This window comes from Nocardia halotolerans, from assembly GCF_042650145.1.
GTDB classification, from domain to species: Bacteria; Actinomycetota; Actinomycetes; order Mycobacteriales; family Mycobacteriaceae; genus Nocardia; species Nocardia halotolerans.
Genome location: NZ_JBHSDL010000028.1, coordinates 1 through 56,746 on the forward strand (window position 1 = coordinate 1; position 56,746 = coordinate 56,746).

53 protein-coding genes and 1 rRNA gene (1 of these 54 cut by a window edge) are annotated in these 56,746 nt (G+C 69.1%); 25 read left to right on the forward strand and 29 right to left on the reverse strand.

All coding sequences use genetic code 11. The annotated features are described in order from the left end of the window. The first annotated feature begins 147 nt into the window (after positions 1–147). From rrf to ACFO5K_RS22170, 4 genes are all read left to right on the forward strand, one after another. Positions 148–264: ribosomal RNA gene (rrf, locus tag ACFO5K_RS22155) — 5S ribosomal RNA — on the forward strand. Between the two features lie 111 nt (positions 265–375). Then, positions 376–1,080 (forward strand): YdcF family protein, encoded by a 705-nt coding sequence (locus ACFO5K_RS22160; protein WP_378566300.1) that lies wholly within the window; start codon positions 376–378, stop codon positions 1,078–1,080. Between the two features lie 93 nt (positions 1,081–1,173). After that, entirely contained in the window at positions 1,174–1,983 is an 810-nt protein-coding gene (locus ACFO5K_RS22165; RefSeq protein WP_378566304.1) for an SAM-dependent methyltransferase, read from the forward strand. 46 nt (positions 1,984–2,029) lie between these two features. Continuing rightward, positions 2,030–3,352, forward strand: a complete 1,323-nt coding sequence (locus ACFO5K_RS22170) for a diguanylate cyclase domain-containing protein (protein ID WP_378566307.1) — start codon at positions 2,030–2,032, stop codon at positions 3,350–3,352. Here ACFO5K_RS22170 and ACFO5K_RS22175 read toward each other — a convergent pair. After that, the gene (locus tag ACFO5K_RS22175; RefSeq protein WP_378566310.1) at positions 3,340–4,332 is read right to left on the reverse strand and encodes an acyl-ACP desaturase; all 993 of its coding nucleotides are present in this window, start codon (positions 4,330–4,332) and stop codon (positions 3,340–3,342) included. The genes ACFO5K_RS22170 and ACFO5K_RS22175 overlap by 13 nt on opposite strands. A gap of 203 nt (positions 4,333–4,535) precedes the next feature. On the opposite strand from ACFO5K_RS22175, the gene ACFO5K_RS22180 reads away from it, so the two are divergent. Both ACFO5K_RS22180 and fadD32 read left to right on the forward strand, forming a co-directional pair. Beyond that, on the forward strand, positions 4,536–5,783 hold the full coding sequence (locus ACFO5K_RS22180; RefSeq protein ID WP_378566921.1) for a KasA/KasB family beta-ketoacyl-ACP synthase: 1,248 nt from the start codon (positions 4,536–4,538) through the stop codon (positions 5,781–5,783). A gap of 79 nt (positions 5,784–5,862) precedes the next feature. Continuing rightward, positions 5,863–7,743, forward strand: a complete 1,881-nt coding sequence (gene fadD32, locus ACFO5K_RS22185; RefSeq protein WP_378566924.1) for a long-chain-fatty-acid--AMP ligase FadD32 — start codon at positions 5,863–5,865, stop codon at positions 7,741–7,743. Positions 7,744–7,892: 149 nt separating this feature from the next. On the opposite strand, the gene ACFO5K_RS22190 is transcribed toward fadD32, so the two are convergent. From ACFO5K_RS22190 to ACFO5K_RS22200, 3 genes are all read right to left on the reverse strand, one after another. Then, positions 7,893–8,438 carry a YceI family protein gene (locus ACFO5K_RS22190; protein ID WP_378566312.1) on the reverse strand — a complete coding sequence of 182 codons (546 nt, stop codon included), beginning with the start codon at positions 8,436–8,438 and terminating at the stop codon, positions 7,893–7,895. Positions 8,439–8,526: 88 nt separating this feature from the next. After that, entirely contained in the window at positions 8,527–8,721 is a 195-nt protein-coding gene (locus ACFO5K_RS22195; RefSeq protein ID WP_378566315.1) for a hypothetical protein, read from the reverse strand. Beyond that, on the reverse strand, positions 8,718–9,944 hold the full coding sequence (locus tag ACFO5K_RS22200; RefSeq protein WP_378566318.1) for an MFS transporter: 1,227 nt from the start codon (positions 9,942–9,944) through the stop codon (positions 8,718–8,720). The genes ACFO5K_RS22195 and ACFO5K_RS22200 overlap by 4 nt, the downstream gene beginning before the upstream one ends. A 105-nt stretch (positions 9,945–10,049) precedes the next feature. On the opposite strand from ACFO5K_RS22200, the gene ACFO5K_RS22205 reads away from it, so the two are divergent. Together ACFO5K_RS22205 and ACFO5K_RS22210 are read left to right on the forward strand one after the other, a co-directional pair. Further along, positions 10,050–10,892, forward strand: a complete 843-nt coding sequence (locus ACFO5K_RS22205; protein WP_378566321.1) for a DUF72 domain-containing protein — start codon at positions 10,050–10,052, stop codon at positions 10,890–10,892. A 108-nt stretch (positions 10,893–11,000) separates the two neighbouring features. Beyond that, entirely contained in the window at positions 11,001–11,534 is a 534-nt protein-coding gene (locus ACFO5K_RS22210; RefSeq protein WP_378566324.1) for an Rv3235 family protein, read from the forward strand. Between the two features lie 139 nt (positions 11,535–11,673). Here the strand turns inward: ACFO5K_RS22210 and ACFO5K_RS22215 are convergent, their stop codons facing one another. Continuing rightward, positions 11,674–12,180, reverse strand: coding sequence for a DUF4254 domain-containing protein (locus ACFO5K_RS22215; protein WP_378566327.1), 507 nt, complete (start codon positions 12,178–12,180; stop codon positions 11,674–11,676). Positions 12,181–12,393: 213 nt separating this feature from the next. Between ACFO5K_RS22215 and ACFO5K_RS22220 the strand changes: the two genes are divergently transcribed. Next, the gene (locus ACFO5K_RS22220; protein WP_378566330.1) at positions 12,394–12,789 is read left to right on the forward strand and encodes a hypothetical protein; all 396 of its coding nucleotides are present in this window, start codon (positions 12,394–12,396) and stop codon (positions 12,787–12,789) included. Positions 12,790–12,929: 140 nt separating this feature from the next. On the opposite strand, the gene ACFO5K_RS22225 is transcribed toward ACFO5K_RS22220, so the two are convergent. After that, on the reverse strand, positions 12,930–14,075 hold the full coding sequence (locus tag ACFO5K_RS22225; protein WP_378566333.1) for an acyl-CoA dehydrogenase family protein: 1,146 nt from the start codon (positions 14,073–14,075) through the stop codon (positions 12,930–12,932). 422 nt (positions 14,076–14,497) lie between these two features. Here ACFO5K_RS22225 and ACFO5K_RS22230 point away from each other — a divergent pair, with 422 nt between their 5' ends. Beyond that, complete coding sequence (locus ACFO5K_RS22230; RefSeq protein WP_378566336.1) at positions 14,498–15,817, forward strand: hypothetical protein; 1,320 nt, start codon at positions 14,498–14,500, stop codon at positions 15,815–15,817. Positions 15,818–15,869: 52 nt separating this feature from the next. Continuing rightward, positions 15,870–17,150, forward strand: coding sequence for a hypothetical protein (locus ACFO5K_RS22235; RefSeq protein WP_378566339.1), 1,281 nt, complete (start codon positions 15,870–15,872; stop codon positions 17,148–17,150). Positions 17,151–17,410: 260 nt separating this feature from the next. On the opposite strand, the gene ACFO5K_RS22240 is transcribed toward ACFO5K_RS22235, so the two are convergent. The 10 genes from ACFO5K_RS22240 to ACFO5K_RS22285 form a co-directional block, all read right to left on the reverse strand. Then, positions 17,411–19,183: an AIM24 family protein gene (locus ACFO5K_RS22240; RefSeq protein WP_378566342.1), complete on the reverse strand. Its 1,773-nt coding sequence runs from the start codon at positions 19,181–19,183 to the stop codon at positions 17,411–17,413. A gap of 87 nt (positions 19,184–19,270) precedes the next feature. Continuing rightward, positions 19,271–19,828, reverse strand: coding sequence for a GNAT family N-acetyltransferase (locus ACFO5K_RS22245; RefSeq protein ID WP_378566345.1), 558 nt, complete (start codon positions 19,826–19,828; stop codon positions 19,271–19,273). Beyond that, positions 19,825–20,802 carry an ABC transporter substrate-binding protein gene (locus tag ACFO5K_RS22250; RefSeq protein ID WP_378566348.1) on the reverse strand — a complete coding sequence of 326 codons (978 nt, stop codon included), beginning with the start codon at positions 20,800–20,802 and terminating at the stop codon, positions 19,825–19,827. Before ACFO5K_RS22250 ends, ACFO5K_RS22245 begins: the two co-directional genes overlap by 4 nt. Before the next feature lie 41 nt (positions 20,803–20,843). Continuing rightward, positions 20,844–21,932 carry a FecCD family ABC transporter permease gene (locus ACFO5K_RS22255; RefSeq protein ID WP_378566351.1) on the reverse strand — a complete coding sequence of 363 codons (1,089 nt, stop codon included), beginning with the start codon at positions 21,930–21,932 and terminating at the stop codon, positions 20,844–20,846. Next, positions 21,929–22,876 (reverse strand): ABC transporter ATP-binding protein, encoded by a 948-nt coding sequence (locus tag ACFO5K_RS22260; RefSeq protein WP_378566354.1) that lies wholly within the window; start codon positions 22,874–22,876, stop codon positions 21,929–21,931. The genes ACFO5K_RS22255 and ACFO5K_RS22260 overlap by 4 nt, the downstream gene beginning before the upstream one ends. Beyond that, complete coding sequence (locus ACFO5K_RS22265; protein WP_378566357.1) at positions 22,873–23,829, reverse strand: GHMP family kinase ATP-binding protein; 957 nt, start codon at positions 23,827–23,829, stop codon at positions 22,873–22,875. Before ACFO5K_RS22265 ends, ACFO5K_RS22260 begins: the two co-directional genes overlap by 4 nt. Then, entirely contained in the window at positions 23,819–25,135 is a 1,317-nt protein-coding gene (locus ACFO5K_RS22270; protein WP_378566360.1) for an MFS transporter, read from the reverse strand. The genes ACFO5K_RS22265 and ACFO5K_RS22270 overlap by 11 nt, the downstream gene beginning before the upstream one ends. Before the next feature lie 52 nt (positions 25,136–25,187). Then, entirely contained in the window at positions 25,188–26,228 is a 1,041-nt protein-coding gene (locus ACFO5K_RS22275; protein WP_378566363.1) for a pyridoxal-phosphate dependent enzyme, read from the reverse strand. After that, positions 26,225–27,052 (reverse strand): hypothetical protein, encoded by an 828-nt coding sequence (locus ACFO5K_RS22280; protein WP_378566366.1) that lies wholly within the window; start codon positions 27,050–27,052, stop codon positions 26,225–26,227. The genes ACFO5K_RS22275 and ACFO5K_RS22280 overlap by 4 nt, the downstream gene beginning before the upstream one ends. Beyond that, positions 27,049–28,314 carry an ATP-grasp domain-containing protein gene (locus ACFO5K_RS22285; protein WP_378566369.1) on the reverse strand — a complete coding sequence of 422 codons (1,266 nt, stop codon included), beginning with the start codon at positions 28,312–28,314 and terminating at the stop codon, positions 27,049–27,051. The genes ACFO5K_RS22280 and ACFO5K_RS22285 overlap by 4 nt, the downstream gene beginning before the upstream one ends. Before the next feature lie 102 nt (positions 28,315–28,416). Between ACFO5K_RS22285 and ACFO5K_RS22290 the strand changes: the two genes are divergently transcribed. Together ACFO5K_RS22290 and ACFO5K_RS22295 are read left to right on the forward strand one after the other, a co-directional pair. After that, positions 28,417–29,124: a hypothetical protein gene (locus ACFO5K_RS22290; RefSeq protein WP_378566372.1), complete on the forward strand. Its 708-nt coding sequence runs from the start codon at positions 28,417–28,419 to the stop codon at positions 29,122–29,124. 75 nt (positions 29,125–29,199) lie between these two features. Then, positions 29,200–30,624 (forward strand): amidase, encoded by a 1,425-nt coding sequence (locus ACFO5K_RS22295; RefSeq protein ID WP_378566375.1) that lies wholly within the window; start codon positions 29,200–29,202, stop codon positions 30,622–30,624. Positions 30,625–30,645: 21 nt separating this feature from the next. Here the strand turns inward: ACFO5K_RS22295 and ACFO5K_RS22300 are convergent, their stop codons facing one another. Continuing rightward, on the reverse strand, positions 30,646–30,879 hold the full coding sequence (locus ACFO5K_RS22300; protein ID WP_378566378.1) for a hypothetical protein: 234 nt from the start codon (positions 30,877–30,879) through the stop codon (positions 30,646–30,648). A gap of 367 nt (positions 30,880–31,246) precedes the next feature. Between ACFO5K_RS22300 and ACFO5K_RS22305 the strand changes: the two genes are divergently transcribed. From ACFO5K_RS22305 to ACFO5K_RS22335, 7 genes are all read left to right on the forward strand, one after another. Then, complete coding sequence (locus ACFO5K_RS22305; RefSeq protein WP_378566381.1) at positions 31,247–31,501, forward strand: cupin domain-containing protein; 255 nt, start codon at positions 31,247–31,249, stop codon at positions 31,499–31,501. Between the two features lie 127 nt (positions 31,502–31,628). After that, a complete protein-coding gene (locus tag ACFO5K_RS22310) occupies positions 31,629–32,501 on the forward strand; it encodes a metal ABC transporter substrate-binding protein (protein WP_378566384.1) in 873 nt (290 codons plus the stop codon). Continuing rightward, positions 32,498–33,268 carry a metal ABC transporter ATP-binding protein gene (locus ACFO5K_RS22315; protein ID WP_378566387.1) on the forward strand — a complete coding sequence of 257 codons (771 nt, stop codon included), beginning with the start codon at positions 32,498–32,500 and terminating at the stop codon, positions 33,266–33,268. The genes ACFO5K_RS22310 and ACFO5K_RS22315 overlap by 4 nt, the downstream gene beginning before the upstream one ends. Continuing rightward, positions 33,265–34,146 (forward strand): metal ABC transporter permease, encoded by an 882-nt coding sequence (locus ACFO5K_RS22320; RefSeq protein ID WP_378566389.1) that lies wholly within the window; start codon positions 33,265–33,267, stop codon positions 34,144–34,146. Before ACFO5K_RS22315 ends, ACFO5K_RS22320 begins: the two co-directional genes overlap by 4 nt. Before the next feature lie 35 nt (positions 34,147–34,181). Beyond that, positions 34,182–34,517 carry an MmcQ/YjbR family DNA-binding protein gene (locus ACFO5K_RS22325; protein ID WP_378566392.1) on the forward strand — a complete coding sequence of 112 codons (336 nt, stop codon included), beginning with the start codon at positions 34,182–34,184 and terminating at the stop codon, positions 34,515–34,517. A gap of 48 nt (positions 34,518–34,565) precedes the next feature. Further along, on the forward strand, positions 34,566–35,108 hold the full coding sequence (locus ACFO5K_RS22330) for a YaeQ family protein (protein ID WP_378566395.1): 543 nt from the start codon (positions 34,566–34,568) through the stop codon (positions 35,106–35,108). Positions 35,109–35,177: 69 nt separating this feature from the next. Beyond that, positions 35,178–36,095 (forward strand): alpha/beta hydrolase fold domain-containing protein, encoded by a 918-nt coding sequence (locus ACFO5K_RS22335; RefSeq protein WP_378566398.1) that lies wholly within the window; start codon positions 35,178–35,180, stop codon positions 36,093–36,095. Between the two features lie 6 nt (positions 36,096–36,101). Here ACFO5K_RS22335 and ACFO5K_RS22340 read toward each other — a convergent pair whose 3' ends face one another. Beyond that, positions 36,102–36,683 (reverse strand): TetR/AcrR family transcriptional regulator, encoded by a 582-nt coding sequence (locus ACFO5K_RS22340; protein WP_378566401.1) that lies wholly within the window; start codon positions 36,681–36,683, stop codon positions 36,102–36,104. Positions 36,684–36,772: 89 nt separating this feature from the next. Here ACFO5K_RS22340 and ACFO5K_RS22345 point away from each other — a divergent pair, with 89 nt between their 5' ends. Continuing rightward, positions 36,773–37,810 (forward strand): beta-ketoacyl-ACP synthase III, encoded by a 1,038-nt coding sequence (locus ACFO5K_RS22345; protein ID WP_378566404.1) that lies wholly within the window; start codon positions 36,773–36,775, stop codon positions 37,808–37,810. Positions 37,811–37,835: 25 nt separating this feature from the next. On the opposite strand, the gene ACFO5K_RS22350 is transcribed toward ACFO5K_RS22345, so the two are convergent. Both ACFO5K_RS22350 and ACFO5K_RS22355 read right to left on the reverse strand, forming a co-directional pair. After that, positions 37,836–38,378 (reverse strand): CinA family protein, encoded by a 543-nt coding sequence (locus ACFO5K_RS22350; protein WP_378566927.1) that lies wholly within the window; start codon positions 38,376–38,378, stop codon positions 37,836–37,838. Next, complete coding sequence (locus ACFO5K_RS22355; RefSeq protein WP_378566407.1) at positions 38,314–38,661, reverse strand: hypothetical protein; 348 nt, start codon at positions 38,659–38,661, stop codon at positions 38,314–38,316. The genes ACFO5K_RS22350 and ACFO5K_RS22355 overlap by 65 nt, the downstream gene beginning before the upstream one ends. Before the next feature lie 282 nt (positions 38,662–38,943). Between ACFO5K_RS22355 and ACFO5K_RS22360 the strand changes: the two genes are divergently transcribed. Together ACFO5K_RS22360 and ACFO5K_RS22365 are read left to right on the forward strand one after the other, a co-directional pair. After that, positions 38,944–39,606, forward strand: a complete 663-nt coding sequence (locus ACFO5K_RS22360; protein WP_378566410.1) for an MspA family porin — start codon at positions 38,944–38,946, stop codon at positions 39,604–39,606. A 37-nt stretch (positions 39,607–39,643) separates the two neighbouring features. Next, on the forward strand, positions 39,644–40,309 hold the full coding sequence (locus tag ACFO5K_RS22365; protein ID WP_378566413.1) for an MspA family porin: 666 nt from the start codon (positions 39,644–39,646) through the stop codon (positions 40,307–40,309). 55 nt (positions 40,310–40,364) lie between these two features. Here the strand turns inward: ACFO5K_RS22365 and ACFO5K_RS22370 are convergent, their stop codons facing one another. The 9 genes from ACFO5K_RS22370 to ACFO5K_RS22410 form a co-directional block, all read right to left on the reverse strand. Next, positions 40,365–41,762 carry a sensor histidine kinase gene (locus ACFO5K_RS22370; protein ID WP_378566416.1) on the reverse strand — a complete coding sequence of 466 codons (1,398 nt, stop codon included), beginning with the start codon at positions 41,760–41,762 and terminating at the stop codon, positions 40,365–40,367. Then, positions 41,749–42,456, reverse strand: coding sequence for a response regulator transcription factor (locus tag ACFO5K_RS22375; protein WP_378566419.1), 708 nt, complete (start codon positions 42,454–42,456; stop codon positions 41,749–41,751). The genes ACFO5K_RS22370 and ACFO5K_RS22375 overlap by 14 nt, the downstream gene beginning before the upstream one ends. A gap of 41 nt (positions 42,457–42,497) precedes the next feature. Beyond that, positions 42,498–43,043 carry a TerD family protein gene (locus tag ACFO5K_RS22380; protein ID WP_378566422.1) on the reverse strand — a complete coding sequence of 182 codons (546 nt, stop codon included), beginning with the start codon at positions 43,041–43,043 and terminating at the stop codon, positions 42,498–42,500. A 32-nt stretch (positions 43,044–43,075) separates the two neighbouring features. Further along, a complete protein-coding gene (locus ACFO5K_RS22385) occupies positions 43,076–43,657 on the reverse strand; it encodes a TerD family protein (RefSeq protein WP_378566425.1) in 582 nt (193 codons plus the stop codon). A 47-nt stretch (positions 43,658–43,704) separates the two neighbouring features. Further along, a complete protein-coding gene (locus tag ACFO5K_RS22390) occupies positions 43,705–44,379 on the reverse strand; it encodes a potassium channel family protein (protein WP_378566428.1) in 675 nt (224 codons plus the stop codon). After that, positions 44,369–45,745, reverse strand: a complete 1,377-nt coding sequence (locus ACFO5K_RS22395; protein WP_378566431.1) for a TrkH family potassium uptake protein — start codon at positions 45,743–45,745, stop codon at positions 44,369–44,371. Before ACFO5K_RS22395 ends, ACFO5K_RS22390 begins: the two co-directional genes overlap by 11 nt. 56 nt (positions 45,746–45,801) lie before the next feature. Then, on the reverse strand, positions 45,802–47,880 hold the full coding sequence (locus tag ACFO5K_RS22400; protein WP_378566435.1) for an acyltransferase family protein: 2,079 nt from the start codon (positions 47,878–47,880) through the stop codon (positions 45,802–45,804). Positions 47,881–47,912: 32 nt separating this feature from the next. Beyond that, positions 47,913–49,160, reverse strand: coding sequence for a fatty acid desaturase family protein (locus ACFO5K_RS22405; protein ID WP_378566438.1), 1,248 nt, complete (start codon positions 49,158–49,160; stop codon positions 47,913–47,915). 73 nt (positions 49,161–49,233) lie between these two features. Beyond that, on the reverse strand, positions 49,234–49,938 hold the full coding sequence (locus ACFO5K_RS22410) for a TetR/AcrR family transcriptional regulator C-terminal domain-containing protein (protein ID WP_378566441.1): 705 nt from the start codon (positions 49,936–49,938) through the stop codon (positions 49,234–49,236). 361 nt (positions 49,939–50,299) lie between these two features. On the opposite strand from ACFO5K_RS22410, the gene ACFO5K_RS22415 reads away from it, so the two are divergent. Both ACFO5K_RS22415 and ACFO5K_RS22420 read left to right on the forward strand, forming a co-directional pair. Further along, positions 50,300–51,436: an Acg family FMN-binding oxidoreductase gene (locus ACFO5K_RS22415; RefSeq protein ID WP_378566444.1), complete on the forward strand. Its 1,137-nt coding sequence runs from the start codon at positions 50,300–50,302 to the stop codon at positions 51,434–51,436. A 263-nt stretch (positions 51,437–51,699) separates the two neighbouring features. Next, a protein-coding gene (locus tag ACFO5K_RS22420; RefSeq protein WP_378566447.1) for an ATP-binding protein crosses the window boundary here: on the forward strand, positions 51,700–56,746 show its 5' portion. It continues 413 nt past the right edge of the window; the window shows 5,047 of its 5,460 coding nt (coding positions 1–5,047); its start codon is at positions 51,700–51,702; the stop codon falls past the right edge of the window.

The following is a 56,746-nucleotide window of genomic DNA, read 5'->3' on the forward strand; positions in this document are numbered from 1 at the left end:
GTACTAATAGGCCGAGGGCTTACTATCGAAGGTGTTACGCGTCCACTGTGCGGTATCTGAAACAACAGACACTGCAGCAAACCTGATTGATCGGGTCCCCGTTTTGGGGGTTTGGTTGGTGGGGAGCGCTGTCTGGTTTCGTAGTGTTACGGCGGTTATAGCGGTGGGGAAACGCCCGGTCCCATTCCGAACCCGGAAGCTAAGGCCACCTGCGCCGATGGTACTGCACTCGACAGGGTGTGGGAGAGTAGGTCACCGCCGGACAATTATTGTGAAGAGGCCCTCCAGCTGATGCTGGAGGGCCTTTTTGCGTCGATTGTCCCATCTTCGCACCGTGCCAAGATGAGAATGGCCAATATTTCAGAAGTACTCCCGATGGCTTCTCGCGTCCGCCACGATTATGTGACGTCGTTTCTGGAGGTCACCATGGATTGGCTGTTCACCCACAAGACCCTGCGTCGCGGCGCTGTCGCACTCGTGCTGCCCGCCGCCCTCGTCGGCGCGCTCGTCACCGCGGCTCCCGCGTTGGCAGGGCCGCCCGCTCCTGATCCACTGGCCGGCGTCGGCGACGGCGTCACCCACGGCGTCCTCGGCACCGTGCGCTCGGTGGCCGATGTGGCGGGCTTTCAACTGCCCGACACCTACGGACCCGAGACGGCCATCGTGGTTCTCGGCTACGGGCTGCAACCCGATGGCACCATGCGCGCCGAACTGAGCAACCGGCTGCACGCCGCGCTGGTGCAAGCCTTCATGTCGCCCGCTTCACCGGTGATCGTGACCGGCGGCAACCCGCGCAACGGGCGGACCGAAGCACAGGTGATGGCGGACTGGTTGCACGTGCGTGGAGTGGCCAGGCACCGGCTGCACACCGAGTCCGAAGCCGGTTCCACCGTGCAGAACGCGAAGTTCTCGGCTGCGCTGATGGCAGCCCTGGGTGTGCACAAGGCCGTGCTGATCACCTCCGCCGACCATATGCGCCGGGCGCTGGAGAACTTCCTGGACGCGGGTGTGCCGGTGATCGCCACCATGACCCCGGATACCGCGCCGCTGTGGGCGCAGCCCTATGGTGCGGGCAGCTAGCTCATAGCCGCACCGAAGTCGGTGCCGAGGTCTACGATTCGTCTGGCGCCGCCGCGGGGTGTGGCGGCGCGCGGAAAGACAGGGGTTTTTGTGATGGACAGGCCGGCGTGGGCACCAGAGGGCGTCGATATGCAGCAACCGAGCCCGGCTCGGATGTATGACGCCCTGCTGGGCGGCTCGCACAATTTCGCGGTGGACCGGATGGCCGCCGAGATGGGGGTGCAGTTGGTCCCCGATCTGCCCCGGCTGGCGCTGAGCAACCGCGCTTTCCTGCGGCGGGCGGTGCGGTTCATGCTCGACGCAGGTATCCGACAGTTCCTCGACATCGGCTCCGGCATCCCCACCGCTGGCAATGTGCACGAGATCGTGCACGAACTCGACCCGCAGGCCCGGGTGCTCTACGTCGACATCGACCCGGTCGCCGTGGTGCATTCGCGAACCATCCTGGCCGGCAGTGAGCGGGCGGGTGCGATCGAAGCCGACCTGCGCAAGTCCGATGATCTGCTCGCGGCGGTGCGCGCGACCGGACTCATCGATTTCGACGAGCCGGTCGGTCTGCTGCTGATCGCGGTACTGCACCTGGTGGCCGACGAGGACGATCCGGCGGGCAAGGTGGCCGCGCTGCGGGATGCGGTGGTGCCTGGCAGTTTCATAGCCATTTCACACCTGACCTCCGAGCTTCGTCCCGAAGACGCCGGTAAGCTGGGTGAGCACTCGGCGAACGAAACCAAGATCGGAATCCAGTTCCGGACCAAGGACGCGATCGCCGCGATGTTCGAGGGATGGGACATGGTCGACCCCGGGGTGGTGGAACTGCCTTCGTGGCGGCCGGAGTCCGAACGGGATCAGCACGAGCAGCCTGGCCGGTCATTGGGCCTGGGTGGAGTCGCGCGCAAAGCATGAGCCGCCGGCACGGCGGTGCGATGAACGATGACAGGGCGGATGAGCAGTGGGGTCGTGGGAGCTGGCGCAGCGGTGGGCAGATGCCCTCGACGGTGTCGTTGCCCCCACCCTGAATCGCTCTCAGATCGAGGAGATGCTCGCCGCCCTGTGCACCGGCCTGATCGACGCCGCTCGCGGCGGCGAGGACCCCGACATCGCCCGGCGGGCGGCGCGGATGCTGGTCGCCGCGAACTACCGTGACCCGGCCGCGGTGAGTCGTACGGTCCGGGTGATCTGCTCGGATCTGGTCGAGGTGGCCGCCGACGGATCCGACGACCCGGCCTGGCCCGATATCAGCGACCGCGCGATCGTCTTGGCCGGTGACTTCGCGGCGGGTTTCACCGCGGCGCTGCGCGGGGCCGCGCTGGCCGAACAGGAGGCGACCCTGGCGGCCGTGCTGGCCGCCGCGGAGGAAGCCGAGAACCGCCGGGCGCTGTCGGAAGCGCGGTTCGAGGCGGTGTTCGACGGGGCGCTGGTGGGCATCGGGACTGTCGATATGACCGGTCAGGTGGTGAATTGCAATGCCACTCTGGCCCACATGCTGGGGCAGACTCCGGAAACCATGCCCGGGCGCACCGTGGCCGACATCCTGGGGCCGCAGAATCTCAATGCCGCGTTCATCGAACTGCAGCGCATGGTCGCCGGTGAATCCGAGAGTTTCCGCACCGAAACCGAGCACCTGCACACCGACGGCCGCGTCACCGCGATCGACCTGTCGATGTCGGCTGTGCGCGATGCCGAGGGCGCGATCCAGTTCCTGATCGGTGTGGCGGTCGACGTCACCGAACGCAAGCAACTCGCCGACCAGCTGTGGCACGACGCGAACCACGACGCGCTCACCGGTCTGCCGAACCGTCCGCACCTGTTCAGCCGACTCGCTGAGGCCGCGTCGCCGATCGGGGTGTGTTACCTGGATCTCGACGGGTTCAAGGAGATCAACGACCTGTGGGGGCACACGATCGGGGACCGGGTGCTGCGGGTGGTCAGCGCCCGGCTGCGCGACACAGTGGGTCCGCTCGGCGCGCTGCCCGCCCGCATCGGTGGCGACGAGTTTCTCGTGCTCGTCGAAAGGTGTGCCGGCGAAGGGCAATTGAACGATCTGGCCGACGAGTTGATGACCGCTCTTGCGGCGCCACTGGAAGTGAACGGTCATATGCTCGCGGTCGGGGTGAGTATCGGCGTCGCCTATTTCGACGAACCACCCGCGGCCGCAGACGAATTGATGCATGCCGCCGATGCGGCGATGTACCGCAACAAACACGACGCGCGGGCCGCGATCCGGCCACGCGGTGCGCACCGCACCGGGCCCGCGCTGGGTCAGACCAGCTGACCGTCGCGGCGTGCGGCGCGTGCCAGTGACCGATCGCGCTGTTCCTCGAAGCGCACCACGTCGGTGCGCAACCGGTCGAGGAAGGCGGCGAGTTCCTCGCGTGCCTGTTCGCCGCGCGCGCTGAAGTCGTTGCGCTCGAAGATGTTCCATTTGCGCAGCACCGGCAGCAGGACCTCCTCGAGATGCTGGCGCAGGTCGTAGATGCCGTGCTTGGCCATCAGTACACCGTTGCGCCGCCAGCCCGGCATGCCCGCACCGGGCATCTGGAAACCCTGCACGATCGTGGCGATGGCCTCCATGGTCTGGTCGGGCGCCAGGTCGAGCGCGGCGGCGCACAGGTTGCGGTAGAAGATCATGTGCAGGTTCTCGTCGGCGGCGATGCGGGCCAGCATGCGATCGGCGATCGGGTCGTCGCAGACGCGGCCGGTGTTGCGGTGGCTGACCCGGGTGGCCAGTTCCTGGAAGGTCACGTAGGCCACGGAGAAGAGGAATCCCGCGCCGGAGGCCACCTTGATGTCGAAGCCGGCCGCCTTCTGATCGACCACCGACATCGCCGAATACCCGTTGGTCATATGGACCATTCGCGCCTGCTCGAGCGCCACCGGGTCGACGCCGCGGGTGACGACGAGGTAGTCGCGCATCGCGATGCCGTGCCGGTTCTCCTCGGCGGTCCAGCGACCGACCCAGGTGCCCCACGCCCCGTCCTTGGAGAAGTTCTCGGCGATCTCACGGTGGTAGGAGGGCAGATTGTCCTCGGTGAGCAGGTTGGTGATCATCGCCGCCTTGGCGAGCTCGCTCAGTGCGGATTGTTCAGGCGCCCAATCGATCCCGCCCATCGCCGCGAAGTTGCGGCCGCGGTCCCACGGCACGTAGTCGTGTGGATGCCAGTCCTTGGCCATCGCCGAATGGCGGTTCACATTCGCGGCGGCGACGTCTTCCAGTTCGATCAGCAGTTCCAGTTGGGTGAGGTTCCTGGCCACGCTCGTTCCCTTTCCATGCGGTGAAAAGTTAGAGTTGCGCTGGTCCGGTAGTGTTGCCCGTCGTCGCCGAGAATAGACCCGGCGCAACGTCCCTCCGAACGACACGGTGCGGAGGGCACTGTTTCTGAATTTGGGCGCGTCGCGCCGAGTACCTATACGCTCCACCAGTTCAGCTCCATCAGCGGTTCCCGATCAGTCGTGGCATAGCTAGAGAGAGTGAGCGAAAAATTATGACGGACATCGTGGTCACGAGCCTGGCGGCGACCACGTCGATCGCGGGCGACGTCGACTCGACCTGGAAGGGTCTGCTCAACGGCGAGAGCGGGATCGACGTCCTGGAGGACTCCTTCATCGACGACTTCGAGTTGCCGGTCCGCATCGGCGGTCATCTGAAAGTGTCGCCGGCGACCTGCCTCACCCGTGAGGAGGCGCGCAAACTGTCCTATGTCGAGCAGATGGCGGTGGCCCTCGGCCGCGAGGTGTGGCGCAACGCGGGCAGTCCCGAGGTCGATCGCGACCGGCTCGGCGTCTCGGTGGGCACCGGTCTCGGTGGCGCCGAATCGTTGATCTACGCCCGCGACCGGCTGCGCAACGGCGGCTACCGCAAGGTTTCGCCGCTGACCGTGCAGGCCATCATGCCCAACGGTCCGGCCGCCTGCGTGGGGATCGAATTGGGCGCGCGCGCCGGTGTTTCCACGCCCGTCTCGGCCTGTTCGTCGGGTTCGGAAGCGATCGCCAACGCGTGGCGGATGATCATGATGGGCGACGCCGACGTGGTGGTGACCGGCGGGGTGGAAGGCTCCATCCAGGCGGTGCCGATCGCGGCATTCACCCAGATGCGGGCCATGAGCACCCGCAATCACGACCCCAAGGCCGCCTCCCGGCCCTTCGACGCCGACCGTGACGGGTTCGTCTTCGGTGAGGCGGGCGCGATGATGGTGATCGAGACCGAAGAACACGCCAAGGCGCGTGGGGCGACCATCCACGCGCGGCTGCTCGGCGCCGGGATCACCTCCGACGGATTCCACCTCGTCGCACCGGATCCCGAGGGCACCGGCGCGGCCAGGGCGATGGCGCGGGCGATGCAGACCGGTGGGATCAGCCGCACCGATGTCACCCACATCAACGCCCATGCCACCGCCACGCCCATCGGCGACACCGCCGAAGCCAATGCGATCGGCAAAGCGATCGGTTCGCACGCCTCGGTGTACGCGCCGAAATCAGCGCTCGGGCATTCGATCGGCGCGGTCGGCGCGCTGGAATCGGTGCTGACGGTGCTCAGCGTGCGCGACAGCATCGTGCCGCCCACGCTGAATCTGGACAACCAGGACCCCGAGATCGATCTCGACGTGGTGTCCGGGCAGGCCAGGCGTGGCCGGATCGACTACGCGGTGAACAACTCGTTCGGCTTCGGCGGGCACAACGTGGCGATCGCCTTCGGGCGCTATTGACGCCTGCCCCGCGGCCACTACTCATTGCACGAGTTCGGCCTCTCGGTGAGGCATTGTGCGTTGAAAAGGACAGGGAATGATCGGCGATACTTTCGACGACTATGTGGACGAACAGGGCGCTATCCGGATTCCCGGCGACCAGACCTTGATCGACTTCGTCGACAAACACAGCGAGGCCAACGGGGATGAACTGGCCTATCGCTTCATCGACTATTCGCGCGAACGTGAGGGGGAATATCAGGAACTGACCTGGCGCGAATTCGGCGTCCGGCTGCGCGCGGTGGCGGCCCGGCTGCAACAGGTGACCCGGCCCGGTGACCGGGTGGCGGTGCTGGCGCCGCAGGGCCTGGACTATGTGGTGGCGCTGTTCGCCGCGGTGTACGCGGGCAATGTGGCCGTGCCGCTGTTCGATCCGGAGGAACAGGGGCACAGTGACCGGTTGCACGCGGTGCTCGGTGACTGCGAACCGGCCGCGGTGCTCACCGTCGGCACCGCGGCGGCGGGAGTACGCAAGTTCTTCCGGGAACAACCGGCCGCGCAACGGCCGCGGATCATCGCGGTCGAGGCGATCCCCGACACTGTCGGCGCCACCTGGCACCGGCCCGATATCGGCATCGACAGCGTGGCCTACCTGCAATACACCTCCGGCTCCACCAGGGTGCCCGCCGGTGTGGAGATCACCCATCGTTCGGTGGGTACCAACCTGCTGCAGATGATCGATGCCATCGGCATCACCGAAAACGCGCGCGGGGTCACCTGGCTGCCACTGTTCCACGACATGGGGCTGCTCACGGTGATCCTGCCGACCATCGGCGGCAAGTTCATCACCATCATGTCGCCGAGTGCGTTCGTGCGCAGGCCCGCCCGCTGGATCAAGGAACTCGCCGCTCAGCCCGACGGTGCCGAGATCTATTCGGCCGCACCGAACTTCGCGTTCGAACACGCGGCGACGCGGGGCTTGCCGAAGGGTGACGAGTCGCTGGATCTGTCCAACGTGATCGGCCTGATCAACGGTAGCGAACCGGTGTCGGTGTCCTCGATGCGCAAGTTCAACGAGGCGTTCGCGCCGTTCGGCTTGTCCAAGACCGCGATCAAACCCTGCTACGGGATGGCCGAGGCGACCCTGTTCGTGTCGGCGACCAAGCGTGAGGACGAGGCCAGGGTCGTCTACGTCGACCGGGGGCAGCTCAACGCGGGCCGGATGGTGCCCGTCGACGAGCACTCACCCCAGGCGGTCGCGCAGGTGTCGTGCGGTTATGTGGCGCGCTCGCAGTGGGCGGCGATCGTGGATCCCGAGACCGGGGCCGAGCGACGCGACGGCGAGGTCGGCGAGATCTGGTTGCACGGCGACAACATGGGCGTCGGGTACTGGGGGCGGCCGGGGGAGACCGCGGCGACCTTCCACAACCGGATCCTCGCCCGCAATCCGGCGGGCAGCCGGGCCGAAGGCGCACCCGATGACGCGAAGTGGATGCGCACCGGTGATTTCGGCGCCTACCACGACGGTGAACTCTTCATCACCGGCCGGGTGAAGGATCTGGTCATCGTCGACGGCCGCAACCACTATCCGCAGGACCTCGAGTACTCGGCGCAGGAGGCGAGCAGCGCGTTGCGGCCGGGCTTCATCGCGGCGTTCTCGGTGACGGCGGGAGAGCTGCCCGCGCCGGTACGGGCGGCGGGTGCCGCCGCCGACGATGCGGCCGAGCAGCTGGTGATCGTGGCCGAACGGGGGACGGGCGCGGCGAAACTCGATCCCGAGCCGATCGTGGACACCGTGCGGGCGGCCATCGCGAGCAGGCACGGAGTGACCGTGCGGGATCTGCTGCTGGTGCCCGCGGGTTCGATTCCGCGCACCTCCAGCGGCAAGATCGCGCGGCGGGCGTGTAAGGCCGCGTATCTGGACGGCACGCTGCGTGGTGGGCACCGTCAGCAGGCCTACCCGGACGCGCCGCAGGACTGAATCCGTCGGCGGATGTTCGGCCACCGGGAAACCCGGTGGCCGAACCAGTCCGGATCACGGCAACGCGCCGGCCACGGCTCGCCCCCGTCGCCGTTCCGCCGCACCACCTTTGCGACCCCGCGCGGGGTCACCCCTGTGCCCGCTGCCGGTCAGCTCTGCAGGTTGACCTCGACATCGAGCGAAAGATTGATCTTGTCGCCGATCACGGCGCCGCCGTCGGCCATCGGCATGTCGGTGGTGATGCCGAAATCACGCCGGTTGATGGTGGCGGTGGCGGTGAAACCGGCGACGGGCGCGTCGGCCATGCCGGGACCGGTGCCGAGGAACTCGACGTCGAGGGTCACCGGGTGGGTGGTGCCGGCGATGGTGAAGTCGCCGGTGAGGCTGAATTCGTTGCTCAGCGCCTTGAAGCCGGTGGCTTTGAAGGTGGCCTTCGGGTACTCGGCGACGTCGAAGAAGTCGGCGGTGGCCAGGTGGGCGTCGCGCTGCGGGTTGTCGGTGGTCACCGACTCGACGTTGATCTCGGCGTCGGCGTCGGCGCTGCCGTCGGGGTGCACGACGAGGGTGCCGGAGAAATCGGTGAACCGGCCGCGCACCTTGCTGACCATCAGGTGACGGACGGCGAACTGCAAACTGGAATGGGCCGGATCGATGACCCAGGTTCCCGCGGACAAACCTTTGCTGGGTGCCGACATGTTCTCTCCTCACTGGACGATCCGGCCGCGAACGGCCGACGGGTGTGCAGCGATAACGGACCCAGCCTAGCCGCGCGTGCAGGTCCGGTCAGTCCTCGCTGCTCGCCCGATCACCCAGGAAACGCAGCAGGGCGGGCTCGGTGGAAGTGAACCGGTCCACTTCCTGGCCACCGGTGCATTCGAACAGTCCGACGGTGACGCTGTCACCGCGGCGCGACAGCACCCGCCAGATGGCGCCGGAGTCCTGCCAGCGGCGCAGGGCGGCGATGTGGTCGGTACTCACAGTCGTTCACGGTAGTTCGCGGCGACCAGCGCGAGACAGCCCGCGGCGATCAGCGCGGTCACCAGATACATGGCGGGGTAGCCGAAGCCGAAGCCGCCGTGCAGGGCCGACAGCACCGCGGGCACGCCGAAACCGAGGTAGCTCACCGAATAGAACACCGCGGTGAGCCCGGCGAGGTCGCCGGGGCCGGCGATCCGTTCGATCTGCTGCAGGCCCGCGACCAGGCCGATGCCGTAGCCGCTGCCGAGCACGACGGCGGTGAGCAGGGTGAGCCCGATGGTCAGGCTCGACGCGGTCCACGCGGCCAGCAGCATTCCGGCGGTGAGCAGCACCAATGCCACCACCGCGGCGCGTGCGGTGCCGGGCCGGTCGATGCGCCGCGCCACCGACTGGATGGTGAAACCGCAGCCGAGGGTCACCATGGTGACGAGGGCGGAGAACGCGATCGGGGCCTGCTGCACGTGCGGCAGCATGAGCGTGGGCAGCACCGCGTAGGCGGTCGCGTTGGCGGTGAACAGCCACAGCGCGATCGGCACCGCCACCCGCAGGAAACGGCGATGCCCGGCGGCGGGAATCTTCAGGTCCTCGCGCAGCCGGGCCGGGTGCACCGGCCGCGTGACGGTTTCGGGTGCGGTGCTCAGCCAGACGGTGGCCATTACGCACAGCGCCACGTTGACCAGGTACGCGGCGGAATCGGGCAGCGGACCCCATTGCGCCAGGACCCCGGCCACTCCCGCGCCGAGGGCGAACCCGGCGGTCAGGCTCATCGCCGATCGTCGCGCACCCACGCCGGCGGCGGCCGCGGCGAACGGTGGCTGGGACAGCTCTTTGAGCCAGCTGCCACCGACTGCCATCGCCAGCCCCAGCGCGACACCGGACAGCATCCGCCCGGCGGCCAGCATCGGCACCGAGTCCGCGCCCGCGGCGAGCAGCAGCGAACCGGCCGCGGCGACGAGCGGGGCGGGCAGCATCAGCCGTCGGCGACCGAGCCGGTCCGAGAGCGGGCCGCCGATGAGCAGCGAGGGCACGATGCCGAGCACGTAGTAGAACAGCAGCAGGTCGACCGCCGTGGCGGCCAGACCATGACTCTTGTACATCACCAGCAGCGGGGTGAACTCGTTGCCGCCCCATGCAATCGCGACGATCGCGGCCGCCACCGCACGCCAGGCGCGGGCCCGGGTATCGCGAACAGCACCGGGCCGCTCGCTGGTGAGAATCGCCATCACAGGCCCTTTCCGTCGTGCGCGCACCGGGGAACGCGCACGGGGCGAAATGGTGGCAACCGGTCTCATTTTAGGCGCGGGCGGTGGCTGTATTACCGTCGGGTAGTGCGTGAACTGCGGATGGGTTGTGCGATGTGGACCCACCCGCGGTGGCAGCAACGGCTGCCCGCGCCGGGTGTGCGGTTGCGTGCCTACGCCGGGCACTGCGGCGCGGTGGAGGGCAACACCACCTTCTACGCCACGCCGTCGGCGTCGACCGTCGAGTCGTGGGCGGCCCAGACCGAGCCCGACTTCCGGTTCGTGCTCAAACCGCCCAGGGCTGTGACCCACGAGCGCAGGTTGGTCGACGCGCACGCCGAACTCGCGGCCTTTCTCGATGTGATGGCCCCGCTCGGCCCACGGGTGCACGCGTTGTGGTTGCAGCTGCCCGCGTCCTTCGGGCCGACCGAACTGGGCGCGCTGGCCCGGTTCCAGCGCCACCTGCCCGCGGGTTTGCGATGCGCGGTGGAGGTGCGGCATCCGGCGTTCTTCACCGATGAGCGGGCCGCGGTGCAGCTGGAACGGGTGCTGGGGCGGATCGGCGCCGAATGGGTGCCCTTCGACACGACCGTACTGTTCGACGGTCCGGCCGCTGACCCCTCCGAGTTCGAGGCGCGGGCGAAGAAACCCCGGGTGCCGCGTCGGCTGCGCGCGCTGACCGAGTACCCGATCGTGCGCTACCACGGCCGCGCCGACGCGGACCGCACCGTGGCGGGGTGGGCACCGTGGATCGATACGGTCGCCGAGTGGCTGCGTGAGGGCCGCTCGCCGACGGTGTTCGTGCACACCCCCGACAACGCCGCCGCGCGGGGCCTGGCGCGCCGATTCCACGACGAGGTGCGCGCAGTATTGCCCGGCCTGCCGCCACAGCCCATCCCCGAACCGGACGAGCCGATGACGCTGTTCTGATCGCTACCGCCCTGACCTGCACCGGTTTTCGGGACGTCTGTCGGACCCCCGTGGCATGCTGTGCGCGACCGCTGGGGAGTGGGTGGGCAGACTCGGAGGGGACGAGCTATGTCTACGGATCGAACGTCGTTGTCGCCTGCGCCGCACTGCGAGCCGCAGCTGGAGAACCGGGTCACCGGACACCGGTATTCCGCGGAACCTCTTGCACCGCATCGGATCACCTCGCCCGCTCGGCGGCGCACCACACACGGCACCCCCGCGGGCATTCGCCGGGCGGTACGTTCGGCGTGCGTGCGCGGCGCGCCGCCGGCCGCCGAGCCGGAAACGGACGCGATGCGATTCGCCGAGCAGGTGCTACGGCTGGTGCTCGAGGTGATCGACCGCCGACGGCAGGTCGGGCAGTTGCGGGCTCTCATCGATCCGCTGGTCGGATCGGTGCTCGTGACGATGCTCGCGCGCAATCTGGCGCCGGGCCGGTCGCTGGGCACCGCGAGCCTGACCCGGGTGCGCCAGACCGCGTCGCAGCCGGGTGCGGCGGAAATCTTCGCCTCGTATCAGCGGGGGGACCGCACCTTCGCGATCGCCGGGCGCATCGAATCGGTGAAAGGGACGTGGCGGCTGGTCGCGCTACGGCTGTACTGAGGCCGGAGACGGTCCCCGCCGCCCGAGAGCGGGGACCGGATGCCGCGCCGGACCTGGGGGAGGATGGGGGAGTTACCCCAGCGCGGCGGTGGTGTGTGGCGCGCCCTACCGTTGACGGTCTCGGACAGCGCACCAGCTGCTATTCGGTGCGTGGGTCGTCCCGGCTCGGTTGTGCCCCATCGCTTTCGGATGATCCGTCCGGTAGCCGCCGGGCGCCGTTTGCCACCTCGACGATGAGATCGGCGTAGCCGCAGGCCAATTCGTGCAGACGCGACTGAGCGGTGCGCAGTTCGCTGTCCGCGTCGCAGGACAGTGCCCGATAGGCGAGGGCGGCGAAATGGGCCATGCGATCGACCACGGCGCCGATGCTCTCGGTGTGCAACGGCGCCGTAGTGGCGGCCGCCGGGGCGCGCAGCAGCACCCACCGGTCGATCTCGCAGACCAGCCGGGCCCGCTCCCAGTCGATCGCGCCGGTATCACCGGGCACCAGTTGTTCGCGGCGTTCGTGCAGCACGGCCAGATCGTGTGCCGCCCGCAGCAGCGGGTCGCTGTCACCGGCGACCCCGCACACCGCCTGCATCATCGCGGCACGGGAGGGCAGTGCCGGTCGCGCGTGCGCTGCGGAACTGTCGCCGTCCGTGTCCACTGTCGCCGCACCGTCCTCGTCCCGTTCCCGCCGCTTCCCCAGAGACATTCGGCTCGGCGGCGAGCCCGGATCGGTACGCGCTGAATCACCACCCGTGGGCGAGGTGTCCCGCCCAGGGGCGACCCACAGCGGCTCCGCAGCCGATGAGCACCTCGATCGCGCGAGATACCCTGCTACACAGCTCGACCGCGGGGAACGACGAAGTGGACAGGCATGGACTGCGATATCAAGACCGCCATCGAATCGCTGCACGATGACCTGGCCACCTGGCTGGGCTCGCAAGCTTGCGATGCGGTGTTCGAACGCTTCGCCGCCGCGCAGCACCGGTCTTTTTCGATGGTGACCACGGCAGGTGAAACCCTGCGGCGCGACGAATTGCTGACCGGCCTTCGCGCTGCGCGAAACGCCCGCCCCGGCCTGCGGATCGACATCAGCGAGCTCGAAGAGCTGGTCGCCGAGCCCGGCGCGGTGGTTGTTCGGTTCCTGGAATCACATCACCACGCGGGCGAGGTGACGCGCCGGCGGGTGAGCGCGGTACTGATCCCGACGCCGGACGAATCCGGATTTCACTGGCTCGTGGTCCACGAAACCGAGGTCGCACCGGACTGAGCGCCGGACCGCTGTCCGAGGTCGCGGCGAGCAGCCCGATTCGGTCGCTGAGCAGCCGTCACATGATGGGGCCGGTCCGGCACGTTACAGCGGGGCTCGGGGGCCGTTCCGGAACCCCTGAGCCCCGCTGGGCAACCTGGTTACAGGCTGCGGGCGATGATTTCCTTCATGATCTCGTTGGTGCCCGCGTAGATCAGCTGCACGCGGTTGTCGACCCACATGCGCGCGATCGGGTACTCGTTCATGTAGCCGTAGCCACCGAAGAGCTGCAGGCAGGTGTCGGCGATCTGCATCGCCTTGTCGGTGGTCCACCACTTGGCCATGGCGACGGTGGGGATGTCGAGTTCGCCGCGGATGTGCTTCTCGACGCAGTCGTCGATGAACACGCGCGCGATGCGGGCCTCGGTGGCGACCTCGGCCAGCTTGAACTTGGTGTTCTGGAAACCGAACACCGGGCGGCCGAAGGCCTCGCGCTCCTTGGTGTAGCGCAGGGTGTGATCGAGGGCCACCTCCATGCCCGCGACCGCGCCCATCGACACGATCAGGCGCTCCTGGGGCAGCTGCTGCATCAGCTGGACGAAGCCCTGGCCCTCCTGGCTGCCGAGCAGGTTGCTCACCGGGACGCGCACGTCCTCGAAGAACAGTTCGGAGGTGTCCTGGCCCTTCTGGCCGATCTTGTCGAGCACGCGACCGCGCCGGAAGCCCGCGCGGTCGGCCTCGACCAGCACCAGCGACACACCGGAGGCGCCCTGGGTGGGGTCGGTCTTGGCGACCACGATGATCAGGTCGGCCTGGGCGCCGTTGGTGATGAAGGTCTTGGAGCCGTTCACCACGTACTCGTCGCCGTCGCGGACGGCCTTGGCCTTGACGGCCTGCAGGTCCGAGCCGGTGCCGGGCTCGGTCATCGCGATCGCGCCGACGACCTCACCGCTGGCCATCTTCGGCAGCCACTGCTGCTTCTGCTCCTCGGTGCCGTAGGCGAGGATGTAGTGGGCCACGATGCCGTTGTGCAGGCTGATACCCCAGGAGGTGTCGACCGCGCGGGCCTGCTCCTCCATGAGCACCGCCTCGTGCGCGAAGGTGCCGCCACCGCCGCCGTACTCCTCCGGGATGGAGATGCACAGCAGGCCCACTTCGCCCGCCTTGTTCCACAGGTCGCGATCGACATGGTGCTGTTCGCGGTATTTGTCGATGTTGGGGACCAATTCCTTGGCCATGAACGCACGGGTCATGTCGCGCAGGGCGTCCAGGTCCTCGTTCATCCAGCTGGACCGATTGGCGGCCATGAGTCTCCTTATACGGCTCGGCACAGCACCGGTCCAGGCGTGACCGGTGGTTACGGATACAGTGTGTACCAATATTGGCGAAGTGACAATAGTGTTGGTGAAATAGGCTTTCACCAGGAGATCCGCAACGCGAAGGCGATGGGTGGCCGGTGCCGCGGAAGCGGGCGAACCGTGCGGGCGTTCGGCAACAGTTGGGAACCGATGGTGCGAAAACCGCCGCCTCGGCACGGGTGGGCGCTTATCTTTCGTGATCGGTCTGGTGACGGCCGCCGGATGCGCGTGTCGCTCGCGGCGCGCCGCGTTTGGCGAGCGGTGTGCGAGCATCGGTTTCGCGCCGGAGGGTGGATGGACTAAGAATGGCGTGTGCCGTTCACACGTGTGCTCACCTGTCTGCCTTCGCGATTCCGGGGCGGTGGTCTGGCATGACCATCGAATCGCCCCTCGAGGACGACGTCAGCCAGCTCGCTCAGCGCGTCGAACGGGCGCGCGGGCGCCTCGCCTACCAATTCGATCCGGCCCTCACCGACGCACTGTCGGAAGACGAACTGCGCGCCGAACGCGAACTCGCCGAACGCATTCGTGAGCAGGATCGGGAACAGCGCTGGAAGCACACCCAGGCGATGGCGTCGGCATCGGACCGGGCCAGGCAGACCACCGAAGCTATCGAGAAGGCCGACATGCGAGATCTGCTGCTCGCCAGGAAGGCGATGGCCGCCCAACGGCGCGAATCGAGCCCGCACGCGAAGCTGGCCTCGCTGTACCGGCACCGGTCGTGGTCGTTGAAGGCACTCGCGGGTGTCGTCGGCGCAGGCATGCTGTGGTCGGCGGTGAACGTGCAGCAGAACATCGCGCCCGGCGGGCCGAGCGATCCGCTGTTCTGGTTCAGCTACCTGCTCGAAGCCATGATCAGCGTGTGTCTGATCATCATCATGGTCGGCACCAACAAGGTCGCCGAGTGGGGTGTGATCGACAATCGGCGCCAGGTCGCGCTCGCCGAACTCGCGCTGCTCGGCCTCACCGTCACCCTCAACACCTATCCGTATCTGCGTGACAGCCACTGGTACGACGCCGCGGTGCACGCCGTCGCGCCGGTGATGATCGGTGTGGCGCTGCTCATCCACGATGCGGTCAGCGCCCGCTACGGGCTGGCCATCACGCGCGCCACCAGCCAGGTCAGGGATCTGCCCGACCCGGCCGAGAACATTCTCAACCGCCAGTCCGCCGACGGTGGCATCCGGCTCACCTACCAGCCGCCGATGTCGGGTGCCACGCGCATCGACGCCGCACCCGCACCCGCACCGGCGATCGAGGCCGCGGCCACCACGCCGATCACCCGCGAACCCGCGTGGACACCCACCGAGCCGATCAGCAACGGCAACGGCAAGCCCACCGAGAAGCGCAAGCGCTTCGGCATCGGCAAGCCCTCCTCGGGCGACAAGGCAGCGTCGAAGAAGGCCGCCGCACCGGTGGCCGCTGCACCCGAGCCCGCCAAGGAACCGGTCAAGCCCGCCGAACAGGCGAAGACCACCGATTCGGTCCCGGCTGCGCGCAAGAGCGCCATCTCCGACATCGAGGCCCGCGTCGAAAAGGCTTTCGCCGAAGCCAATTTCGGCTACGAGGCGATCGAGCCGACCAGCATCTACGACACCGGCCAGTTCCGGATCGCGGAGAGCCTGGAGCAGGAACTCAACGAAATGCGTGAGGCCCGCCGGCAGGCGCGCAAGGAGCGCGCCGGGTCGTAGAGCGGTGTGACGCGCGCACCGCGGGCTATCGTGCTTCCCGGAAGGGGTGCCGATGATGAACGTGCGTGTGCTCACAGCCGTGGCGATCGGGTTGCTCGGCGGGTACGTCAGTGGTTACGCGGTCAGCCGCTCGCGGGGTGAGTTCGCGGCCGTTGTCGGTGTCAGCTGGGGTGGTTGGTTTCCGGCGGAACCGGTGCTCACCGCGGCCGGGGCCGCGGTCATCGCCGTGTTCGTGGTCGGTCTGCTCGGCCGGTTGCGGGCGCGATACGCCGTTGCGGCCGGGATCGGGCTGGTCGGGGTCGCGCTGCTGACCGCGGTGGCGGGACTGACGGCGGCCGGGACGTCGTCGGAGCAACAGGTGCTGGTCGGCGTCGGGGTGGGACTGGTCGCCGTGGCGGCCGTGATCCGACCGGCCGGCCAGGTGTGGTTCATCGTCGCGATGATGATCGCGATGCTCTACGGTGCGCGCATCAACGACAGCGTCGCCATGCCGAAACGGTACGCGGAGTACCTGACCACGCGCACGATCCCCGACCTGTCGGACAGTTGGCCACTGCTCGCCGGCCTCGCGGTCGCACTGGTCGTCGGCGGAATCACCGGGACGAAGGAACGGGTGGACCCGGACGTGACGGGCCGGGCGCTCGCGTTCGGCATCGGTGCGCCGCTCGGCTTCGCGGCGCTGGTTTTGTGGGCAGAGCAAGCGTCGGGGAATCCGGCCGTCTTCGTCGCGGTGCTCGCGGTGCTCGGGTTGGTGGCAGTGAGTTTCTGGTTGCCACGTCCGGAGGCGGTCGCGGTACTCACGGTGCTCGCGGTCGCGGCGATGCTGGCCGTTGATCCCTCGCTCAGCTTCGGGCCCGATCGGGTGGGGGTGGCGATACAGGTGGGACTGATGGTGGCGGCAGCCTTGGCAGGCACGGTGTGGCGGTATCCGGTGCTGGGCATCGGGCTGTGCGCGGGTGTTGTGCTGTGCGGGCTGCTGCCCGTCGTGCTCGACAGCACCACCGGCACCGAACTCGCCTTCCGGTTCCTGCTACCCATAGCGGCCGGATTCGGGGTCGGAACGTGTCTACCGGTGGCGCCTGCGACGGTGCTCGCGCTGTCGGTGGTGCCGGTGCTCGCGTCGTTGTTCGACAGTCTCCGGTCGTCGTTGTCATCGGGAACCGGAACCAGCTTTGGTTGGACGGCCTATGTCCCGGATACGTATTCCCCCACGCTGGACCGCAAGACCCCGACCCTGATCGCCGCTGCGGTGATCCTCGGGTGCGCGGCGTTGGTATTTCGGCACCAGCGATCGGCCCGGCAGCAGGACCCACCGCCGGATGCGGCTGTATAGGCAGCCGTAGCGCGTGGACGCCGGGTCGTCGACCGGTTCGGCCGGTGGTGGCGGCGGGGTCGGGCGAATCGCCGAACCTGGCTGCTGCGCGATCACGGCGGAGGGTGGCCACTCGCACACTGCGACAGGTCGCCCGACGTTGGCGTGTCATGCGTGCCGACGCCGGCTTTCAAGACGGTGGCCGTTGGGCACACCCGGCCTCGTGCGGCGTCGGCCCGGGTCGCGTGCGTTCGATCCGGGCCGCGCGGGCAGGCGGGTGCTCAGCCGAAGATACCGCCGCCGGTGCCTGCTTGCTGGCCGCCGCCGGTGCCGCCGATGAGGCCGCCCGGCGGGAGCTCGGAGGGCTGGACGATGACGAAGCCGCGGCCGGTGAACGACAGGGTGCTGGCTTCGCCCGTACTGCGGCCGATCAGGCGGCCCAGGCCGAAGGAGTCGTTGCGTTTGATGCCGGTCTGCAGGCTCGACGACCACGCCACGGCGGCGTTCGGGTCGGCGTAGGTGGCCTGGTCGACGGTGAGCACCACGGGGGCGCCGTCGGTGGTGATGGCGATGCGACCGCGGCCGGTGAACACACAGTTGAACAGGCCCGCGTTGGAGGCGTACCCGGCGGCGCCCTGCACGCGGCCCACGTCGTAGCTCAGGCTGGAGTCGAAGGCGAGGACGTTGGCGCCGTTGATGGTGAGGCCGTCGGAGCCGTCGAGGTCGATGATGTGCACGTCGGCGGCACTGTTGGCGAGGAACAGATCGCCGCGCCCGCTCACCTTCATCAGCGGCACGCTCTCACCGGTGAGGTGCTGACGGATGGCGCGCCCGATGCCGCCGGAACCGAGCGCCTCGAACTTCAGCTCACCCTGGTAGGCCACCATCGAACCGGACCTGGCCATCACCTCACCGTTGAGGCCGACCCGGACCATCTTGCTGCCCTGCTTCTGGATCCCGAGGCCGTTGACCTCGGCGTGCGTGGGGTCGAACAGGTCACTGTGCACGGGCGGTGCTCCTTGCTGTGATGCGTACGAAGAGGGGGCATGCGGTGCACCCGGATGCGCGTGGCCGGTCGGCTGAGCCGGGGCGCCGACGTGCGGCGGGAACGGAGGGGCGGGCTGACCCTGTGGTGGGAACTGACCGGGTTGACCTGGGGGCGGTGCGAACTGGCCCGGATGGCCCGGTTGCGGAATCGGCTGGCCGGGATGTGGCGGCTGCCCCGGATGTGGCGGCTGAGCGGAATGCGGTGACTGGCCCGGGTGTGACGGCTGGTCGGGGTGTGACGGCTGGTCGGGGTGCGACGGCTGGCCGGGATGTGGCGGCTGAGCGGAATGCGATGGCTGGCCCGGGTGTGGTGGTTGGCCGGGGTGCGATGGCTGGCCGGGGTGTGGCGGCTGAGCGGAATGCGGTGGTTGGCCCGGGTGTCGTGGCTGGCCGGGGTGCGGGGGCCGGCCGGGATCGTTCGCGAAGCCTGGTGCGCCCGCACCGGGTGGCGGTGCTTGTCCGGGGCCGGCCGATGTGGATACCGGGTCTTGCTGGGCGGGAGTGGGTTCGGGATCGTCGAGGTTCACGCCGAACGCGGCGGCGATGCCGGCGAGACCGTCGTCGTAACCCTGGCCGATCGCGCGGACCTTCCAGGTGTCGTTGCGGCGGTAGATCTCCACGCACACCACACCGGATTCGGTGGTGAGACCAGAGATCGGGAAAGTCATTGTGGCGGAACCGGATGCGATGGTGGTGGTGAGGTCGCCGACGGTGGCGAAGGTGGCGGGGCCGCGTCCGTCGAGGCTGGCGGTGACCACCACCTTGTCCACGTCGGCGGGCAGCGCCGAGGTCTGGACCTGCACCACATCGGGTGCGCCGTTGCCGTGCCGGTACATCACGCCGGGGCCGGTGGGCTGGTTGAAGAACACGAAGTCGGCGTCGGAGCGCACCCGGCCCGCCGAATTCAGCAGCAGCGCGGACACATCCACCGAGGCCGAACAGGCCACGGTGACGGTCAGCGCGTCACCGGGGGCGGGCCGGTTCTCACCGGGGGCCAGCGCGGTCACGACCGGGCACCCGAACGTCGTGTGTTTCGCAGGTCTTCCACGAGTTCGATAGTGCCGTGTCTGCCGTGACCGCGCCAGTGGTCCCGGTCAGTGCGCGGGTTCGCCGCGCCGATCCAGTGCGATTTCCAGGTGCACGGTCTGGAAGCCTTCGTGCGGACCGCGCGCGTCGTACACGATGTGGCCGAAGGTCAGCCAGAACTCCAGCGCGCCGGGTGTTCGGGCGTCGGTGTGCAGGTACAGCCGGTCGAATCCCGTTGTGGTGCGGACATGTTCGACCGCGGCGTCGACCAGCCGGGTGGCCAGGCCGCGCCGGTGGTGTTCGGGCCGCACGTAGACCCGGAACAGCTGGGCGGTCGTTTCGTCGGGATAGCGCCGCGCGAGTTCGGCCGGGTGCGGTGGGTGTGCGGGTCCCTGCGCCCGGATGGCTGCCGTGCCGACGATGACGCCCTCGTGTTCGGCGACCCAGAGCTGGTTGCGCGGGTGTCGCAGGTACACGGTGTCCGGGTCGATCACGTCGTGGTGGTAACCGGGCAGGTAGCCGATGCCGAACACCTGATAGAAGGTGTCGAGCATGACACTGCGGGCGCCGGGCAGGTCGGCGGGACCGGCCCGCCGGACCAGGTAGCCGGTGGTCGTCGCGGTCACTTCAGCCCCGTCAGCTCGCGGTCGAGCACTTCCAGCCCCTCGACGGCGACGGGGCCCGGCCCGGTGTAACCGAAGGGCACCACGATGATCCGGTTGTCGCGGATGGCGCGCAGACCGGCCAGTTCGGGCCGCGCGCGCAAGGTGGTGCGGACTTCCTCGGGGGTCTGATCGCCCTGGGTGAGCAGGATGATCACCTCGGGATCCGCGGCGATCAGCGTTTCGGTGTTGGCCTCGAAGTTGCGCTTGTCGATCTCGGCGTAGATGTTGTCCAGTCCTAGGATCCGCATCTGTTCGTGCACGGTGCTCTTGGCTCCGTAAGCCTTGAGCTGCGCACCGTCGCGGGACAGGATCAGCGTGGCGGCGGGACGGGCCGCCGTGGCGTCGCCGCGGCGTTCGGTCACCGCCCGCACACGTTGCCGCAGGGTGGCGACCTCGGCCTCGGCGACGCTTTCGGTGCCGAAGAGTTTTCCGTAGAGCTCGATGTCGGCGAAGGTGTCGGCGAAGGTTCCGGCCGCGTCCTTGCAGTAGCCGCGGGTGACGATCAGCGGGATGTTCACCTGCGCCAGGTCTTCATGGGTGACTGAGAGTCCTTCGACGCTGACCACCAGGTCGGGGGAGCGGTTGATGATCTCTTCGCGGGCGAGTTCGACGGTGGGCGCGGTGATTTCGACACCCTCGAGGGCGGCACCGTATTGGCCGGGGAACGATGCGGCTTCGAAGGTGCGGGTGACGATGCGGTCGCCGGCGCCCGCCGCGGCGATCAGCGGTGCGGCGATGGAGCCGACGGTGACCACCCGCTGGGGTGGTGAATCGAACGTGACGTCACGGCCGCAGCTCGAGATGGTCAGGGGAAAACCGGTTTCGGGTGGAGTGGTGGCCGGGGTTGTTGTGCCGCAACCGGTCACGACCGCCGTGGTGAGCAGAGCGAGGACGGGCGCGGCGTAGCGGCGCGCGGGGATGACACTGGTGAGCATGGGTATTCCTCATCGATGGGTGGAACGGGTGTAACGGGAACTCAGGACGACCCGGCCGCGCGGAACCGGCGGATCAGCACCAGTAGCAGCGGCGCGCCGACGGCGGCGGTGACGATGCCGATGGGCAGCTCGCGTGGTGCGAACGCGGTGCGCGCCACCACATCGGCGACGACCAGGAACAGTGCCCCGATCAGCGCGCTGACCACCACCAGCCGACGGTGCGTGCCACCGGTGCACAGCCGCGCCACATGGGGCACGACCAGCCCGACGAACCCGATCGCCCCCGCGACGGCCACCACCGAGCCGACCGCCAGCGCCACCACGATCAGGGCGTAGAGCCGGATCCGGTTCGGTGCGATGCCCAGGGTGCGCGCGGTGTCGTCGCCGGCGGCCAGTGCGTCCAGGCGCGGCGCCAGCAGCAGCACCGCGATCAGCGTCAGCGCGAGGACCGTGACGGTGGTCGCCACGGAAGTCCAGGCCGCCGGCGCCAGTGATCCGAGCAGCCAGAACAGCACGGTCCGCGCGCCTTCGGGTTGGTCGGAGGCGAAGATCAGGAAGCTCGTCGCCGCCGAGAAGATGTAGCCGATGGTGACTCCGCCGAGCAGCAGGCGCAAGGAGGTGAGCTGACCGTTGATCCGCGAGATCGCGAACAGCAGCGCCGTCGCGGCCAGTGCTCCGAGGAAGGCGCTGGCGGTGAGCGCCGTCGTCGTGGTCGCCGCGGTGACCCCGAACAGCAGGTACACCGCGGCGCCGGTGGAGGCGCCCGAAGTCACGCCGAGGATGTGCGGGTCGGCGAGCACATTGCGCACGATGGTCTGCAGGACCGCGCCGGTGATGGCCAGCGCCGCGCCGACGAGCGCGCCCAGCAGCACCCGGGGCACTCGCACCAGCCAGACGATGGAGTCCTGCGCGGACGTCCACTCGGCGGTCGCCGGGTGCCCGAAGGTGTGGTGCCCGATGATCTGCGCCACGGTGCCCGGCGGGACCGCGACCGGTCCGAGTCCGGCCGCGACCAGCAGCGTCACACCGAGCGCGACGACGAGACCGGCGGTCAGCAGTAGTGTCCGGCCACGGTGGCGGGCGTGGTCGAGGTCGTCGACGGTCGCGGCGGCGGGCAGGGTCGCGGTCATCGGGTGGCCGCCTTTCGCGTGTCGGCCGAGGACGGAACAGGGTGGCGCGGCAAGTGGCCGGGTGTTGCCGCTGCGTGGTCGGCCGCAGGGGTTTCCGGGGAGCGCGCGCCGGCGGCGGCGTCGGGCGCTGGACCCGCAGTTGGTTCGGGTACCGGCGCGTCGGGCTCGGTAGCCGGGTCGGGCGCGGTGGCCGGGCCGAAGAGCAGCTGGACGGCGCCGAACGCGCGGGACCGGTGTACCTGGATCTGGTAGACGGGTTCGAGCACTTGGGGAGTCAGGACTTCGGCGACGGTGCCCGCGGCGGCGACCCGGCCGTGGTCGAGGAGTACGAGGCGGTCGCAGTAGCGGGCGGCGAGATTCAGTTCGTGCAGGACCACGATGGTGGTGGTCGTGTGCAAACCGCGCACGAGGCTGAGTAGTTCGTGCTGGTAGCGGATGTCGAGGTGGTTGGACGGTTCGTCGAGCAGCAGGTGGTCGGCCTGCTGGGCCAGTGCCCGCGCGATGAGTACGCGCTGGCGTTCGCCACCGGAGAGCGTCGCGAAACGCCGCTCGGCCAGTTCTCGCGCCCCGACCCGTGCGAGGGCGGCGGCCGCGGTGATCCGGTCGGCCCGGGAATAGCCCTGGAACGCGCCGACCCACGGCGACCGGCCGAGCAGTACGGTTTCGGTCACGGTGACCGGGGTGTCCGGTGGCGCTTCCTGCGCGACCACGGCGAGACGGCCCGCGAGGTCGCGCCCGCGCAACTGCTGTACCGGCGTCGCGTCGATCACCACCGACCCGCCTGCCGGGCGCAGGGCCCGGTACATCAGCCGCAATACGGTGGACTTGCCCGACCCGTTGGGGCCGATCAGGCCGACGGTGGTGCCCGGTTCGGCTCGAAAACTGATGTCATCGAGGGTGATTCGCCCGTCGTAGGCGAAGCGGATCTGGTCGACGGTGATCATCGCGAGGTGCTCTCTGTTCGAGGGGCGGTCGACAGGTGGGCGTGGTCGAGGGCGGACGGGCGCGCGTCGGTGCTCCGGTCGGGTCGCCACGAGTGGTGCACCGCGACCGAGTGGGCGAAGCGGGCGCAGATCTGCTGGGCGGCGACGACTTGCTCGCGTCGGCGCGGGTCGTCGTCGGACAGCAGGATGCCGGTGGTGGTGCCGCTGTGCGCGACCAGGACGCCGAGCGCGTCGATCGCCCGCGCCGCCGCGATGGTCGAGTCCAGATGCCGGCGCTCACGCAGTACCGTGCTCAGGACCGCGCTGCGGGTGGCCACGGCGCCGATCCCGGCGGCATCACCGTGCGCTACCGCGACACCGAGCTCGGCCAGCAACCGCTCGTATTCGCGTTTGTCGGCGGGCGTCAACGCCGGTTCGCCCCGGTTGAACTCGACGGTGTCGACCGATCCGCCTTCGTCGCCGGTGACGATCGTGAGCGCGGGCAGCGTGCCGAGCCGGGCGAGCAGCCGGACTTCACGGTGGAAGTAGGCGACGGCGCCGGGATACATGATTCCGTCCGAGGGTTCGATGGCGCGCAGATCGGCTTCGATTTCGCCGACGGGCACGGTGCGGCCTTCGGCGTCGGCGATCGCGCGCGCGGTGGCGACGAGATCGGCGGTGGAGCTGGCCAGTCCCTTGCCTTCCTGCAGTTCGCTGTGCAGGGTGAGCCGCCCGCCACGCAATGTCCGGGATCGGCCGACCATGGCGCTCGCGAGTCGCCGCGCCTTCGACTTGCCTTCCGGCGCCACCACGACCCGGTCGCCGCCGGGTTCGAACACAGCTACCGTGCCGCGCCGGATGGGCAGCGTGACGAGGAAGTGCCGGTCCTGTGCGGTGACGCCCTGCAGCAGCTCTCCGCAGCTGCCGTACGCGCGGCCGACGCCGATCCCCGGCTCGACGAGTTCAGTCCGCATGAGCGGCACCCGCTTTCGGACCGGCTCGACGCGCTACTGGGCTCGATGATGGCGCGAGGTCATCGGCTGCGGGCAATAGGTTTCGCTGGTGGAGCCGCAGCAGTGCGATCGCCGACAGCATTCCGGCCGCCGCGCACAGGCACGCGGGCGGCCAGCTCAGCGATCCACCGGTGTGGTCGAGTACCGCGCCGGTGATCGAGGTGGTGATGACTGTGAACACACCGGACGCAAGGTAGAACGCACCGAAATAGGTTCCGGTCAAACGGCTTCCGGCGAATCGGCCGATCGCCTCGTTGACGAATGGTTGTACCGCGGTCACCCCGATCGCGAGCAGCACCGCGGCCCCGACCACCGGCGCGACCCGCACCACCGTGCCCGCCAGGTGGTCCCCTTCGAACGAAATGAGGCTCGCCGCGGCTGGTGGCAGCAGGAACGCGGCGCCCATGATCGCCATACCGAGCGCCATCGAGGGGCCGCGCTGTGGCCGGCGCATCAGCACGGTGGTGACCCGGACCTGCAGCGCCACCACCGCGACCGTCTCCAGCACGAACAGCGCGGCCACCGCGGCGGGGCCGTGTCCCGGGCTCGCGCTGTCCTGGGCTTGCAGAGTGAGCAGGAAATAGATCTGGCTCATGAGGGCGAACATCGGCATCAGCGCGAGCGTGAACGCCCAGAACCGGCGATCGGTGAACACGGTTGCGAAGTCGGCGCCGATTCCGCCCTCGTGCGCGGGGACCGGCCGAGCGGGTAGCAGCAGCCACTGCACCACCGCGAGCACCGCGAAGATCGCCGCGGCCACCAGCGCAGAGATCCGGAAACCCGCCGCGATCAGCAGGGTGCCGAGCACCGGCCCGATCGCCGAACCCGCGTTGCCGAACACATTGAACAGCGCGAACGCCTGCGCCGAGTGCGCACCGCTGTCGCGGGCGATGAAGGCGCGTACCGCCGGGTTGAACACGGCTCCGGCGAAACCTGTCAGCACCGCGGCGGCCAGCACCACCGGCAGCGAACCGCCGACGGCGAACAGCGCGAAGCCGAGCGCCCTGATCGCGAGACCGGCCATGATCACACCGCGTGCACCGAGCCGGTCGGCCGCGGAACCGCCGACGAGGAACAGGCCCTGCTGGCTGAAATTGCGTACCCCGAGCACCACCCCGACGACCGCGGCCGACAGCGCGAGGTCGTCGAGCAGGTAGTCGGCCAGGAACGGGATGAGCAGGTAGAAACCGATGTGGCCGACAAGGTGGTTCACCAGCAGCAGACGCACCGCGCCGGGCAGCATTCGGAATGTTGCAAGCCCGCTCATGCGTCATCCTCGGAGCGCGTCGGTGTGCTCGGCTGCCACTCGGCGGACCGGGTCATGCCGTCACCTCGGCGAGCGGATCGCGCACGATCTCACATCGGCCCCAACCGCTCACTTCGGCGCTGTCGGGGGCTGCGATGGTGATGGGGGTGCTCGTCCGCGTGCCGAGCAGGCCGTTGGCGTGGCACCAGTCGTCGTTGTAGATCGTGCGCAGGTAGCGGTGCGGGCCGTCGGGGAACACGGTCAGCACGCGGGCACCGGGTTCGCGGGCGGCGGCCCAGCCCGCGACCAGCCCGGCGGCGCCGGTGCTCCAGCCGCCCGCGAGACCGGTCGTCGCCGCCAGCCGCCGACACGACGCCACCGCCTCGGCGGCGCCCACCCAGTGCACCTCGTCGAAGTCGGGGTAGGCGACGTTGCGGGGCAGGATGCTGCTGCCGAGGCCGCGCATGAGGCGTCGCCGGTCGGGTTGTCCGAAGATTCGCGAGCCCACCGCGTCGACGCCGATCACCCGCATGCGTGGCCATCGGGTGCGCAACACCCGGGTGAGCCCGGCGCAGTGGCCGCCGGAACCGATCGAGGCGACCAGCACGTCGACGGTGTCGACCTGGTCGATTATCTCCTCGCCCATCGCCCGGTAGCCGTCCGCATTGGCGGGGTTGTCGTACTGGTCGGGCCAGTACGACCCGGGGTGCTCGGCGAGCAGCCGGGCGAGCCGATCGAGCCTGGCCTGCTGCCAGCCGCCGACCGGATGTGGTTCGGTGACCACGTCCAGGCGAACGTCGTAGGCGCGCAGCAGTGCTCGGAGGTCGGGTTCGAGTTCGTCGTCGACCACGAGCAGCACCGGGTGGCCGAGCGCCTTGGCCGCGAGCGCCAGCCCCAATCCGAGGGTGCCGCTGGTGGATTCGATGACGGTGGCGCCCGGTGCGAGCTCACCCCGGGCCGCGGCGGCCCGCAACATCGATGCCGCGGCCCTGGCCTTCATCCCGGCGATGCTCGCCGACTCGAGTTTCGCGGTGTACCAGCTGTTTCCGGCTGGAATCGGCACGGTGGGGGTGCGACCGATCAGCTGTAGGAGGGCGGGTTGCGGAGTCGTCATGACAGCTCTCGGTAGGCGACGACGGTGCTCGGCCCGCCGTCGAGGGAGAAGAACGGGTAGGGCTCGGCCGAGACCGCGTGCACACCCGCACCGAGGAACCACGGCAGGACGGCGCTGCCGGTCTGCGCGAACAGCACGAGGGGCAGGCCATGGCGCATCGCGGTGGCGCGGAGCTCGTCGAATGTCTCGGTACCCAGCGACATTCCGGTGACGAGCAACGCGTCGTAGTCGGTGGGCGCCTGCTCGACGGATTCGAACACCGGTTCGCCCCACTCGGTGACTCCGCCCGCGTGGTCGCACGGCAGATAGGCGATGGCACGCGCGCGCAGCTCGGCGAGCAGTGAACCGACCACGCCGACGACCAGCACCTTGGTCGTCGTGGGTGGCAGCAGGTCGATGACGGCGCTCGCCCGGCGGCGTGATTTCGTCAGCGAGGTCGGCCCGTCGATCACCAGCTGCGCACCGTGTGCCCCGCCCGCGTGCGGATGTGGACGCACATGCATCAGGTAGGCGTCGAGGGCGGCGATGCGGACCGCGGCTACCGGGTGCTCGAGCAGGTCGGCCACCGTCGCGGCCACGCAGTGATCGATCAGATCGGCACCGGCGGTGTGGGGTTCGAGACCGCATGAGCCGACGGCCGCACCGACGCGGATGCTGAGCACCTCGTTGCGGTAGTGCCGGTTGCGGCCGACGTGCTGGGTGCCGTAGGTGGTGCGAAACGCTGTCGACGCGCGCAGCGTCGCGGCTTCGGAGCCGAGGCGGCCGGCCAGAGCCCAGCTGATGAGTTCGGCGATCGAGGTGGGGCGCAGGGCTGCTTCGATCATGCGCCGCCGCCGGTGACATCGAGTTCGAAGTGCAGGCCGGCGATCAACGACTGCCCGAGATCCCCGGCGGTGTGGGTGGTTTCGTCGACCACCATGACGTGGGCGAGGTAAGTGTTGTTGTCGGTCGCCGGTCGTACGGCGGTGCCCGGGTCGGGCAGTCTCTGTTCGACGATGCTGGTGTCGGTCGCCCAGTTCGCGGCGCCGTGCACCCGGGTGAGTACCCCGCTGCGGTCGGGCACGGCGAAAGCGATCGCCGCGCTGGTGATGCCGGTGTGGCGTGGGGTCAGGTCGGGAGTGCCGCCGGCCACCGCCTCGGCGTGGACCGCGGTGAGGTCGATTCCGGTGACGCGGCGCACCAGCTCGGTGATCCGGTTGCCCGCCGGCCGGGGATTCACTTCGATCAACCGGGGGCCGTGCGCGCCGAGTTTGACCTCGGTATGGGCGACGGTGGCGTCGAGCCCGAGCGCGGTGACCGCCGCCACGGCCAACTCCACGACGGCGGTCAGCTCGGTGGGGGAGAGGGCGGCGGGGAACATGTGGCCCGCTTCGATGTAGGCGGGGGCGCCGGTGATCTGTTTGTCGGTCACGCCGATCACCGTCGTCTGCCCGGCCACGGTCACCGTTTCCACGCTGAATTCGGGGCCGTCGAGGCACTCCTCGAGCAGGATGCGGGGGGAGCGGCGCTGGCCGCGGGCGTTGACGGGGAAGCCGGCGATCCGCTCGGCGGCGGCACGCAGCCGGTGCTCGTCGTCGACCCGGCAGACGAACATCCCGCCGCACAGGTCGACCGGCTTCACCACCAAGGGATAGCCGAGTTCCGCTGCCGCGCCGAGGAGTTCGTCGAGGTTTTCGGCGACGGCGAAGGCGGGGCCCGCCACGCCGGCAGCCCGGCAGATCTGCCTGGTCCGGTATTTGTCACAGGCGTCGGCCATCGCGTCGCGGCTCGGTCCCGGCAGCTCGAGTTCGGCGGCTATCGCGGCGACCGTGGGCAGGTAGTAGTCGCACGAGGTGAGCACCCCGTCGAAGCCGAAGAGGTCGTGCAGTTCCCGGACGTAGCGCAGTAGGGCCGCCTCGTCGTTGGTCTCGGCGGTGAACACGTTGTCGGCGCTGAGCAGTGGGTGCGGGCTGGGCGCACCCGCTCGCAGGTAGTGCCCGAGATCCCTGGTCAGGAAGCTGAATCGGTGTCCGCTGCGCTCGATGCCCGCCGGCAGCAGGGTGCTCATCGAACCGACCCAGCTTTCCACCATCAGTAGATGTCCCATATGACCTCCCAAGTTCGAGCAAGATGCTAATGATAACCATTTTCGTTATGGTTGCGACAGTCGAGCATCTCGCCGACTACGAAGTTGATGAGGAAAATCACCATGTTCTTGAAGAAAATCGTTGTGCCAGTGGCGCTTTCGCTGGCGGCGTTGTCCGTCACCGCCGGTGCGGCGCAGGCGCAGCCCGTCGCAGCCGACCAGCCGGTCGCCTTCACCGCCCACGCCACCGATACCGCGTCGATCATCGAAATCGAGCACGGGTCGCTGGCCATCGCCGACGGTGCGCTCGAAATCCGGGACACCGCAGGCACGCTCGTCGCCGCGACACCGCTGAGCTTCGCCGTCGACGACTTCCGGTTCCCGATCTCGGCTCGCGTCGACGGCCGCACGGCCACCCTCACTCCCGAGCTGACGATGGACAAGGCGGTCTACCAGCCGGTCGCCCTGCCCTTCGAGGACAAGGCAACGTGGAAATCCGAATACGAGCGTGAACAGGCCGCCTGGTCCCGGATGACCAGCACCATCAGCCTCGGCGCCGGAATCGGGGCGCTCGTCGGTGGCCTCGGCGGTGCCGCGGTGGGTTGCGTACTCGGCGGAATCGCCGGCGCCACCATCGCCGCGGCCACGATCGTCGGCATGTTCGGCCCGTTCATCCCGGCGGCCGCCGTCGGTTGCCTGGGCGGTGTGCTGGCGATGGGCGCCCTCGGCACGGTGGCCGGACAGCTCCTGGTGACCGCGCCGGTGGCCGTCGGCGCGGTGATCCAGTACTTCACCACGATCAACCAGCCGTTCCCGGCTCCGGCCGGATAGTTCGCCGGGGCCCGCGCGATGTCCGGAAGTTCGTTACCGCTACGAAGCGCGGGCCCCGCGGATTAGGCTGCGACCATGAGCTCTGCCGTCCACGGATTCACCGATGACGCACTCGGCACGCTGGACGCGGTCGGGGTCGCCGAGGCGCTGCGCGCGGGCGAGGTGTGCCGCGCCGAGGTGATCGCGGCCGCGGTCGCTCGGACCGAGGCGGTCGATCCCACTGTGGACGCGGTGCAGGTGCGCTGCTTCGAGCGGGCGAGCGCCACTCCCGAGACCTCGGGTGTGTTCGCCGGGGTGCCCGCCTTCGTCAAGGACAACACCGATATCGCCGGGCTGCCCAGTTGCCATGGTTCGGCGGCGTTCACCCCGCACGCGGCGACGGTCACCAGCGGTCCCGGTGCGCAGTTCCTGCAGTCGGGTGTGGTGGTGCTGGGCAAGTCGACTCTGCCGGAGTTCGGGCTCACCGCCAGTACCGAATTCACCCATCGCGCACCGACCCGGAATCCGTGGAATCCGGAGTACTCGGCCGGTGCGTCCTCGGGCGGCTCGGCGGCGCTGGTGGCGGCCGGGGTGGTGCCGATCGCGCACGCCAACGATGGCGGCGGTTCGATCCGCATTCCGGCCGCGGTCAACGGACTGGTCGGGCTCAAGCCCACCCGCAACCGGCTGCTCGACCAGCCCGGCGCGCGCAAGCTGCCGGTGCATCTGGTGACCGAGGGCGTGCTCACCCGGTCGGTGCGCGACACCGCGCACTACCTGGCCGGTGTCGAAAAGTTCGGTGCGAGCCCGGGGCTCGAGCCGGTGGGGCTGGTGGAAGGACCGAGTGCGCGGCGAGTACGGATCGGGCTGATCAGCGCCGACATCCTGGGCCGGTCCGTGCACCCGGCCAACGGGGCGGTACTCGACTCGGCCGCACAGGTTCTCGCGGGTATGGGGCACGAGGTCGTCGAGATGCAACTGGATGTGGATCCGCGGTTCGTCGCGGACTTCAAGCAGTACTGGGCGGTGATGGCGGCGGTGATGGCGCTGTCGTTCCGGGTGGGGCAGCGCGGCCGGTTCGATCCGCGCAAACTCGACCCGTTCACCACCGGTCTGATCGGGTTGGCCAAACGCAACCCGCTCGGTTCGGCGGCCGCCGCCTGGCGGTTGCGGGCGGGCACCGCCACCTACGATCGGCACTTCGCCGACGTGGACGTGCTGCTCACCCCGGTGTTGTCGCATCCGGCGCCGCGCATCGGCGAACACGCGCCCGGCCAGCCGTTCGAGGAGCTGTTCACCAAGCTGGTCGACTACGTGGGATTCACCCCGCTCAACAATGTCGGTGGCGGACCGGGCATTTCGTTGCCACACGGCCTGCTGCCCACCGGGCTGCCGGGATCGGTTCAGCTCGCTGCCCGGCGCGGTGACGAGCGGACGCTGCTCGATCTCGCCTACCAGTTGGAGGCGGCGAGTCCGTTTCCGCGCATCACCGAGCGCCCGGCGGCTGCGGGCGCGGCCTGATCAGACCGCGCCCCGCGGCTTTCAGCTACGGCGCCCCACGACGTTGATCGGGCGCAACCGTCCGGGACTCCTGGTTCCGGCGGCCTCGAAAGCCCAGTGTTCGCCGCGCCAGGTGGGGTATTCGGCTTGCCAGCGGTCGACCAGGCGCTGGTCTTCGAGCGAGGCGACGATACCGGCGGACCCGGTGTACTGCAGCCGCTCGTACTTGTCCCTGGTGACGGTGTCGGTGGTGGAAACGGTGGTAGTTGCTGACATGGAAACTCCGGATTCGAGGGAACGGTGGCGTGACGAGGGCGCTGTCCGGACCGGTGGTCCGGGTGCTGCGGTGGCGCGTCACCGCTCGATGCCGAGTATGCCGCTCGTCGTGATACCGCGCGCTGGTTTTGAAAATCCAAGTCTTCGGATTCGACTGTACGCGCTTCCCACATCGCCCGGGCGGCTCGAAGAGTTACGGCCCACGTTCACCAGCTGGGACGCACCATGCGCGGCGTCACCACCCGTGCGAGCGCCGCGCGGATCTGTTCGACGTCGTCGGTGCCCAATGTCTGTGCCCAGTTCGCGGAGAACGCCGCAAGGGCCGCGTCGGCGGCGCGCGTACAGGCCCGGCCGCGGCCACCGCCTCGTGGACGGCGTGGTGTACCTCGGCCGCGGCTGCCGGGAGCAGCAGGGGGAGTTCGCCGGTGGGGTTCTTCGGCTCGCGATCGATGGGCAGATCGCCTCGCTGCGCCCGGGTGACGCGGCGGTCGCGCCGGCCGGTGCGACGATCGCGCTCACCAATCCGGGTGCCGAACCCGCGGTGCTGCTCGTGACCGTCCGGGTCGGCTTCAGCGCCGAACTTTCTGATGGCGCCACGTTCGTCCCGCCTTGGGCAATGTGACTGGTCGACACGACTGTTTAGTCCACTGAACTTGAAAGTTTGGTCTCCCGAACAATATAATTCCGGGATGAGGGTTGGGTTTCATCGTTCGCCGCATCGAATGCTCGCGGCCTGTGTTCTGAGTGTCATGACCTTCGCGCTCACCGCGTGCGGTGGAGCGGGCGCCGAGGACGACGGCCGCAAGGTGGTGCTCACCACCTTCACCGTGCTCGCCGATATGGCGCGCAACGTCGCGGGCGAGCATCTGCGCGTGGAGTCGATCACCAAGGTGGGTGCCGAGATCCACGGCTACGAACCCACTCCCGGCGACATCAAGAAGGCCGCAAGGGCCGACCTGATCCTGGACAACGGGCTCAACCTCGAGGCCTGGTTCGCGCAATTCGTCGCCGACCTCGAGGTGCCGCACGCGGTGGTGAGCGAGGGGGTGGCGCCGCTGAACATCGGCGAGGACGCCGGTGCGGGCAAGGCCAACCCGCACGCCTGGATGTCACCGGTGAACGCCCAGATCTACGTCGACAACATGGTGCGCGCGTTCACCGACCTCGACCCCGTCCACTCCGCCGCCTACCGGGACAACGCCGAGGCGTACAAGACCCGGATCGGCGCGGTGCACGACGACCTCGTCGCGGCGCTGAGCGCGGTGCCCGCCGACCAACGGGCCCTGGTGACCTGCGAGGGCGCGTTCTCCTACCTGGCCCGCGACGCGGGACTCACCGAGAAATACATCTGGGCGGTCAACGCCGAACAGCAGGCCACGCCACAGCAGATCGGTGCGGTGATCGACTTCGTCCGCGCGCGTGATGTGCCCGCGGTGTTCTGTGAGTCGACGGTGTCGGACGCGCCGATGCAGCGGGTGGTCGAGGCCACCGGCGCGCGGTACGGCGGCACGCTCTATGTCGATTCGCTGTCGGAAGCCGACGGGCCGGTGCCGACGTACCTGGCCCTGATCCGCCACGACGCCGACACGATCGCGGGCGCACTGGCCGGGGCAGTGAGATGACCGCGCACAGCGCGTCGAACGCGGCGCCGGTGGTCGCCGCGCCCGTCGTCGAGATCCAGGACGTGACAGTTCACTACGGTGAGGTGCTCGCCCTCGACAACGTCGAGCTGACGCTGAAGTCCGGCCGGGTGTGCGGACTGATCGGGATGAACGGTTCGGGCAAGTCGACACTGTTCAAGACGATCATGGGTTTGGTCACGCCGGATCGGGGCCGGGTGCTGATCAACGGCAGCGGACCCACCGCGGCGCGCAAGTCTGGCAGCCTGGGCTACGTGCCACAGGCCGAGGACGTGGACTGGTCGTTTCCGCTGTCGGTGCGCGAGGTGGTCATGACCGGGCGCTACGGGAAGATGGGGTTCACCCGGCGGCCGAGCCGGGCCGATCGAGCCGCGGTGGCCGAGGCGCTGGCGCGCGTCGAGCTCACCGAGTTCGCCGACCGGCAGATCGGGCAGCTGTCCGGCGGGCAGAAGAAGCGCACCTTCGTGGCGCGTGGCATCGCGCAGGAGGCGACGATCCTGCTGCTCGACGAGCCCTTCGCCGGTGTCGACAAACGCTCCGAAGCCACCATCACCGCGCTGCTGCGTGAACTCGCCGCGGGCGGGGCCACCATCCTGGTGTCGACCCACGACCTGCACGCGCTGCCGCGCCTGGCCGACGAAGCGGTGCTGCTGAACCGCCGGGTGCTCGAGCACGGCGATCCCGAGGTGGTGTTGCGCCCGGAGAACCTGGCCAAAGCCTTCGGACTGGACGCGGACGGGGACCGATGACCATCGAAGAATTCCTGCTCGACCCACTGCGTTACGAATTCATGGTGCGGGCGCTGGCCACCACCGTCACCGCGGCCCTGGTGTGCGCGGTGCTGTCGTGCTGGCTGGTGCTGATCGGGTGGTCGCTGATGGGCGACGCGGTCTCGCACGCGGTGCTGCCCGGGGTGGTGCTGGCCTACATTCTGGGCTGGCCGTTCGCGGTGGGCGCGGTGATCTTCGGCTTCCTCGCCGTGGCGCTGATCGGGGTGGTGCGCGACACCAGCCGGGTGAAGGAGGACGCCGCGATCGGCATCGTGTTCACCACATTGTTCGCGTTCGGTCTGGTGCTGGTGTCGGTGACACCGAGCAACACCGACCTCAACCACATCATTTTCGGCAATCTGCTCGGGGTGAGCCGCGAGGAGATGATCCAGATCATGATCCTGGCGGCGATCGTGCTGCTCGCGCTGGTCCTCAAACGCCGCGACTTCACCCTCTACGCCTTCGACGCCACCCACGCCCACGCCATCGGTCTCAATCCCCGCCTGTTGGGAACCGCGCTGCTGGCGTTGCTCGCGCTCACCTCCGTGGTGGCCTTGCAGGCGGTGGGCGTGGTGCTGGTGGTGGCCATGCTGATCATCCCCGGTGCCACCGCTTACCTGCTCACCGACCGTTTCTCGCGCATGCTCGTCATCGCCCCGACCGTGTCGGTGAGCTGCGCGGTCACCGGGCTCTACCTGAGCTATCACCTCGACACCGCCGCGGGCGGCATGGTCGTGGTCACCCAGGGTGTGGCCTTCGCCTTCGTGTACCTGTTCGCGCCGCGCCACGGCATCATCGGCCGTCGCCTCACCGCCGCCCGCACCCGGGCCGCGACGGCGGCGAAGGCCGTGGGGTAGCGCGGTTGTCGGTGGCCGCTGCGATGATCGGTGCCATGAATGTCACCGGGGACGACGTCCGCTCCCTCGCCCTGTCGCTGCCCGAGACGACGGAGCAGTTCGCCTGGGGCATGCCGATTTTCAAGGTGTCGGGCAAACTCTTCCTCACCTTGCCCGAGGGGGAGACCTCGATGGCGGTGCGCTGCCCGATCCTCGACCGCGACGAACTGGTGCTCGCCGAGCCCGCCAAGTTCTGGATCGCCGCGCACGAGGCGGGCAACGCCTGGGTGCGGGTGTACCTGTCGGCCCTCGACGACCGCGAGGAACTCACGGCCATCGTCACCGACTCCTGGCGGCAGGCCGCGCCGCGCGCACTGCTCGACAGCCCGTAGCCGCGCGGTACGTGGTGGCGGTGGCCGACCGGTAGGCTCGCAACTCCTATGGCACTCAGCGCAACCCTGCACCACTTCGCCGTTCAGCTCGCCGATGTCGATCGCGGCGTCTACGAGGACCTCGAGTTGCGGGTGGCGCGGCACCCGTCCGAAACCCCCGAATACATGCTCACCCGGATCTTGGCGTACTGCCTGCAGTACGAGGAGGGCATCGTGTTCAGCGACGGCGGTATCTCGGCGACCGACGAACCCGCCGTGCAGGTGCGTGACCTCACCGGCCGCACCACCGCCTGGATCGAAGTGGGCGCCCCCGACGCCGACCGCATCCACCGTGGCAGCAAGCTCGCCGGTCGCGCCGCTGTGTACACCCACCGCGACCCCGTGAAGGTGCTCGCCCAGTACGCGGGCAAGAAGATCCACCACGCGGCCGCGATCCCGCTCTACAGCTTCGACCGGGCGTTCATCGACGCCGCCGCCGCGCTGATCGACCGCCGCAACACCGCCGCCCTGTCGATCACCGAGGGCGTGCTCTACCTCGACCTCAACGGCACCAGCCTGCGCACCGACATCATCGAACAACCGCTGGGCTGAGGGCGGCGCGACGAGTAGCTTGTCGAGCATCGGTGGGCGCGTGGTCTCACCCGTCGAACGGAGGTTGCGGTGCCCACAGTGATGAGCCGGTTCGTGATTCCCCGGTTCCTGCGCCTGGCCCGGCGCAACCGCAACTACATCGACGCCGACCTGGCTCGCGCGCATGTGCGCGAGCGCGGTCTGCGGCCGGTGGCCTACGGTCCGCCGCGCACCCTGCGTGGGCTGGACGTCACGGTGGTGCGCGATCGTGGCTGGCCGGTCTACACGCTCACTCCCACGGCCGGGGCGGTGCGCGGCGCTCTGGTGTACGCGCACGGCGGCGGCTGGGTGGGCGAGATCGCCGCCCAGCACTGGCGGCTGGCGGCTCAGCTGGCGGTGCGGGTGCGCCTCGCGGTGACCGTGCCGATCTATCCGCTGATCCCGTTCGGCACCGCCGCCGAGGTGATTCCGCGAGTCGCCGAACTCGTGCGGGCCGCCGGCGCCGAGTACGGCCCGACATTCCTGGCCGGCGATTCCGCAGGCGGCCAGATCGCCCTGTCTACTGCCCTGCACCTGCGTGATCTCGGGCAACCGGCCCCGCTGCGGACCGTGCTCATCTCACCGGCGCTCGACCTCACCCTGGAGAACCCACAGATCGATGAGGTCCAGCCCCGTGATCCCTGGCTCGGCCGCGACGGCGGCCTGGTGTTCGGTGGGTTGTGGAGTGGGGCGCTGTCGATGCGGGATCCGATGGTGAGCCCCCTGTTCGGTGACCTGACCGGCCTGGGCCCGCTCACGGTGTTCACCGGTACCGAGGACATCCTCAACCCGGACGCCCGGCTGCTGGCGGCGAAGGCGCGCGCGGCGGGCGTGCACCTGGATTACCGGGAAGGAGCCGGTCTCGTGCACGTCTACCCGCTGACCCCCAGTGCGGAGGGCAGCGCGGCGCGTCGCCGGATCGTCAGCATTCTGCGGGCGGATCTGGATGGTGCGCAAGTGGTTTCGTGAGTCCGTTCACCGCTGGGCCAGGTGGTGGTTGAACAGGATGGTCAGCTGGGTGACCGCCTGATCGAAGGGGTGGGGTGACTTCAGCGCGCGGCTGTGCACGATGGTGCCCTCGATGGTGGTGAGCAGGAAACCCGCGAGTGAGACCGCGGTGGCGCGTTCGATCCCCGCCGCGACGATGCCGTCGGCCAGGCGCGCGGTCCATTCGGCGAAGGCCTGGCCGGCCAGCGATTGCACGGCCGGGTCGAGTTCGTCCAGGGCCGCGGCCATCATGAACGAACCGGCGCGGTAGTCGGTCTTCTCGAGTGGCTCGCGCCAGAAGGCGAACAGTTCGGTGAGCCACTGCTGGGCCGAGGACGCGGTCTGCAGATTGTCGGCCATCGTGCTCACGTGCGAGTACACCAGTCGCGACACGATGCGCGCCGCGGTCTGCACCAACTCGCCCTTGCCCGCGGGAAAGTGCTGGTACAGCGAGTTGCGCGAGGTGTTGCTGCGTTTGAGCAGTTCGCTGAGCGCGGCCGCGTGCACGCCGTGTTCCTGGATGGTGCTGATGGTGTGTTCGATCAGTCGGGCGCGTGGTCCGGCCGGCATCCGATCTCCTCCCAACCCTTGATTGAACCGATCGGTTCATGTTAAACCTGTTTCTGCGTGAACCGATCGGTTCACATGGAGAGGATGCCATGCCGACCCCCATCGCCACCGCAATTCCGGTCACCCACACCGCGATTGCCGGCCTCGGCGTGTATCGCCCGCGCCGGGTGGTGCCCAACGCCGACATCGTCGAGGCCATCGACTCCTCCGACGAGTGGATCCGGACCCGGTCCGGGATCACCGCGCGGCACTGGGCCGAGCCCGACGAGACCATCGTGTCGATGAGTGTCGCGGCCGCTCGTGACGCCCTGCGCGCGGCCGGGATCGAGCCCGAGCAGGTGGACGCGGTAGTGCTCGCAACTTCCTCGCAGATGGTGCTCGGTCCTTCGGCGGGCGCGGTGGTGGCCACCGAACTGGGCATGCACGACACCGCCGCCTACGACATCTCCGCGGGCTGTGCCGGTTTCTGCTACGCGCTGGCCGACGCGGCGAATCTGGTGCGTGCGGGACAGGCACGCCACGTGCTGGTGATCGGGGTGGAGCGGCTCTCGGATCTGCTCGACACCACCGACCGTGGGTGCGCGTTCATCTTCGCCGACGGTGCGGGCGCGGTGCTGGTGAGTCCGGCCGAGCAGGAGGGTATCGGCCCGGTCGCCTGGGGCTCTGACGGTAGCCGCACCTCGGCGATCAAGCAGGACAAGGACTTCGCCGAATACTTCGCCGAAGTGGCCGCCGCGGAAGCCTCGGGTGGCACGTCGGTGCGCCCGTACATCCGGATGAACGGCACGGAGGTGTTCCGCTGGGCCGTCACGTTCTTGGAGCAGGCGTGCCGTGACGCGCTCGCCGGGGCTGGGGTGACCGCCGCCGATCTCGACGCGTTCGTGCCCCATCAGGCCAACATCCGCATCACCGACGCCCTGGTGCGCACCCTCGCGCTGCCGGACAGCGTGGCTGTCGCGCGCGACATCATCGACACCGGTAACACCAGTGCCGCCTCCATCCCGATGGCCATGGAACAGCTCCTGCGTTCGGGCGCGGCCGAGCCCGGTGACACCGCGCTGCTGCTCGGCTTCGGCGCCGGCCTGGCCTATGCGGGCCAGGTGGTGCACCTGCCGCCGATCGCCTGAGCCGAAACCGCGGCGGGCCGGAGAGTTACGCGGATTCGACGATGCGTCGTGCGCCGTCGTGCAGTAGATCGAGGGCGCACTGCACCGACTGGTCGAGGATCTCACCCGGTTCGCCGTCGAACTGCCGGTGTACCGCCCAGGAGGTGTCGCGGGTGGCCACCGCGCACCACACCGAGCCGACCGGTTGGCCCTCCTCGGTGCCGGGTCCGCCGACACCGGTGGTGGCGGCGGCGACGTCGGCATCGGTGAGCGCGCGCACGCCCTCGGCCATCGCGAGCGCGGCGGTCTCGGAGACCACGGGCACATCGGGCACCCCGAGCACGGACTGCTTGACCGACACGGAGTAGGCGACCACGCCGCCGTGGAACCATTCGGCCGAATCGGGGGCCGCGGCCAGTGCGGTGGCGAGATTGCCGCCGGTGAGCGACTCGGCGACCGCGACGGTCAGATCGTGGCGCTCGGCGTAGTCGCCGACATCAGATGCGGTGGCGATGGGGTCCTCCTCACGCTGCCGGTTGACCGGCGGTCGCGCTGGGATGCAGCGGCCGCTGATCGCTGACCGGAACAGCGTAGGCCTCGCCGTTTCGGATGCCGAACTCGAACCGGCACGGGAACAGCGACGGCAGGCCGGTGGCGCGCAGGTCGTAGTTCGCGGCCAGGGTCTGCATCGCCCAATTGCGCAGGGAGTCGGGCAGTCTCAGGGTGGTGCCGTCGACGCACGACACATAGGCGTGTGTCTGCTCGTCGTCGATGGGTAGGGGGTTGCGCAGTCCGACTGCGCCGATATCCAGAATTCGTCCGGCGTTGTGGGTAGAAGCGACGCTCGGCAAATCCAACTCGATGTCGTCCATGCCCGAAACCGTATCGCAGCAACTATCCAGGGAACGCCGAAATCGCGTCCCCTATACCAACTTCGCAAAATTGGCCGATCACCGGCCGTTCATGACGAACGTATGACGATCGTCGCAACACAACTGCAACAAACTGGCAAGGTTCCCGTTCCGGGACCTTCATCGCCGGGTCCTCGCGTGGTCCTCCTCGCGCCATGGGGCGGGTGAATGCTCAGTCCAGCCCTCGACGCGCCGTAGTGGCCTGCGCCGAGGTACGACAGCTCGAACCTGATGAGGGGAAGTATGAATATCAACCGAATCCGCGGCGGCCTGAGTGCTGTCGGCACCGGAGTTGCCGTGCTCGCGCTCGGCGCGCTGGTCGCCGGTACCGCCGGCGCCGATGCCTTCGTTCCGCTCCCGGACGGCGAGAAGATCGGCCCCGGAGTCACGATCAAGCGCACCGGTGAGCACGCCGTCGTCTCCCCGTCGATGGCCGCCAACGGCGCGGGCCGCGTGGCCTGGGTCTCGGGCAACGTGACCGCCGATGTCACCGCCACCCCCGAAGGCGAAGCCGGCCCGAACAACGGCCCGTCCGGCCGTGAGGGCTCCAACAACTCCTCCACCCACGGTGCCTCGCAGCTCAACACCGGCTACATCATCGGCTGCCAGGTCTCCATCGGCGACGACGCCATCAAGGCCGGCGTCTCCGGCGGCATCGATCTGTCCGGCTTCAGCGTCGGCGGCTCGGCCGGCATCGAGCTCGGGCCGGGCGAGGTCAAGTTCGTCCAGATCGAGAAGAAGGACATCGAAAAGGCGGGTGTCTACTCGGTCGAGTACCAGGACGTGGAGATCGAGGTGCAGGGCTGCGCGGGCTACGCCCAGGCCCGCTCCTACACCGTGGTCGAGATCATCGGCGACCACTACTCCAAGACCACCCTCTACGGTGCGCCGTTCAGCATCGGCTGAGCCGCCGAAACCAGACACAGATCAGAGGATGAAAAACATGATCCACCGTAAGAATTCGGCTCGCCTGGCCGGTCTGGTCGGCGCGGCCGCGGTCGCCGTCGGCATGCTGTCGGCCGGTGCGGCCAACGCCGACACCTTCGTTCCGCTGCCCGGCGGCGAGATCACCAAGACCCTGTCCGACGGCAGCGTCGTCACCGTGCGCCTGGTGGGCGAGTCGGCCACGATCAGCCCGTCGATGGGTTCGACCCCGGTGCACCGCAATGCCTGGGTTTCGGGCAGCGCGCAGGTCGAGGTGTCCGGTAACGCCAAGGGCGGCAAGATCCGTCCCGGTTACGTCGTGGGCTGCCAGGTCAACATCGACGGCGGCGGCGTCGACGGTGGCGTCGAGGGCGAGGGCAGCTGGGACGGCGAGGACGGCGGCGTCGGTGCCGAGTCCGGCGCCGAGCTGAGCCTGGGCCCCGGCCAGGCCAAGTCGTTCTACCTCCTCGATCTCGAGAAGGCCGACGACTACGGCAACGAGGACCACAGCAAGGACAACAAGTTCAAGGGCAACACCGGCTCGGTCACCTGGGCCGACAGCACCATCGGCCTCAGCGGCTGTGGCGGTTACGCCCAGGCCCGTTCGTTCGTGCAGGTGAAGGTCGAGACCGACAACGTGAAGTCGATCGTCACACTGTGGGGCCAGCCCTTCAGCATCGGCTGATCTGTTCCAGCTGACCAGCGAGGCCCGGCGCGCACTGCGCCGGGCCTCGTTCGTGTCAGTGCTGGGTCGCGGCCGGTTCCCCGGTGTCGGCCGGCCGGGACAGCGCCGGCATCGTCAGGACGAAACGCGCACCGCCGCCGGGCCGTTCGGCACAACTGATCCGGCCGTGATGTCCGGTGACGGTTTCGGCGACCAGGGCCAGACCGATGCCGGTACCACCCGACGAACGCGACGAGGTGACGAACCGTTCGAAGATGCGCTCCCGATCCTGCGGTGCCACACCGGGTCCCGCGTCATCGATGGTGACCCGCACCTCGGCGCCGTCGTTGTCCACCCGCACCGCCACCACGCCACCGCCGTGCCGGTCGGCGTTGGCGAGCAGATTCACCAGCGCGCGTTCGAGTTCCATCCGCCGCCCGCGCACCATGCCGTCGTCAGCGAGATCGAGGACCACGGGGCCGGTGTCGCGACCGGCCAGCAGATGCGACAGCAGCGCCGACAGCGACAGCGGGGCCGGGTCGGAGCGGTGGATGCCCGCCTCGGCGCGTGCCAGCGCCAGCATGTCGTCGAGCAGGCCGCGCAGATAGGTGGTCTCCTCGACGAGCAGACCCAGTGCCGCGCGCGGCCGCTCGGACAGTTCCTCGCGGTGCCCGGCCAGCACCGAGGCGGTGGTGGTGAGGGTGGTGAGCGGGGTGCGCAGCTCGTGGCTGAGGTCGGAGACCAGGCGGCGTTCACGTTCGATGCGCTGCTGTAGCGAATCGACCATCGTGTTGAAGGCGTCGACGGTGGGCGACAGGTCGTCGTCGGCGGCGCGCGGCAGGCGCAGGTCGTGTTCGCCGGAGGCGATGCGCGCGGCAGTGCGCGCGACCTGCCGCAACGGGCTCAGCGCGTACTGCGCGGCCCACGCGCCCAGCGCCGCGGCCACCGCCACCGCCAGCACGGCGCTGGCGAGCAGGATCGAGCGCAACATCCGCAGGGTCGTCTCGAGTTCGCTCAGCGGGGCGAACTCGTGCAGCACGGCACCGTCTTCGACCTCCGCGACGGCCCGGAGGTACGGGTGACCGTCGATCGTCACCTCAGTGGCCGCGCTGGGCACCTCCTCGGCCTGTTCGAGCACCGCGGGCAACCCGACATCGGCGCCGACCACCGACGACCCGGTGCTCCACTGCAGCATCGCGATGGTGCCGGGAGTCAGGTGCAGCGATTCCAGCGCCTCGGCGGCGGTGATGCGCGGTGAGTCCAGGCGCAACCGCAGGATCTCGGCGTGGACCGCGACCGCCCGCTCGACGGTGCGTACCCGCTGCGTCTCCATATAGCTGGTGCTCACCGCGTAGACCGACCCGGCCAGCAGCAGCGCCACCAGGCTCGCGCCCAGGACGAACGCGGCCATCACCCGCCCGCGCAACCCCCGGAACCGCAACGGTAACCGGGGGCGGGACTCAGGACCCGACATCGAGGCGGTAGCCGAGCCCGCGCACGGTCACCAGCAGGCGTGGGTCGGCGGGGTCGCGTTCGATCTTGGTGCGCAATCGGCGCACGTGTACGTCGACGATGCGGTCGTCGCCGAAGAACCCGCGGTCCCAGATCCGGTCGAGCAGCACCTGTCGGCTCAGTACCAGGCCGTCGTTCTGGGCGAGTTCGCACAGCAACCGGAATTCGGTGATGGTGAGGTGCACGTCGTCGCCGGCCAGGCGCAGCGAACCGCGTTCCGGGCACAGCACCAGCCGCCGATCCGGCGCCGCGTCGAGCACCAGCTCCACGACATCACGTTCGATGGTGTTGCGGGTGCGCCTGCGCAGGGCCCGGATGCGGGCGGTGAGCTCCTTGACTTCGAACGGTTTGGTGACGAAGTCGTCGGCGCCGGCCTCGAGCGCGGCGACCACGTCGTGGGTGTCGTCGCGCGCGCTCACCACGATGATCGGCACGTCGTGGTCGCGGCGCACCTCCCGGATGCAGGTGAATCCGTCCATCCCGCCGAGCATCAGGTCGACGATCATCACATCCGGTGCGCCGAACGTGTGCACCTGGTCCAGTGCCCGTTCGGCGCATTCGGCCTCGGCGACGACGTAGCCCTCGTCTTCCATGGCCAGTCGAAGCGACTCCCGCACGCGGGGGTCGTCCTCGACGATCAGCAACTGTGCGCTCATTCCACTGCCCTCCGTACCGGCCACTACGGTACCGCCGCCGCTCAGCTCAGATGACCGGTGAGCTGCGGGATGGCCTCGATGGCGTGCTGGGCCCAGATGGGTTCGGCGAGCACGTCGAACTGCCAGTTCTGGTCGGGGCGGTGCAATTTGCCGAGCACGATGCCGGTGTGGGAACCGGCCCCGGCCAGGTCGAAGCGCAGCAGCTCGATGCCGGTGACGTTGTCGATAACCCGGCAGAAGCCGTTGCGGATCTGGTCGAAATGCTGCCCGCTGTAGCTGGTGACGAGGAACACGATGGTGGTGACCGCCGGATTCAGGCGGGTCAGGTCGACGGCGATGGCTTCGTTGTCGCCGTCACCGTCGCCGGTGACGCTGTCGCCGAGGTGGCGCACCGCCCGGTCCTGGGAGGTGAGCTGCTCGTGGAAGGCGCCGTCGATGAACTGGGTGCCCGCGAACGAGAGCGCGCAGGCGTTGAGATCGATGTCGTGGCGTTCGCCACCGAACCGGCCGGTGGGTGGGGCCGGGTCCCAGCCCAGGGCCATCGTGACGTGAGTGAGCGCGCCGGGGTGGCGGAAGGCTCGGTTCATGGGTGCTCCTCGTCGGGCAGTCGAAGGTCGGGCTATCCGAGCGCGAAGCGCAGCAGCGCCTGCCGGTCGCCCTGCTTGATCTTGCCCTTGCGGTCGAGGACCTCGAGCTGCCAGACCGGACCGTTGCGGAAGGCGCGCGCGATCGCGTTGGCATTCTCGGCGGCCAGCAGCGACGGCCAGATGTCGGCGACGGGCTGGCTGTCGGCGCCGGTGGCGTCGTAGATCTTGAACGAGACGTTGTTGGCCTTCTCGAACGAGGAGCCCTTCTTGAAGGCGGCGGCCACGAACACGATGGAATCGATGGCCGGGGGCACGGTGGCGAAGGTGACGTGCACGGTCTCGTCGTCGCCCGAGGCGGCACCGGTCTGCTCGTCACCGGTGTGCAGCACCGCGCCGTTGCCGAGGGGGTCGAGCGAATCGAGTCCGGCGAAACGCACCGGTTCGCCGCCCTGGCACAGCACGGCAACCAGGTCCAGATCCACGCCGCGCTTGCGGCGCGCGATGCCCAGCAGCCCACCGCTGGCGCCGGCCGAAGGGTCCCAGCTCACTCCCACACTCATCTTGGTGATGCCGTCGAGATCAGCCGCGCCGTCTTCTTTTTTCAGAGTAATCACGACATCGAGGCTACGGACTTCCCGAGCGCGATGCAGCCCAAGGGTATTCAGGTCAGGTCGGCGAAGCGTTCGACCTCTTCGATGCGGCCCGACACGATCAGCTGATCGCCCTCGATGATCACGGATTCGGCAGTGGCGTAGGTGAATTCGGTGCCCGCGTGTTTGATGGCGACCACGGTGATGTCGAAGTGCTGACGCAACCCGCTGCCGGTGAGCGACTTCCCCAGCGCCGAGCGGGGTGCGGTGGTCTTGGCCATCGCGTAGTCGGCGTCGAACTCGATGTAGTCGATCATCCGGCCGGTGACCAGGTGCGCCACCCGCACGCCCATGTCATGTTCGGGCAGCACCACGTGGTGGGCGCCGACGCGTTCGAGGATCTGGCCGTGCTGGCGGCTGGTGGCCTTGGCCCAGATCTTCGGGATCCGGAAGTCCGACAGCAGCGAGGTGGTGAGGATACTGGCTTCCATATTGCTGCCGATGCCGACGACCGCGTGCCCGAAGTCGGGCACCCCGAGCTGTTCGAGGGCCTCGGAGTCGGTGGTGTCGGCAACGGCAACGTGGGTCAGCAGATCGGAATACTGCTGCACCAGAACCGGATTCGAGTCGATGGCCAGTACTTCGGAACCGTGGGTGACCAGCTCGCGAGCCAGGGCGCCACCGAATCGGCCCAACCCGATCACGGCGACGCGGGTGCCGTGTTTGCGTGTCTTCTTAGCCGACAATGGGGCGCTCCTCCGGTAGTTCGTAACGTCGCCCGCGCCTGCGCAGGGCGAGCGCGGTGGCCAGGGTGATCGGGCCGAGTCGGCCGATGAACATCAGGGCGATCAGCACGAGCAGGCCCGGGTCGGGGATGTCGGCGGTGATCCCGGTGGACAACCCCACGGTGCCGAACGCCGAAACCACCTCGAACAGCACGGCGTCGAGGTCCATGCCGGTGATGGCGAGCAGGGTCAGCGTGCCGATGACGACCGCGCCGACACCGAGCAGCGCGACGGTGACCGCCTGGCGCTGCACGGGGGCGGCCACCCGGCGCCCGAGGACGTGCACGGTGGGTTCGCCGCGCACTTCGGCGATGATGACGAAGGCGAGCAGGGCGAAGGTGGTGACCTTGATCCCGCCCGCGGTGCCCGCGCTGCCACCACCGATGAACATCAGCATGTCGTTGACCAGCAGGGTGGAGGACTCCATCGCGCCCACGTCGACGGAGTTGAACCCGGAGGTGCGCGGCACCAGCCCGTGGAAACCGCCGACCAGCAGTTTCTGGAGTGCGCCCAGCGGGCCGAGGGTGTCGGGATTGGACCATTCCAGCGCGATCACCGCGACGATGCCCGCCGCCGCCAGTGCGCCGTAGGTGATCAGGGTGATCTTGGTGTGCAGTGACCACCGGTGCGCCCGCCTGCGCCGGCGCAACGCCCGGGACACCTCGAAGACGACCGGAAACCCGAGACCGCCGAGGATGAAGGCGATGGTGATGGGCCCGATGATCCACGGGTCGCTCGCATAACCGATCAGGCTGTCGTTGAACAGTGCGAAACCGGCGTTGTTGTAGGCCGAGATCGCGTGGAAGACCCCGAGGTAGAGCCCGTGCCAGCCACCCTGGTCGTAGCCGAAGACGAACCGCAGCGTGAGCGCGAGCGCGGTGATCGCCTCGATCACCAGGCTCATCCGGATCACGCCGATCACCACGCGCCGGCTCTCGCCCAGGCGCAGCGCCTTGTTCTCGGACTGGGCGATCAGCTGCATCCGCAACCCCATGCGCCGGGCCACCAGCAGCCCGAGCAGCGAAGCCAGGGTCATGATCCCCACGCCGCCGACCTGGATCAGCCCCAGGATGACCAGCTCACCGAACAGCGACCAGTGGCTCTCGGTGTCGACCACCACCAGCCCGGTGACACACACCGCCGAGACCGCGGTGAACAGGGCGCTGACCGGCGCGGTCATCGTGCGTGATTCGGTGGCGATCGGCAGGATCAGCAGCAGGGTCCCGACCATCGTCGCGGCCCCGAACCCGAAGACCACCAATCGCGCCGGATGCTGCGGACTGGGCAGCATCCGCGCGAGGAGCGAACCGGCGTGGAACGAGATCACGAGAAGTGAGCGTATGCCTGCGCCCCGGATCGGGCGCGCCTACACCCCGAGTCCGGTCACCACCAGCCCAGAACCGGTCCCAGCGTGCGCCCGAGCGGCCCGGCCAGCGAGCGGGCGTAGGTGGCGGTGAGGTGGTGTTCGTCGTGGTAGACGAGGATGTTGCCCTCCACGACCGCGCAGACCGTCGGCGTGCAGACGGCGTCGGAGAGGTCGATCGGGAAGATGCTGGGGAAGCGGGACGCGGGCTCGAGCTGAGGGCTCACCGGGGCCAGCGCATCGGTGCGGCGCATTCCGCAGCTGATGCGGTCGCCGCCCGCGGCGAGGCAGTCGGTGGCCCGGTAACGCCCGGAATCGCGGCGCAGCCAGGGCGTGTCACGCATGGTGACGACATTGAGCCCGTGTGCCGACAGCGCCGACCACACGTCGAGGTATTCCGGTGGGGTTTCGTCGCCGCCCGCGTCACGCGGCCTGGTGCCGATGGTGAACACCCAGTCGGGGCGGTCGGCCGCGAGGCGTTCGACCACCTCGCGTGACCAGTCGCGACAGTCCGGGATCGACTCACCGGCGTAGGTGGCGTCCTCGGCGAGGGTGAGCGGGCAGCCCATCTTCAGATACACCTGGATGCGGAAGGAATGCTGAGTGGCCAGCACCTGCAGGGCGGGCAACCAGTGCTCGACGTGGGAACTGCCCGCCATCGCGATGGTGCGCTCGGCGTCGGGGTCGCCGTAGGTGCAGGTGATCACCGCGCGGGTGTTCCAGTCGGCGATACAGCCGTCGAGCGTGGGCGGGGGCAGGTCGTCGCCGGCGTCGAGGACGGTGGGCCGCATCGGCGCGTCCGGGGTACTCGCGTTGCCCGCGAGGGCTTCGGCGCCGGGGTATTCGTTGACGGCGAGTTCGGCGGTCCTGGGCGGGCTGGCGTGCCCGACGGCGAACTGCCACACCGCCGCGACCGTCACCACCGCCGCCACCAGCATCGATACCGTGGTGAGGACCAGTCGGCGCACGAAAACACCGGGCCGGGAACGCTTCTCGCGCAACGGTAGTTCGATCCACTGGTGGGTGAGCCAGGCCACGGCGAGCGAGACCGCGATCACCCCGACCCCACCGAGCAGGTCGACGCCGGCGCTGTCGCGTTCGGTGAGGAAGAAGATCAGGATCGGCCAGTGCCACAGGTACAGCGGGTAGGCGATGTCGCCGAGCCACCGCATGGCGGGGTGGGCCAGCAACCGGTTGGCCGCGCCCCATTCACCCGGTGCCACATTCGAGACCGACATGATCACCGCGGCCGCCGCGCAGACCGGCAGCAGGGCGGCGGGACCGGGGAAACGGTTGGCGCCGTCGGCGATCACCCAGCCACACAGCACCACCCCCGCGATGCCGAACACCGCCGCCGGCCCGCGCAACCAGCGCGGCAGCGACAGGTACGGCGCGACGACGGCCAGCGCGGCCCCGGCCAGCAGTTCCCAGCCGCGCGCGAAGGTGTCGTAGTAGTTCCAACCCTGCTGGGTGGCCACACCGCGGCCGGCGTAGACGAAAGACGCCGCCGCGGCGGCGATCACGATGACTCCCACGTACGGGCGCACCCGCGCGCTCCGCGCGCACACCGCCACCACCAGGAGCACGAGCACATAGAACTGGCCCTGCACCGACATCGACCACAGGTGTTGCAGCGGGCTCACCGACGGATCGGCGGCCAGGTAGTCCGCCCAGCTCAACGCCAGTTCCCAGTTCTGCGCGAACAGCAGCGAGGCCAGCGTCTGGGTGGCCACGTCGGACCACTGGGTGTAGGGCAGCATCAGCATCGTGGCCACCACGACCCCGGCCAGCACCACCGCCATCGCGGGCACCAGCCGCCGGGCGGTGCGCCGCACGACCTGCCAGGCCCACCCGATTTCCCCGCTCTCGGCCCGGCGCAGCAGCAGGCCGGTGAAGAAGAAGCCCGACAGCACCAGGAAGACGTCGACCCCACCCGACACCCGGCCGAACCACACATGGAAAACCACGACGAGCCCGATCGCGAGTCCGCGCAATCCGTCCAGGTCAGATCGATAACCGGTGGCTCCGCTCGGCCGTGCGGAAGTCGACTCCGCACGCGCCACGGTCACCGGCGGGAAAACTGAGGGTGACCACGCCATGGCATCTGCCTATCACGTGCCCCGCGTGGATGTCACATCGAATGACTCGAAGATGTTGCGCCCCAGGATTTCCGGTGGGCGGTTTTGCGCGCGGCCGGCGATTCGCGTAGCGCGGTCCGGAGCCCGCCGGACCGGACCGGCTCGGTGCGCCGGGCACCGGCGAACTTGCGTTCGGATGCGGTTTCGGGGGCATCGTCGCTGGTCGCGGTGAGCAAGCTGTCGGGAAGTGCCAGTTTGTTGATGGTGCGCAAGGCGAGCAGATACTGCCGGGGGAGTGGTCCGGTGGTGTAGGGCAGGTCGTACTTGTCGCAGATCGCCCGCACGCGCACCGCGATCTCGGGGTAGCGGTTGCTCGGCAGGTCGGGGAACAGATGATGCTCGATCTGGTGGGACAGGTGCCCGCTGAGGAAGCCCAGCACGGGCCCGGCGTCGAAGTTCGCGGTACCCAGCATCTGGCGCAGGTACCACTGCGCGCGGGTTTCGTGTTCGAGCGCGGCGGGGGTGAACTTCTCCGCGCCGTCGGGGAAGTGGCCGCAGAAGATCACCACATACGCCCACACGTTGCGCAGCGCGTTGGCCGCGACACCGGCGGCCAGGGTGCGCCGCCAGCGGCGTCGGCTGAGCAGCGGGAACAACAGGTAGTCCTTGGCGCCCTGCCTGCCGATCTTGCGGAGCAGGGCCCTGGTGTGCGCCGATTTTCCGGCCGGCGTCGTCGCGCGCTCGCGTTCGGAGTACAGCCCGTGCAGTGCGATACCCCATTCGAAAGTCGCTGCCAGCAGCAGGTTTCGCAACGGTTGTACCAGCATGCCCGGACGCCACGGCTCGTCGCGGGTCACCCGCAGCACGCCGAAACCGATGTCTTCGTCCATGCCGAGCACATTGGTGAACACGTGGTGGCGGTAGTTGTGTGAGTAACGCCACTGTGACGACACCCTGGCCATGTCCCATTCCCAGGTGCGGGAGTGGATCTCGGGATCGTTCATCCAATCCCATTGGCCGTGCGAGACGTTGTGGCCGATCTCCATGTTCTCGATGCTCTTGGCCGTGGCCAGCGCGGTGGTCCCCGCGAGCCAGCCCAGCCGGGACCGGGTGCCCGCGATGAGCAGGCGGGCGCCGAGGTCCAGTATTCGCTGACAGGCGATGGTGCGCCGGATATAGGCGGCGTCTGCAGTGCCGCGCGCGCTTTCGATGTCGCGCCGGATCGAGTCGAGTTCCGTGCCGAGGGCTTCGATGTCGGTGTTGTTCAGATGCGCGTAGACCGCAACGTCGGTAATGGCCATGCCGGGAGTCCTCTGATCGGTCGTCGACACCGATACTACGTACTCCTACAATGTGCGTCTACAACGTTGACACCTAGGGTGTCGTCCGCGGGAGGGTGGCGGTGAGGCCCGTGAGCAGGATGTCGAGACCACGTTCGAGCTCCGCGGCGCCGTCATAGGCGGCCAGCACGGGGGCCAAGCCGCGCAGCAAGGGGAACTCGGTGATCGGCAGCCGATGCAGGCCGAGCCGCAACACCTCATCGGTCTCCTCCGGGCGCTCGACGACCTCCTGTAGCTCGTTGAGCACGTGGCCGTACAGGAAGCCGAACAGCGCGCGATAGATGTGCAGTGCGTCGGCGCCGTTGAAACCGGCGCCCATGAGCAGGCGCAGGATGTCCTCGAGCGGGCGGACCACCGACAGCGCCCGCATGGCCAGTGGTGTGGACAGCGGTCGCGTCACCAGCAGCGGCACGACGTTCGGGTGCGCCAGGGCCAGCTCCCGGAAGGAGCGGGCGACCTCGCGCAGCTGGGTGGTCCAGTCCGGGTCGTCGGCGTCGACGCGTACCTGCTCGAAGACCAGTTCCGACACCCCGTCGAGCACGGCCGCCTTGTTGGGGACATGGCGGTAGATCACCATCGGATCGCGCCCGACCGCCTCGGCCAGCCGTCGCATCGACAGCGCCTCGACCCCGTCGCGGTCGATGATCATCAGCGCGGCGGCCAGGACCGAGTCTCTGGACACCGGCACACCGGAGCGCTCGCCGCGCCGTGTCGTTGCGTCGGTGGAACTGTCGGCCATGGCGGCACCTCCGGTCTTCGAATGCGATCCAGCGTAGACCTACGTCGTTGACACGCCGGATCGCGGTTCGGGAATGACGGCTCGGATCCGGTCACGAAACGGTTGCGGGAGTGCGAGTTCGGTCACTGGCCGAGCTGCTCGCCCGGGGCTTCCCGCGAAGTGGCGGCGGCGGGAATCGGTGACTGACGTGGTGGAGATCCGCGCCGCGGGGTACGGGGCGCGAGATCACGCGGTCGTCACGGCGGAAATTTCTGTGGTGGATACACATGGACGCCCCTACCCTGGAAATCGCTTTCTAGGTCGCCTAGCTGCGACAACGCCTACTCACATGGGCTCACAGGGGAAGGACGATAGGCGAAACATGCCTGGCACAACGTCGAGTATCAGCGGATCGCACACCACCGCACCGCGCACCACCGACCCGATGACCATCGGGTCGAGCACGACCGACCCGATGATCACCGGGTCGAGCACGACCGAGCAGCGGATCACCGGGCCCGGCACGGCCGAGCCGATGGTCACCACGACCCCCGTCACGATGCCGAGCATCGACACCTGCCGAGACGCGGTGGAGATGGCCGTGCGGGCGCCGTCGGTGCACAACACCCAGCCGTGGCGGTGGCGCATCGAACCGGGCCGGGTCGACCTGTTCGCCGATTTCGACCGCCAGGTTCCGTCCACCGATCCGCGGGCGCGGGCCCTGCTGGTGAGCTGCGGCGCCGCCCTGCACCACCTCGACGTCGCCTTCGCCATGCTGGGCTGGCGGGCCGTCGTCGATCGGATGCCCGACCCGGACCGCACCGATCATCTCGCGACGGTCACCTTGGTGCCGCACACACCGTCCGACATCGACATCCGGATGGCCGCAGCCATCCACCTGCGCCAATCGGACCGGCGCCGCTACGCGGGCAGGCCGGTGCCGGCCAGGGATCTGCGTGCGGTATCGCAGGTGGCCTCCCGGTTCGGAGCCGCGGCCCGGCTCGTCCCCGACCTGTTGCTGAGCCACCTGGCCGATCCGATGCAGCGCGCTGCTGCCCGCCACGCCCGCGACGAGGACTACCTCGCCGAGCTCGAACGCTGGACCTGCGCGCCGGGCGCCACCGCCGGTGTGCCCGCCCGCAACGCGCCGCGCGCGCGCCGCGACGGCGAATTGCCGGTGCGGTTGTTCGCCGAAACGCAACTGTCCGAATACACCGATGACCCGGACTCGGCGAACTGGCTGGTCGTGTGCACCCCGCACGACAACCGCCTGTCCCAGCTGCGGGCGGGCGAAGCGACCAGCGCGATGCTGCTGCAGGCCACCTACCTGGGCTTGGCGACCAGTATCCAGTCCGAACCGCTCGGCATGCTCGACCTGCGTGACGAGATCCGCGGCACCCTGCTCCAGGACTGCGCCTACCCGCACGTCATGATCCGCCTGGGCCGCATGCCCCATGCCGCCGCGCCGCTGGAATCGACACCGCGCCGTCCGCTCGGTGAGGTCGTCGAGCTCGCCTGAGCACAGACCCGGCTGCTCTCGACGAGGCCCGCGCGCCGCCCTCGGACGGCGGCGCGTTCACGCCATTTCGTACAGACCGAACAATCCCGGCACCATTTCGATACACCAGGACCGCCTCGAACGATAAGTACCGGACCGTACGTGCGGGTAACCCGCGCGCACGGTACACATACGAGGCGCAAGAGTGCAGACTGCGAGCAATCGCGTATTTCGCAATCTCACCCGTCCGGGACAGGTCCTCGGGAAATGGAAGGAGTCGGCGAGTGTTCAGCCGTATCGCCATCGTGAACAGAGGTGAAGCCGCCATGCGGCTCATCCATGCCGTCCGTGATCTCGCGGCGGCCACGGGGCTACCGATCGAAACCGTCGCGCTGTACACCGACGTGGACCGCACAGCCACCTTCGTGCGCGAAGCCGACATCGCCTACGACCTGGGCCCGGCGGCGGCCCGGCCGTACCTCGATCTCAAGGCGCTGGAGAAGGCGCTGGTGCACACCAAGGCCGACGCGGCCTGGGTCGGGTGGGGTTTCGTCGCCGAGGATCCCGCGTTCGCCGAACTGTGCGAGCAGATCGGCATCACCTTCATCGGCCCGAGCGCCGAGGCCATGCGCCAGCTGGGCGACAAGATCGGCGCCAAGCTGATCGCCGAGGAAGTCGGCGTGCCGGTGGCCCCGTGGAGCCGCGGCTCGGTCGAGACCGTCGAGGATGCGGTGGCCGCCGCGACCGAGATCGGCTACCCACTGATGCTCAAGGCCACCGCCGGTGGTGGCGGTCGCGGCATCCGCGTGATCACCGACGAATCCGAACTCGTCGATGCCTACGAGCGCACCAAGCAGGAGGCCGCCCGCGCCTTCGGCAGCGGTGTGGTGTTCCTGGAACGACTGGTCACCGGCGCTCGCCACGTCGAGGTGCAGGTGATCGCCGACGGGCAGGGCACCGCGTGGGCGCTGGGTGTGCGCGACTGCTCGGTGCAGCGGCGCAACCAGAAGGTCATCGAGGAATCCGCCTCACCGGTGCTGAGCCCCGAACAGACGGCCGAACTCAAGGCCTCGGCCGAGCGGCTGGCCGTCGCGGTGGGTTACTGCGGTGCGGCCACCGTCGAGTTCCTCTACCACCCCGGCGACCAGCTGTTCGCCTTCCTCGAGGTCAACACCCGGCTGCAGGTGGAACACCCGATCACCGAGTGCACCACCGGCTTCGACCTCGTACACGCCCAGCTGCACGTCGCGTCCGGCCGCAAGCTCGACGGTGCCCCGCCGGCCGAGCGCGGCCACGCCATCGAGGCCCGGCTCAACGCCGAAGACCCCGACCGCGACTTCGCCCCCGCCCCCGGGCGCATCGTGCGACTGGACCTGCCCGCCGGTCCCGGGATCCGCGTCGACACCGGTGTCAGCGAGGGCGACACCATTCCCGCCGACTTCGACTCCATGATCGCCAAGATCATCGCCTACGGCCGCGACCGCGACGAGGCACTCGGTCGCCTGCGCCGGGCGATGGCCCAGACCCGGGTCGTCATCGAAGGCGGCGCGACCAACAAGAGCTTCGTGCTCGACCTGCTCGATCAGCCCGAGGTGATCGACGCCAGCGCCGACACCGGCTGGATCGACCGCGTCCGTGGCGAAGGCCGGTTGGTGACCCACCGGCACTCCACCGTCGCGCTGGCGGTCGCCGCGATCGACGCCTACGAGGAGGACGAGCGGGCCGAACGGCACCGGCTGTTCTCGACCGCCTCCGGTGGTCGCCCGCAGGTGCAGCACCAGAGCGGTCGACCACTGGACCTGAAGCTGCGCGGGGCGAGCTACCGCGTGCGGGTGGCGCGCATCGGCGCGCATCGCTTCCGGGTCGGCATCGAGGCGGGCGGCGAACTGCGCACCGCCGACGTCGATCTGGAACGTTTCGATCGCCACACCGGTCAGATCGTGGTCAACGGGACCAGGTACCGCCTGATCACCGGCACCCACGGTCCCACCCATGTGGTCGATGTCGACGGTGTGACCCACCGGATCAGCCGCGACGAGGGCGGTGTCGTCCGCTCGCCCGCGCCCGCGCTGGTCGTCGGCACACCGCTGGAAGTCGGCGCCGAGGTCGAGGCGGGCGCGCCGGTACTGGTGCTGGAGAGCATGAAGATGGAGACGGTGCTGCGCGCGCCGTTCCGGGCCCGGCTGAAGGAATGCGCGGTGTCGGTCGGCACGCAGGTGGAGACCGGCGCGCCGCTGCTGCGCCTGGAACCACTGGCCGACGACGACGCCGTCGAGACCGCCGCCACCGGCACCGTCGAACTCGACCTGCCCAGTGAGCCCACCCCCCGGCGCGCCCACGAGCGGATGGCGCGCGGCCTGCAGGACCTGCGCAGTCTGCTGCTCGGCTTCGACGTGGACCCGCACGACAATCGCCGCGTGCTCGACGACTACGTCGCCGCCCGCACCGCATCGGTCGCCGACAACGTGCGGCCGCTGGGCGAGGAACTCGAACTGGTGCAGGTCTTCGCCGACCTGGCCGAACTGAGCCACAACCGTCCCGCCGAGGACGACAGCGCCCAGGGGCACGTGCACAGCCCCCGCGAGTACTTCCACACCTACCTGCAGAGCCTGGACGTGGAGGTGGCCGGGCTGCCCGAGGCGTACCAGGCCAAGCTCGCCGCCGCGCTCGGGCATTACGGTGTCACCGAACTGGACCGTTCGCCGGATCTGGAAGCCGCGGTCTTCCGGGTGTTCCTGGCCCAGCAGCGCCCGGCCGACACGGTCGCGGTCATCACCACGTTGCTGCGCGAATGGCTCACCGAGCCGATGCCCGACCAGGTACTGCGCGAACCCGTCGGCCTGGCGCTCGAGCGCCTCGTCGCGGCCACTCAGGTGCGGTTCCCGGTGATCGCCGACCTCACCCGTGGCCTGGTCTACGCCTGGTACGGCCAGCCGCTGCTGCGCCGCAACCGTGCCCGCGTCTACACCAACGTCCGCAAGCACCTGAGCCACCTCGACACACATCCCGACGCGGCCGACCGCGCCACCCGCATCGCCGACATGGTCCGCAGCACCGAACCGCTGGTGCGCCTGCTCGGCCAGCGGCTCGAACGCGGCAAGCCCGACAACACCGCCATGCTCGAGGTCCTCACCCGCCGCTACTACGGCAACAAGGGCGTCACCGGGGTGCACACCGAGCTGGTCGGTGGCGCCACCTTCGTCGTCGCCGAGCGCGACGGGTCGAGCCTGGTCTCGGCCGCGGTGAGCTTCGACCGGCTCGGGGCCACCCTGGACGGACTGGCCGAACTGGCCGACGGCGCAGTGTCCATCGACGCCGACATCTACCTCAGCTGGGAAGATCAGCCCGAGGACTTCGACGCGATGGCCGCCGCCCTGGCCGACGTGCTCGGCGCGCACCCGCTGCCCCACCAGGTGCACCGCATCACCGCCGCGGTCGCCGGCAGCGGCGGCGCGGTGATGCACCACCACTTCACCTTCCGCCCCTCGGCCACGGGCATGGCCGAAGAACGCCTGATCCGCGGCCTGCACCCCTACATCGCGCAGCGCATGCAGATGGAGCGGTTGCGCAAGTTCGACCTCACCCGGTTGTCGTCCTCGGACGAAGAGGTCTACCTGTTCCGCTGTGTAGCCAAGGAGAACCCCTCCGACGACCGGCTCATCGCCTTCGCTCAGGTGCGTGACCTGGCGGCGCTGCGCGAACAGGACGGCAGGCTGGTGGCGCTGCCCACCGCCGAGGCCACCATCGCCACCTGCGTGGACTCGATCCGCCGCGCCCAGTCCCGGCTGCCCTCGGCCAAGCGGCTCAACACCAACCGCATCGTGATGTACATCTGGCCGCCGATCGATGTCACCAGTGCCGAACTGGAAACCATCGGCGGGCACGTGCTGCCGACGGCGGCCGGTGCCGGGCTCGAGGAGATCCTGCTCATCGCGCGTCAGCGTGATCCACAGACCGGCGAGCTGAACAAGGTGGGGGTGCGCATCGCCTTCCGCCCGACCGGTGGGTCGGAGGTGACCGTCGGCGAACTGACCGACGACCCGGTGGAGCCACTGGACGAATACCGGCAGAAGGTGCTGCGCGCCGCGGCCCGCAACACCGTCTACCCCTACGAATTGACCCGGCTGCTGGGCGATTTCACCGAGTACGACCTCGACGACACGCACACGCTGGTCCCGGTGGGCCGGCCCAAGGGCCGCAACACCGCCGCGATCGTCGCCGGTGTGGTCCGCACCGTCACCACCGGTCACCCGGAGGGTGTCACCCGCGTGCTGTTGCTCGGCGACCCCACCAAGTCGCTGGGCGCGCTGTCGGAACCGGAATGCCGCCGCGTGATCGCCGCTCTCGATCTGGCCGAGCGCCTGCAGGTTCCGCTCGAGTGGTACGCGCTGTCCTCGGGCGCCCGTATCTCGATGTCCTCGGGTACCGAGAACATGGACTGGGTGGCGGCCGCGCTCAAGCGGATCGTCGAGTTCACCCAGGACGGCGGCGAGATCAACATCGTGGTGGCCGGCATCAATGTCGGCGCGCAGCCGTACTGGAACGCCGAGGCCACCATGCTCATGCACACCAAGGGTGTGCTGGTGATGACCCCGGACTCGGCCATGGTGCTCACCGGTAAGCAGTCGCTGGACTTCTCCGGTGGCGTGTCGGCCGAGGACAACTTCGGCATCGGCGGCTACGACCGGGTGATGGGCCCCAACGGGCAGGCCCAGTACTGGGCGCCGAACCTGCCCGCCGCCCGCGACGTGCTGATGGCGCACTACGAGCACACCTATGTCGCACCCGGTGAGCAGGGACCGCGCCGGGCCGTCACCGCCGACCCCGTCGACCGTGACATCTCCGGTTTCCCGCATGTGCTGGCGGAGAGCACCTTCGCCACCGTCGGCGAGATCTTCTCCGCGGCCGCGAACCCGGATCGCAAGAAGCCCTTCGACATCCGCACCGTGATGCGCGCGCTGGCCGACCAGGACCACCCGGTGCTGGAACGCTGGGCGGGCATGGCCGACGCCGAGACCGCCGTGGTGCAGGACGCGCACCTGGGCGGAATCCCGGTGTGCCTGCTGGGAATCGAGTCGCGCAACGTGGCGCGGCGCGGATTCTCGGGCACCGACGGACCCGACACCTATACCGCGGGCACCCTGTTCCCGCGGTCGTCGAAGAAGGCCGCCCGGGCGATCAATGCCGCCAGTGGCAACCGGCCGCTGGTGGTGCTGGCGAACCTGTCCGGCTTCGACGGTTCCCCGGAGTCGATGCGCAAGCTGCAACTCGAGTACGGCGCCGAAATCGGGCGTGCCATCGTCAATTTCGACGGTCCGATCGTGTTCTGCG

Bases quoted from the DNA above. Each gene is read 5' to 3' on its own strand.
- ACFO5K_RS22225 (WP_378566333.1), bottom strand. From the start codon at position 14,075: ATGGCCGCCAATCGGTCCAGCTGGATGAACGAGGACCTGGACGCCCTG.
- ACFO5K_RS22325 (WP_378566392.1), top strand. From the start codon at position 34,182: ATGAATGTCACCGGGGACGACGTCCGCTCCCTCGCCCTGTCGCTGCCC.
- ACFO5K_RS22275 (WP_378566363.1), bottom strand. From the start codon at position 26,228: ATGACGACTCCGCAACCCGCCCTCCTACAGCTGATCGGTCGCACCCCC.
- ACFO5K_RS22210 (WP_378566324.1), top strand. From the start codon at position 11,001: ATGTCTACGGATCGAACGTCGTTGTCGCCTGCGCCGCACTGCGAGCCG.
- ACFO5K_RS22375 (WP_378566419.1), bottom strand. From the start codon at position 42,456: ATGAGCGCACAGTTGCTGATCGTCGAGGACGACCCCCGCGTGCGGGAG.
- ACFO5K_RS22235 (WP_378566339.1), top strand. From the start codon at position 15,870: ATGATGAACGTGCGTGTGCTCACAGCCGTGGCGATCGGGTTGCTCGGC.
- ACFO5K_RS22400 (WP_378566435.1), bottom strand. From the start codon at position 47,880: ATGGCGTGGTCACCCTCAGTTTTCCCGCCGGTGACCGTGGCGCGTGCG.
- ACFO5K_RS22380 (WP_378566422.1), bottom strand. From the start codon at position 43,043: ATGAACCGAGCCTTCCGCCACCCCGGCGCGCTCACTCACGTCACGATG.
- ACFO5K_RS22190 (WP_378566312.1), bottom strand. From the start codon at position 8,438: ATGTCGGCACCCAGCAAAGGTTTGTCCGCGGGAACCTGGGTCATCGAT.
- ACFO5K_RS22265 (WP_378566357.1), bottom strand. From the start codon at position 23,829: ATGCGGACTGAACTCGTCGAGCCGGGGATCGGCGTCGGCCGCGCGTAC.
- ACFO5K_RS22370 (WP_378566416.1), bottom strand. From the start codon at position 41,762: ATGTCGGGTCCTGAGTCCCGCCCCCGGTTACCGTTGCGGTTCCGGGGG.
- ACFO5K_RS22295 (WP_378566375.1), top strand. From the start codon at position 29,200: ATGAGCTCTGCCGTCCACGGATTCACCGATGACGCACTCGGCACGCTG.
- ACFO5K_RS22250 (WP_378566348.1), bottom strand. From the start codon at position 20,802: ATGCTCACCAGTGTCATCCCCGCGCGCCGCTACGCCGCGCCCGTCCTC.
- ACFO5K_RS22165 (WP_378566304.1), top strand. From the start codon at position 1,174: ATGGACAGGCCGGCGTGGGCACCAGAGGGCGTCGATATGCAGCAACCG.
- ACFO5K_RS22315 (WP_378566387.1), top strand. From the start codon at position 32,498: ATGACCGCGCACAGCGCGTCGAACGCGGCGCCGGTGGTCGCCGCGCCC.
- ACFO5K_RS22200 (WP_378566318.1), bottom strand. From the start codon at position 9,944: ATGGCGATTCTCACCAGCGAGCGGCCCGGTGCTGTTCGCGATACCCGG.
- ACFO5K_RS22355 (WP_378566407.1), bottom strand. From the start codon at position 38,661: ATGGACGACATCGAGTTGGATTTGCCGAGCGTCGCTTCTACCCACAAC.
- ACFO5K_RS22320 (WP_378566389.1), top strand. From the start codon at position 33,265: ATGACCATCGAAGAATTCCTGCTCGACCCACTGCGTTACGAATTCATG.
- ACFO5K_RS22345 (WP_378566404.1), top strand. From the start codon at position 36,773: ATGCCGACCCCCATCGCCACCGCAATTCCGGTCACCCACACCGCGATT.
- ACFO5K_RS22405 (WP_378566438.1), bottom strand. From the start codon at position 49,160: ATGGCCATTACCGACGTTGCGGTCTACGCGCATCTGAACAACACCGAC.
- ACFO5K_RS22280 (WP_378566366.1), bottom strand. From the start codon at position 27,052: ATGATCGAAGCAGCCCTGCGCCCCACCTCGATCGCCGAACTCATCAGC.
- ACFO5K_RS22285 (WP_378566369.1), bottom strand. From the start codon at position 28,314: ATGGGACATCTACTGATGGTGGAAAGCTGGGTCGGTTCGATGAGCACC.
- ACFO5K_RS22300 (WP_378566378.1), bottom strand. From the start codon at position 30,879: ATGTCAGCAACTACCACCGTTTCCACCACCGACACCGTCACCAGGGAC.
- ACFO5K_RS22255 (WP_378566351.1), bottom strand. From the start codon at position 21,932: ATGACCGCGACCCTGCCCGCCGCCGCGACCGTCGACGACCTCGACCAC.
- ACFO5K_RS22365 (WP_378566413.1), top strand. From the start codon at position 39,644: ATGATCCACCGTAAGAATTCGGCTCGCCTGGCCGGTCTGGTCGGCGCG.
- ACFO5K_RS22220 (WP_378566330.1), top strand. From the start codon at position 12,394: ATGGACTGCGATATCAAGACCGCCATCGAATCGCTGCACGATGACCTG.
- ACFO5K_RS22260 (WP_378566354.1), bottom strand. From the start codon at position 22,876: ATGATCACCGTCGACCAGATCCGCTTCGCCTACGACGGGCGAATCACC.
- ACFO5K_RS22270 (WP_378566360.1), bottom strand. From the start codon at position 25,135: ATGAGCGGGCTTGCAACATTCCGAATGCTGCCCGGCGCGGTGCGTCTG.
- ACFO5K_RS22410 (WP_378566441.1), bottom strand. From the start codon at position 49,938: ATGGCCGACAGTTCCACCGACGCAACGACACGGCGCGGCGAGCGCTCC.
- ACFO5K_RS22415 (WP_378566444.1), top strand. From the start codon at position 50,300: ATGCCTGGCACAACGTCGAGTATCAGCGGATCGCACACCACCGCACCG.
- ACFO5K_RS22290 (WP_378566372.1), top strand. From the start codon at position 28,417: ATGTTCTTGAAGAAAATCGTTGTGCCAGTGGCGCTTTCGCTGGCGGCG.
- ACFO5K_RS22230 (WP_378566336.1), top strand. From the start codon at position 14,498: ATGACCATCGAATCGCCCCTCGAGGACGACGTCAGCCAGCTCGCTCAG.
- ACFO5K_RS22340 (WP_378566401.1), bottom strand. From the start codon at position 36,683: ATGCCGGCCGGACCACGCGCCCGACTGATCGAACACACCATCAGCACC.
- ACFO5K_RS22360 (WP_378566410.1), top strand. From the start codon at position 38,944: ATGAATATCAACCGAATCCGCGGCGGCCTGAGTGCTGTCGGCACCGGA.
- ACFO5K_RS22330 (WP_378566395.1), top strand. From the start codon at position 34,566: ATGGCACTCAGCGCAACCCTGCACCACTTCGCCGTTCAGCTCGCCGAT.
- ACFO5K_RS22310 (WP_378566384.1), top strand. From the start codon at position 31,629: ATGACCTTCGCGCTCACCGCGTGCGGTGGAGCGGGCGCCGAGGACGAC.
- ACFO5K_RS22160 (WP_378566300.1), top strand. From the start codon at position 376: ATGGCTTCTCGCGTCCGCCACGATTATGTGACGTCGTTTCTGGAGGTC.